Genomic DNA, 56,562 nt, shown 5'->3' with positions numbered 1-56,562 from the left:
CACACCGTCCAGGAGGGCCGGGCCGACATATGCATCGCGGGGGCCGCGGACTCGCCGATCTCCCCGATCACCATGGCCTGCTTCGACGCGATCAAGGCCACGTCCCCGAACAACGACGACCCCGCGCACGCCTCCCGGCCCTTCGACAACAACCGTGACGGCTTCGTCATGGGCGAGGGCGGCGCGGTGCTCGTCCTGGAGGAACTGGAGCACGCCCGGGCCCGCGGTGCCCGCGTCTACTGCGAGTTCGGCGGCTACGCCACCTTCGGCAACGCCTACCACATGACCGGACTGACCAAGGAGGGTCTGGAGATGGCGCGTGCCATCAAGACCGCCCTCGACCAGGCCCGGCTCGACCCGACGGCGATCGACTACGTCAACGCCCACGGCTCCGGCACCCGGCAGAACGACCGCCACGAGACGGCGGCCGTGAAGCGGGCGCTCGGCCACCACGCCTACGACACCCCGATGAGCTCCATCAAGTCCATGGTGGGGCACTCCCTCGGGGCGATCGGCGCCATAGAACTGGTCGCCTGCGTGCTGGCCCTCGCCAAGCAGGTCGTACCCCCGACCGCCAACTACGAGATCCCCGACCCCGAGTGCGACCTGGACTACGTCCCGCGTGTCGCCCGCGAACGCCAGCTGACCAGCGTGCTGTCCGTGGGCAGCGGGTTCGGTGGCTTCCAGTCCGCGGTGATCCTGACCCGGCCGAGGGAGTGAGGACACGATGAGCGAACCGCAGGATCGGCAGGCGGCCGTCACCGGTATCGGGGTGGTCGCGCCCAACGGCACCAGCACCGACACCTTCTGGAAGGCCACCCAGGAGGGCCTGTGCGTCCTCGACCGGGTCACCCGCGAGGGCTGCGAGCATCTTCCCCTCAAGGTGGCCGGTGAGGTCCGCGCCTTCGAGCCGGCGGCCACGATCGAGGAGCGCTTCCTCGTCCAGACCGACCGGTTCACGCACTACGCCATGGCCGCCGCCGACTTCGCGCTCGACGACGCCCGGCTCGGCCAGGCCGGCACCCCCGACGCCCCCTACTCCATCGGCGTGGTCACCGCCGCCGGGTCCGGCGGCGGTGAGTTCGGCCAGCGCGAACTCCAGCGACTGTGGGGCAAGGGCAGCCGGTTCGTCGGGCCGTACCAGTCCATCGCCTGGTTCTACGCCGCGAGCACCGGCCAGGTCTCCATCCGCCGCGGCTTCAAGGGGCCCTGCTCGGTCGTCGCCTCGGACGAGGCCGGCGGCCTCGACGCCCTCGCCCACGCGGCCCGGGCGGTGCGGCGCGGCACCGACGCGATCGTGGCCGGCTCCACCGAGGCGCCCCTCGCGCCGTACTCGATGGTCTGCCAGCTCGGCTACGAGGAGCTCAGCCGCGAGACCGACCCGGCCCGCGCCTACCGGCCGTTCACCGAGGGGGCGTGCGGGTTCGTGCCGGCCGAGGGCGGCGCCATGCTCGTGCTGGAGGCGGCGGGCACGGCGCGGGACCGCGGCGCCGACGTCCGGGCCGTCGTCGCCGGGCACGGGGCCACCTTCACCGGTGCCTCCCGCTGGGCGGAGTCCCGCGAGGGCCTCGCCCACGCGATCCGGCAGGCCCTGCGGGAGGCCGGCTGCGCCCCCGAGGAGGTCGACGTCGTCTTCGCCGACGCCCTCGGGGTGCCGGAGGCGGACCGCGCCGAGGCGCTCGCGATCGCCGACGTCCTCGGCCACCAGGGCGCCCGGGTGCCGGTCACCGCACCGAAGACCGGAATCGGCCGGGGGTACTGCGCGGCTCCCGTGCTGGACACCGCGGCGGCCGTGCTCGCCATGCAGCACGGCCTGATCCCGCCGACGCCGAACGTCTTCGACGTCTGCCACGACCTCGACCTCGTGACCGGCCGCGCCCGGCCCGCCGCACTGCGTACGGCGCTGGTGCTCAGCCGCGGACTCATGGGGTCGAACTCTGCGCTGGTGCTGCGGCACGGCGCCGCGCAGTGAGCACAGCAAAGGAGGAAGCACACATGTCCCAGATCACCGTGGAAGAACTCGCCGCGCTGATGAAGAAGGCCGCCGGGGTCACCGTCAGCCCCGAGCAGCTCCAGGAGAAGCCCGACACCGGCTTCGACGTCCTCGGCATCGACTCGCTGGGCCTGCTCGGCATCGTCGGCGAGCTGGAGAACTCACACGGCACCCCGATGCCGGTCGACGCGGAGCGCTGCAAGACGCCCCAGCAGTTCCTCAACCTCGTCAACAGCACCCTGATGGCAGGAGCCTGAGATGGCAGGACACACCCAGAACGAGATCACCATCGCCGCCCCGCTGGACCTGGTCTGGGACATGACCAACGACCTGGAGCGCTGGCCCCAGCTGTTCAGCGAGTACGCGTCGGTGGAGGTCCTCGAACGGGAGGGCGCCAGGACGACGTTCCGGCTCACCATGCACCCGGACGAGAACGGCACCGTCTGGAGCTGGGTCTCCCAGCGCGAGCCGGACCGCGACAACCTCACGGTCACGGCCCGCCGGGTGGAGACCGGGCCCTTCGACCACATGAACATCCACTGGCGGTACGAGGAGGTACCGGCCGGCACCCGGATGGTGTGGACCCAGGACTTCGCGATGAAGCCGGACGCCCCCGTCGACGACGCCTGGATGACCGACAACATCAACAAGAACTCCAAGGTCCAGATGGCCCTGATCCGCGACAAGATCGAGAAGGCGGCCGCCGGTCACCGGCCCGCCCCGGCCCTGGCCGACTAGCCGGACGGAGGACAAGACCGTGCACCAGGCCCTGATCGTCGCCCGCATGGCCCCGGGTTCCGCCCCCGGCATCGCCAAGGTGTTCGCGGAGTCCGACCGCGGAGAGCTGCCGCACCTCGTCGGAGTCGTCCGGCGCAGCCTCTTCCAGTTCGGCGATGTGTACATGCACCTCATCGAGTCAGAGCGCGACCCGGGACCGGCCATCGCCAAGGTCGCCTCGCACCCCGAGTTCAAGGAGGTCAGCGAGCGGCTTTCGGCCTACGTCAGCGCGTACGACCCGGAGACCTGGCGGTCCCCGAAGGACGCGATGGCACAGCGCTTCTACCTCTGGGAGCGCGACGCCGGCGCCTGACCTGCCCGTCCGGACACCGGTGCCGGGCCCGCGTCCGACGCGGGCCCGGCACCGGTGTTCTCCGGGAAGGCGCGGCTCACCCGGGGACCGTGCAGTCGAAGGCGTGCAGATAGGGGTTGACCGGCCGGATGTCGCCGACGGTCAGACCCGCCGCCTCCAGCCGCCCGACCATGCTCTTCGTGGTGTGCTTGGCCCCGCCGACGTTCAGGAGCAGCAGCAGGTCCATCGCGGTGCTGAAGCGCATCGACGGGGTGTCGTCGACGAGGTTCTCGATGACCACGACCCGCGCACCGGGGCCGCCCGCCTCGACGACGTTGCGCAGCAGCCTGGCCGTGGACTCGTCGTCCCACTCCAGGATGTTCTTGATGATGTAGGCGTCGGCCTCGACCGGGACCGACTCGCGGATGTCGCCCGGCACGATCCGCGCCCGCTCCGCGAGGTCGCCGCCCGCGCGCAGCCGGGGCAGGGCGTTCTCCACCACCCGGGGCAGGTCCAGCAGCCAGCCCCGCATCGCCGGGTACTTGTCCAGCAGGCTGGCCACCACGTGCCCCTGCCCGCCGCCGAGGTCCGCCACCGACCTGCTGGCGGACAGGTCCAGCAGCGCGGCGACATCGCGCGCCGACTGCTCGCTGGACGTGGTCATCGCACGGTTGAACACATCGGCCGACTCCGGGGCGTCCTCGTTCAGGTAGACGAAGAACTCCTTGCCGTAGAGGCCCTCGACGACGTTCCGGCCGGTGCGCACCGCCTCGTCCAGCTTGGGCCAGGCGTCCCACGTCCAGGGCTCGGTGCACCACAGGGAGATGTCGCGCAGGCTGTGCGGGTCGTCCTCGCGCAGCAGCCGGGACATCTCGGTGTGGCCGAACGTCCCGTCCGCGTGCTCGGTGAAGACGCCGTAGCAGGACAGGGCGCGCAGCAGCCGGCGCAGCGGCTTCGGCTCGCTCTTCACCGCGGCCGCGAGGTCCTCCACGGCCGTCGGAGCGTCCCCGAGCGCGTCGGCGACACCGAGCCGGGCCGCGGCGCGGACGGCGGCGGCACACGCCGCCCCGAACACGAGCTCTCTCAGCCGCATCGACGGCGGTGGGGACGGGGGTGCCCCCTGCGCGGGGGGAGCCGAGAGCTCGGGGGATGGTGCGGTCATGTGCCGCCTTCCTTCCTTGCCTGGGTGGGGTACGGCCGTCCGGTCAGCACAGACCAGCGGGCTTGGAGGCCCGGCAGAGGTTGCGCTGGAAGATGTTGCTGCTCTTGGCGGCTTCCTGGTTGACGAGGTCCGCCGGGCCGTTGCCGGCCAGCGAGTTGGCCGTGATCCGGTTCCGTTCGCTCGTGGCGCCCACGAAGCTCTTGAACAGGACGATCCCGCCCGACAGCGGGGACGCGCCGGAGTTGCCGCTGACCAGGTTGTGGGTCACCAGGGTGTCGTCGGCGCCGGTCAGGATGATGCCGGAGCCCTGCAGGAAGGGCAGCCGCGCGGTCGCCGCGCAGTACTTGTCGTTCTGCTCGATGAGGTTGTGGCTGACCGTCAGGGCGCCCGCCTTCGGCTTGTTCTCGTCGCCGACGACGAAGAGGCCCGCGCAGTTGCCGGTGAGGACGTTGTGCTTGACGGTGAGGTTGCGCAGCCGGCGGACGGTGATGCCGATCCGGTTGTCCGCCAGGCGGTTGTGGTCGAGGACGGTGCCCCCGGTGTCGGTGGCACCCTGCTCCGCCGAGATGGTGTTGGCGAGGAACAGGCCCGCGTCGCCGTTGGACCGGGCGGTGTCGTTCCGGTAGACGCTGCGGGTGGAGCGCTCCTCCGCGATGCCCCACTGGCCGTTCCGGTCGGCCGTCACTCCGCGCACGGTCAGGCCGTCCGCGCCCACGGCGACGACACCGATCCTGGAGAAACCGGTCACGGCCAGGTCGGCGACGGTGACGTTCCGGACGGGCTCGGTCTTGGTACCGACCACGCAGATGCCGTTGCCCTGCTCCGCGCAACTCTTCGGGGCCTGAGGGGTCTGCGTGGCCCGCGTGGCCTTCATGGTCTTCGTGGCCTGCGCCGTGCTCGCGGCCTTCGGGGCGGCCGGTTCGAGCACGGTGGCCGGGCCCACGCCGCGCAGCGTGATCCCGGAAGTGGTCACCTTGACACTCTCGTGGTAGGTGCCGGCCTGCACGAGCACCGTGTCGCCGGACCGCGCGGCGTCCACCGCCTGCTGGATCGACTCACCCGGATGCACGACGTGCACCGGGTGGGCGGCCGAGGCCGGGGTGGCGCCGAGGAACGCGCCGAGGACCACGGTGCTGCTGACAACGTACGGGATATGGCGTTTTGTCACATTCGGAAGGCTAGGAGCGCATGAGCCGATTACCGGCAGGATGCTCCGTTCGGCGGCGTGTCAGGGGCCGGTCCGCGCCACACCGGCGCCCGGGCGCCCCGGGAACGGCCGCACCGGCTGCTAGCTTCGCCAGCGGTCGAGAGGTCCCGGCAGCCTTGTGCGCGGCCGGGGGCAAGGCGGAGCGGAGGCAACGTGACGGGCACGAACGAGCATCCGGACGGTCCGGCGGTCACCCCGGTCGGGCGCAGGGGCTTCCTGGCCTCGGCTGCCCTCGCCGCCGCCCCGGCCCCCCTCGCCGCCGCCCCGGCCGCCGCGGAACCGGCCGAGGGGGCGACCGTCGCGGGGCCGGCCGACGAGGCGGCTGCCGCGGCCGGCCACCGCGCCGTGGCACGTCTGCTCGCCGTGGCCGAGGGCGACCGCGGGATCGGCTGGCTGCGGGCGGCCCTGCAGGTCGCCGTGCAACTCGAACTCACCACCATCCCGCCGTACCTGTGCGGATGGTGGTCGGTCCGGGACCGCCGCGGTGAGGCCGCGCGGCTGATCCGGCGCATCGTCGGCGACGAGATGTACCACCTGGGCGTCGTCTGCAACCTGCTCGTGGCCGTGGGCGGACGACCGAGGATCAGGGACGCGGCCCCCCGCTACCCCTGCCCGCTGCCCGGTGGGGTGCGCGCCGGAGTGCAGGTGTACCTCTCGGGCCTCACCAAGGCCTTCGTGCGCGACGTGATGATGGCGATCGAGGCCCCCGACACCCCGCTCGCCCGGACGGCGTCGAGCCCACCCACCATCGGCGACTTCTACGGCGAGCTGCAGAGGGCGTTCCGGCGCACGGAGCCGTATCTGTCGGCCGAGGGGCAGCTGTCGGACCGCATCGGCTCGGACGTGCTGGAGCCGGTCACCGGCCTCGACGACGTCGAGCGGGCCCTGGAGATCGTCAAGGAGCAGGGCGAGGGCACCGAGAGCTCACCGGCCGACGCCTTCCAGGACGACCACCCGGCGCACTACTACGCCTTCGCGGAGATCTACCACGGACGGCGGCTGCGCAGGACCGCCCGCGGCTGGCAGTTCACCGGCGCGCCCGTGCCCTTCCCCGACGCACGCCCCATGGCCTCGGTCCCACCCGGCGGCTGGCACCGGCCGCCGGTCCGGGTCGGCCGGCTGCTGGACCAGTTCGACACCACCTACGCGGCGGTGCTGGACAGGCTCGACGAGGCGTGGGGCGGCGGTGGCGGGCGCAGCCTGGGCGCGGCGGTACGCGCCATGCGCGGCATGGAGGAACCGGCGGTGGAGCTGATGGAGACGCCGATCCCCGGTGCCCCGGGGACCTACGGCCCTCAGTTCCGGCCCGTCTGACCAGCCGGGGCAGGGGGTGTCAGCGGCCCTTGGGCATCCGCATGCCCTTGGGCATGGGCCCCTTGGGCAGCGGCATGTTGCTCATCAGGTCGCCCATGGCCCGCAGCCGGTCGTTCGTGGCCGTCACCTGGGGTCCGGTCAGCACGCGCGGGAACTTCAGCATGGTCGTGCGCAGCTTCTTCAGCCCGACCTGGCCCTCGCCGTTGCCGACGATCACGTCGTGCACCGGTACGTCAGCGACGATGCGGTTCATCTTCTTCTTCTCGGCGGCCAGCAGGCTCTTCACCCGGTTCGGGTTGCCCTCGGCGACCAGCACGATGCCGGCCTTGCCGACGGCCCGGTGCACCACGTCCTGGCTGCGGTTCATCGCCACCGCCGGAGTGGTCGTCCAGCCCCGGCCGATGTTGTCCAGCACGGCGGCCGCGGCGCCCGGCTGGCCCTCCATCTGGCCGAACGCGGCCCGCTCGGCCCGGCGGCCGAACACGATCGCCGTCGCCAGCAGAGCGATCAGCAGGCCGAAGATGCCCAGGTAGATCGGGTGGCCCAGCAAGAAGCCGATCGCGAGGAAGACACCGAGGGTGCCGATGCCGACGGCCGCGAGTACAAGACCGATCTTCTTGTCGGCCTTGCGGGTCATCTTGTACGTGAGAGCGATCTGCTTCAGTCGCCCTGCGTTCGCGGCGTCCGCCGCGGTTTCCTTCCTCGCCATGCCACGAAGTCTACGTGGCCCCGGGAGTGCGGACGACGGCAGTGCCCGGGGGGAGGGGATCAGGAGCGGTCGGCGGCCTGCTCCAGGAAGCGCTGCGCCTCGACCCGGTCCTTGGCACGCCGTCGGTCCTCCAGCACGGAGGTCCACGCGTTACGCCGGGCGGTGCGCTGGCCGCCGCTCATGAGCAGGGACTCGACGGCGCGGAGGGCGTCGGTGAAGGACGGGATGGCGGTGGCGCGTACGGGCGCGGCCTGCATGATCGAGGTCCCCCCTCAAAGCGGGTGGTGTACGAGGCGTGATACCAGAGTCACTGATTGGTGTTACCAGGGCGTGTCCGACCGGTCAAACGCCAATGAAGCCTTGATACAGAGCACTGAAACGCTGACGCGGCCCTGACGCCGCCCTCATCAGCGAGGACGCGCAGGACCGCGTCGACTCGGCCATTACTGGCCGGTAAGTGCTTGTGCGTGAATTCACACGCCGTGCTCACACCGCCTGGGAAGCGATGTAGGAACCACGCTTCTCGACCGCCATCTGGTACAGCCGCCCGGCCCGGTACGACGAGCGCACCAGCGGACCCGACATGACGCCGGAGAAGCCGATCTGCTCGGCCTCCTCCTTCAGCTCCACGAACTCCTGCGGCTTCACCCAGCGCTCGACCGGGTGGTGCCGCACGGAGGGGCGCAGGTACTGGGTGATGGTGATCAGCTCGCAGCCCGCCTCGTGCAGCTGCCTGAGCGCCTCGCTGACCTCCTCGCGGGTCTCGCCCATGCCGAGGATCAGGTTGGACTTGGTGACCAGGCCGAAGTCGCGGGCCTCGGTGATGACCTTCAGGGAGCGCTCGTAGCGGAAGCCGGGACGGATGCGCTTGAAGATCCGCGGGACCGTCTCGACGTTGTGCGCGAAGACCTCGGGGCGGGCGGAGAAGACCTCGGCCAGCTGCTCGGGGACCGCGTTGAAGTCGGGGGCCAGCAGCTCGACCTTCGTACGGCCGCTCTCGCGCTGGGCCGTCTGCGCGTGGATCTGGCGCACGGTCTCGGCGTACAGCCAGGCGCCGCCGTCCTCCAGGTCGTCGCGGGCGACGCCGGTGATGGTGGCGTAGTTCAGGTCCATCGTGACCACGGACTCACCCACGCGGCGCGGCTCGTCGCGGTCCAGGGCCTCGGGCTTGCCGGTGTCGATCTGGCAGAAGTCGCAGCGCCGGGTGCACTGGTCGCCGCCGATGAGGAAGGTCGCCTCGCGGTCCTCCCAGCACTCGTAGATGTTCGGGCAGCCGGCTTCCTGGCAGACCGTGTGCAGGCCCTCGCTCTTCACGAGGTTCTGCATCTTCGTGTACTCGGGGCCCATTTTCGCCCGGGTCTTGATCCACTCGGGCTTGCGCTCGATGGGGGTCTGGCTGTTGCGGACCTCCAGGCGCAGCATCTTGCGTCCGTCGGGTGCGACTGCGGACACGACCGGCTCCCTAAGCTTTGATTCTTCGGCGTACACCAGGGTACGCCCGTGTTCATTGCGCCCTGCCGGTGAGATCAACCTCACGGTCGCAGGGCGCATTCCCCCGGACGGCCGAGCGGCTCAGGCGCCTGCCCTCTCGATCACCCGCGGCTTGAGGTCCGCGTTCCCGAGGATGTCCAGCAGGTGCTTCTCGGCCACCGGCAGGACCTCGTCGAGGGTGACCTCGCGGCCGAGTTCGTGCGAGAGCGAGGTGACGCCCGCGTCGCGGATCCCGCACGGGATGATCTTGTCGAAGTTCGAGGTGTCCGGATTCACGTTCAGGGCGAAGCCGTGCATCGTGATGCCCTTGGCGACGCGGATGCCCATGGCGCAGATCTTGCGGTCCTCGCGGCGCTGGCCGGCGTTGGAGGGGGCGTACTCGGGGCCGTTGAGCCGGGGGTCGAACTCGGGGTCGGTGGCGCGCGGGTCGAAGTCGAGGGTGAGTCCTCCGAGCGCGGGGCGCTGCTCGACCGGGTCGCCGAGGACCCAGACGCCGGCGCGGCCCTCGACCCGGGAGGTCTCGATGCCGAACTCGGCGCACACCCGGATCATGACCTCCTCCAGCCGGCGCAGGTGCGCGACCACGTCCACCGGGCGCGGGAGCTTCTGGATCGGGTAGCCCACCAGCTGGCCGGGGCCGTGCCAGGTGATCTTGCCGCCGCGGTCCACGTCGATGACCGGGGTGCCGTCCAGCGGACGCTCGCTGTCCTCGGTGCGACGGCCGGCGGTGTAGACCGGGGGGTGCTCCAGGAGGAGCACGGTGTCCGGGACCTCGTCGGCGAAGCGCGCCGCGTGCACCCGGCGCTGCTCGTCCCAGGCCTCCTGGTAGTCGACGGCGTCCGCGCCGAACCCCATGCGGACGAACCGCAGCTCACTCACGGCAAGCGCCTCCCTCAGCGACCGGTGTGTCAGGCGCGTGACGCGCCCACGCCACTGTACGACCGACCGGCGTACGTCAGCCCTGCGGGCTTTCCTCACACGATCGGATGAATGCGGTGGGAAGCGTGTGATCGGGCGCTCACTCTCCGCTACATTCACGCCGTTCGTGCGGCCATAAGGGCTGCTCAAAGGCAATCCGGCACTTCAGAGGCACGGAAGGCAGGAGACCGCACCGCAGATGACGGACCGACCCGCGCAGCGCACCCCCAACCGCCAGCTCGCCGCGCTCATCGCAGAGGCGGGGTTCTCCAACGCGGGTCTGGCTCGTCGCGTCGACCAGCTCGGGCTGGAGCACGGGCTGGACCTGAGATACGACAAGACCTCCGTCACCCGCTGGCTGCGCGGGCAGCAGCCGCGCGGTACGACCCCGGCCCTCATCGCCGAGGTCTTCACCCGCCGGCTCGGGCGCCGGCTCACCGCCCAGGATCTCGGCCTGGACGCGTGCGCGCCGGTGTACGCCGGGCTGGAGTTCGCCGCCACCCCCGAGGAGGCCGTCGACATCGTCAGCGGGCTGTGGCGCAAGGACTCCGGCAGCCACGCCGAGCTGCGCAAGATCGCCTTCACCCCGGCCGGGCTCGTGGTGCCCAGCCGGGACTGGCTGATCGGCAAGCCGGACGACAAGGTGGCCCGCGAGCAGACACCCCGGGTGCCCCCGCAGGGCCGTCCCGCCCCGGCCAGGCCGCAGGGCCGGCCGGTGCTCACGCTGCCGCCCCGCGCGCGCGGGCACGCCGAGCGCGGCCCCGGCCACAAGGTCACCAACGGGGACATCAACGCGCTGCGCTCGGTCGGCGAGCTGTTCCGCACCCTCGACGACCGCTACGGCGGCGGCCACGCCCGGCAGGCCCTCGTGCGCTACCTGGAGCACGAGTGCGAGCCGATGCTCCGCGGCGCCTACGACGAGCAGACCGGCCGCCGGCTGTTCGGCGCCGCCGCCGACCTGACCCGGCTCGCGGGCTGGACCTCGTACGACATCGCCGCGCACGGCCTCGCCCAGCGCTACTTCGTGCAGGCCCTGCGGCTCGCCCAGGCGGCCGGCGACCGCGCCTACGGCTCCTACGTCCTGGTCACCATGAGCCGCCAGGCCGTCTATCTCGGCCACGGCAGGGAGGCCGTCCAGCTGGCCCGGGTCGCCCAGCAGGGCGCCGGCACCGGTGGCCCGCCGGTCGTGCAGGCGCTGCTGCACGCCTCCGAAGCCAGGGCGCACGGCGTGCTCGGCGAGGTGCGGGCGTGCACGGCGGCGCTCGTGCGGTCCGAGCGCGCCCTGGAGGCGGCCCGGCCCGGGGACGACGTGCCGTACTGGGCCACGTTCTTCGACGAGGCACAGCTCGCCGACGAGTTCGGGCACTGTCACCGGGATCTGCAGCAGTTCCGGGCGGCCGCCCAGCACGCCGAACGCTCGCTCCAGCTCCGCGCGCCCTCCCACGCCCGCAGCCGGCTCTTCTGCCGGGTCGTCCTCGCCACGGCCCGGCTCGGCCTCGGCGAACTCGACCAGGCGTGCGCGCTGGCCGTCGAGGCGGCGGGCCAGGCCGCGGAGATGAGGTCGGCCCGGGCGATCGAGTACGTACGGGACTTCGAGCGCCGGCTGGAGCCGTACCGGGACGCGGCTCCGGTGAGGGGGTACCGGGAGAAGGTCGCCGCCCTGGGGTAGGCGCTTCCGCCCGCCGCGGTGGTGCCCGGCCACGACGGTGGTGACCCGCGGTGCCGAACCGGCCATGGCCCACTCGCCGTGCCGGTGCCGGTCGTCCGCTCGGTCACGCGCCGTCGTGGCCGGCCGCGCGGGTCCCCGCGCCCGTTCGGGCGCCTACGCCGCCCTCGGCAGCGTGGGTGCCGGATCCGCGCGATGCATCGACCCCGCGGCGCCCAGGTCCGCCAGGATCGCGGACGCGGCCCGGTGGGCCGAGTGCAGGGCGCCCTGGATGGTGCTGGTGTCGCGGTGGTCGCCGCAGACGTACAGGCCGGCCAGCAGGCGTACCGGGCGGCGCAGGTCGTGCGGGGGGCGCATGGCCGGGACGGCCTCCCGGGTGTGGTGCACGGCCAGCGTCTCCCAGCGGCGCGTCGAGGTGCCGTAGAGCCGGGCGAGGTGGATCCGGACCGCGGTGTCGACGCCCTCGGGCGGGGTGCCGAGCACCGTCGAGGAGATCAGCACCCGGCCGCCCGGCGCCCGGCTCGGGTCCACGTTGCTGAGCACCGCCGTGTGCGCCACCGGCCCGCCGCGGTCGGCGTCCAGCAGCAGCGAGGTGCCCGCCGCGAACGCCGGCGCCGGGTCGTCGGTGGTGTGGTGGACCACGGTCACCGGGTGGAAGTCCGGTACCCGCAGGCCCGGCAGCAGCTCCGCCGCGGCCCGCGCGTCGGTCGCCAGCAGCACCGCCCGGCAGCGGATCGGGCCGTGCTCGGCGGTGGTCACCGAGGTCGTGGCCACCGAGCTGACCCGCACCCCGGTGTGCACGGTGCCGGGCGGCAGTGCCCGCGCCAGCAGCTCCGGCAGCATCTCCGCGCCGCCCTCCGGCACACACAGCAGGCCGCTCGCGAAGGAGCGCAGCGCGAGGTCGGCACACCGGCTGGAGGTGGTCAGCTCCGGATCGCACAGCAGCGTGGCGAGCAGCGGGCGCAGAAAGCCGTCGATCGTGCGTCCCGGCACCCCGCGCTGGGCGAGGGCCTGGCCGGCGGGCATCTCGGGGCGGGCCAGGATGCGTTCGACCGGGGTGGCGGCGATCCGGCCCAGGGCGGCGCCGAGCCGGGCCTGGTCGACCGCGCCGCCCACCGGCGTGCCGACCCGGGCGGGAGTGGGCGCCGGCCCCCTGGGGGCGCTTGCAAGGGCGCGCACAGCATGGAGTGCGCCCCTTGCGCTCCCTCCGGCCGCCGGTGCGCCCGCGCGCTGTGCGCGTCCGTCGCGGTGCAGCAGGACGCCGGGTGCGAAGGCGCGCAGGACCAGGGAGTCCAGGCCGGGGGTCGTACGGAGTTCGGGGTAGGACGTGGACAGCAGCTGTCCGATGCGGTCGAGCCGGAAGCCGTCGACCTTCTCCGTGGACATGCGGCCGCCGGCGTACGGGGCGGCCTCCAGGACTGCGGTCGAGATTCCGGCACTGGTCAGCCGATGAGCCGCCGAGAGCCCGGCGATGCCGGCTCCCACGATGACGACGTCCACCTGGTACGCGGGCTCAAGCACGAGGCCCCTCCTGTGGTTGCGCGGCCGGTGGAGACGTCATGCCCCCAACTGGCTCCAGCGATACCCGAGTTCGGGTCGAGGTTAGGGCTGCGATCGGTCATAAACAGTCGCGCACCGACAGGGCACGGTCGCATGGAGGTCGCATACAGTCACAAGAAATCTCAGGAGGCTGCAGAAGCGCGCAGGAGGTCTCCCGTGCGCGTCACGCCGCCCGGATGGCGTCGTCGATCCCCGCGAACGCGAACCGGAACCCGGACGCCGACAGCCGCCTCGGCACCACCCGCTGACTGCCCAGCACATCCCCGGCCAGCTCGCCCAGTGCCGCCCGCAGCACCGGTGCGGGCACCGCGAACGGCGCCGGGCGGCGCAGCACACGCGCCATCGCCGCCGTGATCTCACGGTTCGTCAGCGGCTCGGGGGCCGTCAGGTTGAACGGGCCGGACAGCGTGTCGTGGTCGATGAGATACCGGATCGCGGCGACCTCGTCGTGCAGCGCGATGTACGACCAGTACTGCCGCCCGTCGCCCAGCCGGCCCCCGAGCCCGGCCCGGAACAGCGGGAACAGCCGCCCCCAGGCCCCACCGCCCCGCGCCACCACCAGCCCCGTCCGCGCGAACACCGTGCGCACGCCCGCCTCCTGCGCGGGCGCCGCCGCCTCCTCCCACTCCACGCACAACCAGGGCAGGAAACCGTCCCCCGGCGGCGCCTCCTCGTCCACCACCCGGTCGCCGGTGTCGCCGTAGATGCCGATCGCGCTGCCGTTGACGAACACCCGCGGCGGCTCGGGCAGCGCGGCCACCGCCTCCGCCAGAGCCGTCGTGCCCAGCACCCGGCTGTCCCGCAGCTGCCGCTTGTACGACGGCGTCCAGCGCCGGTCGCCGATCCCCGCCCCGGCCAGGTTGACCACCGCGGCACAACCGGTCAGCCCGGCCGCGGTCTTCGCGACGGCCCGCCCCTCCGGGTCCCAGCAGACCTCATGCGGCCCCGCGGCCGGTCGGCGCACCAGCCGTACCACCTCGTGCCCGTCCGCGGTCAGCGACCGCACCAGGGCGCTGCCGATGAGTCCGGACGCGCCGGCCACGGCGATTCGCATAGGCTCCATGGCCCCAGGATGCCCCGGCGAAAACCCCGTGAGGCGCTCCGCCACCCCCCGTAGGGTGCTCGTCATGCCGGAGCCGTACATACGCATCGCCATGGCCGACGACGAAGAGGCCCTGGCCGTCCTCGACCGGGCCACCTGGTCCACCCTGCACGCCGTGGCGCCGCGACCCGAGCCGCCCTACCGGCCCTTCTTCGACGAGCGCCACGTCCCGCGGGACTACCTGGTCGCCGAGACCGGCGGGCGGCTCGCCGGCTATGTCCGGATCGCCCGCCCCACCCCGCTCGCCTCCAACGCGCACGTCCTGCAGATCCAGGGCCTCGCCGTCGCCGAGGAGGCGCGTGGGCAGGGCCTCGGGCGCGCACTGATCCGGGCCGCGATCGAGGAGGCGCGCGGACGCGGCGCACGGCGGCTGAGCCTGCGCGTGCTCGGGCACAACGCCCCGGCCCGCGCGCTGTACGCGTCCGAGGGGTTCGCCGTCGAGGGAGTGCAGCCGCAGGAGTTCTTCCTCGACGGCGCCTATGTCGACGACGTGCTCATGGGCCGGCGCCTGTGACCGTCAGGAGCTGACCAGCTGCCCCGTGTCCACCCGCGCCGTCGACCTGGCCGCCTGCCGGGCGTCGACCGCCACCTCGTCCGCCGTCAGCGCATACCCCGTCTCGGCGTCCGAGGTGGAACGGGCGAAGACCACACCGAACACCCGGCCGTCCGTGGTCAGCAGCGGTCCGCCGGAGTTGCCCGGGCGGACCGTGGAGCGGACCGAGTAGATGTCCCGGGTGACCACGCCGTCGCTGTAGATGTTCTGCCCCGTCGCCCGCACCCGGCTCGCCACCGTCGCCGCCTGCAGGTTCAGGCTGCCGTCCTGCGGATAGCCCGCCACCACCGCCGAGTCGCCGCGCACCGCGCTCGTGTCGAAGTGCAGCACCGGGGCCCGCAGCTCCGGCACGTACAGCACCGCCACGTCCCGGTCGGGGTCGAAGAGCACCACCCGGGCCACGTACGACCGTCCGACGCCGCCCGCCCGCACGCTCGGGTGGTCGATGCCCGCCACCACGTGCGCGTTGGTCATCACGTGCCGCGCGGAGTAGACGAACCCGCTGCCCTCCCGGCCCTCGTTGCCCGACACACCCTCGATCTTCACCGTGCTCAGCTTCGCGGCGCGCGTCGCGGCCGGGGTGACGCTGTCACCCGAGGGCCGCGCCACCCGGGCCGTCGACTCGTTCTCGAACGGGTTGAAGACCTGCGGGAAACCGGCCTGAGTCAGAGCCGACGTGGCCCGCGAGAACCAGGCGGGCGTCGTGTCCGGCATCGCCTGCTGCACCGCGCCCAGCAGCGTCGAGTTCCGTATCGCCGTGGCGAGGGACTGCGAGGGGGCCGCGGCCAGCACGCTCGCCGCCACCCAGGCCACGATCAGCACCGCGACCGAGTTCGCCGCCGCGCCCCCTATCCCGTCCGCCACCCGCAGCGGCCCCCGGTCCAGCTCCCCGCGCAGCCTCAGCGCCAGCCGCCCCGCCAGCTCGTGGCCCACCACCGCCGGCACCAGCACCGTCACCACCGCGAGCGCGGTCGCCTGCGCCGTACCCCGCTCCGCCAGGCCGGTCACCCAGGGCAGCACCCAGACGCCGACGACGGCACCGCCGACGAACCCGGCCAGCGAGACACAGCCGGCCACCAGCCCGCGCCGGTAACCGGACACGGCGTAGACGAGGATGACCAGCACAAGCACCAGGTCGAGCAGGTCCACGGAGCCGCCTTTCTCTCGGACCCCTCAGTACGGACGGGACGGGCCCGGTGATCAGTCACCCACAGAGGGCACGGCCACCGGACGGCGAACCGGCCACGTATGTGTGTACCCCCAGAAACGTCCCGGACCGGGACGATGGTTCCTCCGGGTGGCACAGCGCACATCGCGGGCACGGCCCGGGGCCCCGAGAGTGGGACCATGCACGCCGTCCGAAGAACACTGCGCAGGCCCGGCACCCGGCGGACACCGGGCAAGCCGGGAAACCCGGAGAGGCCCGGGACACCGGAGAGATCTGGAATCCCGGAGAGATCCGGTGTCCCGGAGAGGCCCGGGGTACCGGAGAGGCCCGGAGCACCGGAGGGGCTCGGTGTGTCGGAGAGGTCCGGCACACCGGAGAGGCTCGGTGGGCCGGAGAGGCCCGGCACACCGGAGAGCGCGGAGACGGGGGAGATCTCCGAGCCGGAGCGGACGTCCGGCACCTCGGGAATGCGGGAAGCCTCCGGGCCGCAGCAGCTCTCCGGCACTTCGGGGACGTCCAAGACACCCGGGACGCGGGAACCGTCCGGAACATCGGAGCTGCCGGGCCTGCGGCCGGCCTCCGGGACTACCGGGACCGGGGAGAGGCCGCCCGGGACGGCCGGGACCGGGACGTACGGGAGCTCGGAGGCGTCGGGGCCCGGGTTGCTCCCTGCGGAGGAGTCCTCCGGGATTGCCGAGACCTCGGGGCCATCGGTAGCCGGGGAGGCGCTTTCCGGGGGTTCGGAGGGCTCGGAGGAGTCGGCAGGGGCCCGATCGCTCGGGACGGAGGAGTCCTCCGGGATTTCGGAGGGCCTGGGGTCGTCGGTGGTGTCCGGGGCGCTTGGGACGGGGGAGTCTTCCGGGGTTTCGGAGGGCCTGGGGTCGTCGGTGGTGTCCGGGGCGCTTGGGACGGGGGAGTCTTCCGGGGTTTCGGAGGGGTCGGGGTCGTCGGTGGTGGCTGGGGCGCTCGGGACCGGGGAGGCGCTTCCCGGGGATTCGGAGGGTTCGGAGGAGTCGGCAGGGGCCCGATCGCTCGGGACGGAGGGGTCCTCCGGGGTTTCGGAGGGCCTGGGGTCGTCGGTGGTGGCTGGGGCGCTCGGGACCAGGGAGACGGCGCCCGGGGTGTCGGAGGGCGCGGGGGTGGCCGGGGCAGCGATCGGCTCCGGGGGACCGGTGGCAGGGGTCTTCGAGGCGGCCGGGAGCCAGGGGCCCTCGGCAGCCGCCGACACCCCTGGGCCGCCGCAGCCGCCCGCGCCGCGCAAGGCGTCGCGGGCGCGGAACCGCATCCGGCGGCGGGGGCCCGGGGTGCTGCTGGTGCTGATCGGCTGTCTGCCCGCTCTGGTGGCCGTCCTCACGCTCGTGCTGTATGCCCGCGGTGCCGAGCGCCCCGAGGCGGTCCGTCTCGACCGGCCCGGGCCGGCCCGCGCCCCGGCCCACCGCGCCGCCCGCCCGCGCATCGTGCCCCGCTCGGTCTGGCTGGGCACCGCCCAGCGCACCCAGCCGCCCCCGCGCTACGACGACAAGGTGGTCGCCGTCTTCCTCCACCACACCGACTCGCCGAGCGCGTACGACTGCGCCGACGCGCCGCGCATCATCCAGCACCTGTACGCCGGCCAGACCGGCGACCGCCGCTGGGACGACATCGGCTACAACTTCCTCGTCGACCGCTGCGGCACCATCTACGAAGGCCGCGCCGGCGGCGTCGACCGGCCCGTCACCGGCGCCCACACCCTGGGCTTCAACCACCGCACGGCCGGCATCGCCGCCCTCGGCACCTTCACCGCCGGCGTCCCCGTGCCGCGGGCCATGACCGACGCGATCGCCGCCCTGACCGCCTGGAAACTCGGTCTCGCCGACGTCGACCCGCGCGCGAGCGTCCGCCTCGTGTCCAGCAGCAGCCACAGCCGCTACCGCACCGGCGCCACCGCCACCCTGCCCGCCGTCGCCGGCCACAACGCCGGGTTCATGACCAGCTGCCCCGGCGCCGCCCTCGCCGCCCGCCTCCCCGAGATCAGGGAACAGGCCGCCCGCCTCCAGGGCCGCACCGCACACCCCAGCGGCACCGCCCACCCCAGCCGCACCGCCGTCCCCGGACGCACCGCCGTCCCCGGACGCACCGCCGGCCCCGGCAGCGCCGCCGGCCACGGCCCGACCGCGCCGCCGCCCCGGCCCACAGGAACGCCATAGCCGCCACGCAGCCTCCTGAGAGCCCCGCGCCCGACCGGAGGTGGGGATCATGAAGAGCAGCCGTACCCGTACCGAAGCCGCGCAGCAGCCGTCCCGGCCGCGGACCGGGTGGCGTCCCTGGGCGGTGGTCTGCGTGGCCGCGACCGTCGTCCTCGGCCCCGCCGCGGTCACCGCGTCCGCCCTCGAACAGGCCGACGCCGCCCCGCTGCACCACGCCGTGAAAGCCGACCGGACCCCGGCCTGCCTGCCGGCCGACAGCACCCGCCGGCGCACGGCCGGCTGAGCCGGCGCCGCTCACTCCCGGAAGCGGTCCCACAGCCGGGGAAAGCGTTCGGCGAGCGCCCGCTCGTTCTCGAAGTCCAACGGCGTTCCCGCCGGCTCGGCGGGCGCCGGGGCGATCCCCAGATCGGGCGCGACCGTGCCGGTCAACTGCTCGTACGCCTCGTCCGCCGCATAGCCCAGCTCCTCGCCGTCGCCGTCGATCTCCTCGTCGAAATCGCCCAGCAGCTCGGCCAGTGCGTCCGGATCGTGCACGGCGCCCTCGTACACCTCCCGGCCCTGGCCGATCAGCCAGCAGCGGAAGAAGTCGAACGCGTCGTCGCTGGCCCCGTCCAGCAGCACCCAGGCGGCGCCCCACAGATCCCAGTGGTAGGCGCGGTTGTAGCGGGCCTCGAAGTGACGGGCGAAGTCCAGGACCAGGTCGGGGTCCAGCTGGAGCAGCCGGTCCACGAGCACGTCCGCCTGTTCCTCGGGATCGCCCTCGGCGGCCTCGCGGGTGGCGTCGATCAGCTCCCAGAACTCCGTCTCGTCCATCACGGCACCAGCATCGGGCCTTCACCGGACGGACGCACGCGGAGTGCGCCGTAGTGCGGCGGATCGTTATCCGGCGTCCGCCCCACCCTCCGCACCACCGACGGGGCCACCCTCCGTGCCGCCGTACAGCGCGGCCAGCCGGGCCGCGTTCCTCGCGAACCGCGCCCGCAGGCTCGCCGGGGCCAGCACCTCGACGTCCGCCCCGAGCGCCGTCAGCTGCGCCTGTGCGACCTCCTCGGACTCCACCGGCAGGGTCACCGTCACCCAGCCCGCCCCGTCCGGCTCGCCCACCTGGCCCAGCGCCTGACGCGCCGACACCGGGTCGACCGCGTACCGCAGCCCGCGCACGCCCTGCGGGGACAACCGTACGACCACCTCGGCACACAGCAGCGAACGCGCGAACCGCTCGGCCTGCTCGGCCCAGTGACCGGGCAGGTCGAAGTCCGGATCACGGGCGAAGCGTTCCTCCAGCGGGTCCACCGAAGTGAACCGGTCGATGCGGTACGTCCGGAACGAGCCACCGCCGGCCACCCGCGCGCACAGGTACCAGACACCCGCCTTCAGCACGAGCCCGTACGGCTCCAGCCGCCGCTCCACCTCCTCCTCGCCGCGCCGGTACCGGGCGGCGACCCGGCGGTCGTCCCACACCGCCTCCGCGACCACCGGCAGCAGCGCGGGCGGCTCCGGCTCCCGGAACCAGGCCGGCGCGTCCAGATGGAAGCGCTGCGCGGCGCTGTCCGGGGCGTCGCGCAGGGACGGCAACAGCGCGGCGGACACCTTCAACCGGGCGGCGGAGTGGGCGTCCTCCAGGCCCATCTCGCGCAGCGCCCCCGGCACCCCGCCGAGGAACAACGCCTCCGCCTCGCTCCTGGCCAGCCCCGTCAGCCGGGTCCGGTACCCGCCGACCAGCCGGTAGCCGCCGGCCCGCCCGCGGTCCGCGTACACCGGCACCCCCGCCTCCGACAGCGCCTGCGCGTCGCGCGTGACCGTCCGCTCCGACACCTCCAGCTCGCGGGCGAGCTCGGCGGCGGTCATGGACGGCCGGGACTGCAGAAGGAGGACCATTTTGATGAGCCGAGCGGCACGCATGCCCTTCATGATGCCGGGACCCCTGACATCGGCCGGGCGGGCAGCGAGAGAAAAAGAGAGAAGGGGTACGGCGGCCGCCGTACCCCTTCGTCGAACCCTGGGCCGATTACAGCCCGTACTTCTCGCGGGCCTCCTTGACCGCCGTGGCCTTCACCTCGCCGCGCCTGGCGAGCTGGGCCAGGGCCGCGACGACGATCGACGGCGCGTCGACGCCGAAGTGGCGGCGGGCGGCCTCACGGGTGTCCGACAGACCGAAGCCGTCGGCGCCCAGCGAGGACCAGTCCTGCTCGACCCACTGCGCGATCTGGTCCGGGACCTGGCGCATGTAGTCGGAGACCGCCAGCACCGGGCCCTCGGCGCCCTGCAGCGCCTGACGGACGTACGGCACCCGCTCCTCGCCGCGCAGGAGGGCGGCGTCCGCCTCCATCGCGTCCCGGCGCAGCTCGGACCAGGAGGTCGCGGACCACACGTCGGCCGCGACACCCCACTCGTCGGCGAGCATCTTCTGGGCTTCGAGGGCCCAGTGGATCGCCGTACCGGAGCTCAGCAGCTGGATGCGCGGGGCGTCGGCGGCCACGGTCACGCCCGCGGACTCCGCCGTGTTGAAGCGGTACAGGCCCTTGACGATGCCCTCGTCGATGCCGAGGCCCTGCGGCTTCGCCGGCTGCGGCAGCGGCTCGTTGTAGACCGTCAGGTAGTAGAAGACGTTCTGGTCCTCGCCCGGCTTGGCCTCGCCGTACATCCGGCGCAGACCCTCACGGACGATCACCGCGACCTCGTAGGCGAACGCGGGGTCGTAGGTGAGGGCGGCGGGGTTCGTCGCCGCGATCACCGGGGAGTGGCCGTCGGCGTGCTGGAGGCCCTCACCGGTGAGGGTCGTACGGCCCGCCGTCGCGCCGACGAGGAAGCCGCGGCCGAGCTGGTCGCCGAGCTGCCACATCTGGTCGGCGGTGCGCTGCCAGCCGAACATCGAGTAGAAGATGTAGAACGGGATCATCGCCTCGCCGTGCGTCGCGTACGCGCTGGACGCGGCGATGAAGTCGGCCATCGAACCGGCCTCGGTGATCCCCTCGTTGAGGATCTGGCCGTTCTTGGCCTCCTTGTAGTACATCAGCTGGTCGCGGTCGACCGGCTCGTACGTCTGGCCCTTGGGGGAGTAGATGCCCAGGGACGGGAAGAGGCTCTCCATGCCGAAGGTGCGCGCCTCGTCGGGGACGATCGGCACCCAGCGCTTGCCCGTCTCCTTGTCGCGGACCAGGTCCTTGACCAGGCGGACGAAGGCCATGGTGGTGGCCACGTTCTGCGAGCCGGAGCCCTTGTCGAAGGAGGTGAAGGCCTTCCCGGCGGGGGCGGGCAGCGGGGCCAGCGCGTGCGTACGGCGGGCCGGGGCCGGGCCGCCGAGGGCCGCGCGGCGCTCCTGCAGGTAGCGGACCTCGGGGGAGTCGGCGCCCGGGTGGCCGTAGGGGACCACGCCGTCGGTGAAGTCGCTGTCCTTGATCGGCAGGCCGAGCAGGTCGCGCATCGTCTTGAACTCGTCCACCGTCAGCTTCTTCATCTGGTGGTTGGCGTTCTTCGACGCGAAGCCCTCGCCGAGGGTGTGGCCCTTGACCGTCTGGGCCAGGATCACGGTCGGCGCGCCCTTGTGCTCGACGGCGGCCTTGTACGCGGCGTAGACCTTGCGGGCCTCGTGACCACCGCGCGAGAGGTGGAAGATCTCGAGGATCTTGTCGTCGCTCAGCAGCTTCGCCATCTCGGCGAGCGCCGGGTCCTTGCCGAAGAAGTCGGCGCGGATGTAGGCGGCGTCCCGGGTCTGGTACGTCTGGATCTGCGCGTCCGGTACCTCGCGCAGCCGGCGTACGAGCGCGCCGGTGGTGTCGAGCTGGAACAGCTCGTCCCAGGCCGAGCCCCACAGCGTCTTGATCACGTTCCAGCCGGCGCCGCGGAACTGGGCCTCCAGCTCCTGCACGATCTTGAAGTTGGCGCGCACCGGGCCGTCGAGGCGCTGCAGGTTGCAGTTGATGACGAAGGTGAGGTTGTCCAGCTCCTCACGGGCGGCGAGCGCGAGGGCCGCCGTCGACTCCGGCTCGTCCATCTCGCCGTCGCCCAGGAAGGCCCAGACGTGGGAGGCGGAGACGTCCTTGATGCCGCGGTTGGTGAGGTAGCGGTTGAAGCGCGCCTGGTAGATCGCGGAGAGCGGGCCGAGGCCCATCGACACCGTCGGGAACTCCCACAGCCAGGGCAGGCGCCGCGGGTGCGGGTACGACGGCAGGCCGTTGCCGCCGGACTCCTGGCGGAAGTTGTCCAGGTGGTGCTCGTTCAGCCGGCCGTCGAGGAAGGCGCGGGCGTAGATGCCGGGGGAGGCGTGGCCCTGGATGTACAACTGGTCGCCGGAGCCGTCGCCCTCCTTGCCCTTGAAGAAGTGGTTGAAGCCGGTCTCGTACAGCCAGGCGGCGGAGGCGAAGGTGGCGATGTGGCCGCCGACGCCGTACTTGCTGCCGCGGGTGACCATGGCGGCCGCGTTCCAGCGGTTCCAGGCGGTGATCCGGGTCTCCATCTCCGGGTCACCGGGCAGCGCCGGCTCCGCGGAGGTGGGGATGGTGTTGACGTAGTCCGTCTCGAGGAGCTTCGGCAGCGCGATGCCGCCCGCCTCGGCGCGCTCCAGCGTGCGCCGCATCAGGTACGCGGCGCGGTGCGGCCCGGCCTCCCTGGCGACGGCGTCGAGGGAGGCCTGCCATTCGGCGGTCTCCTCCGGGTCGCGGTCCGGGAGCTGGTCGAGCGCGCTCGGCTGGATGGCGTTGGGGTCGGTCATGTCGCCGCCTTCCTCAGTCGAAGGGGGTTCCCTCATCGGTAAGGGTTCGGGGGTGCCCTAGGTCTTTGGCAGGACAGGGCTGGACTTCGGTGGAAGTCCGTCGGCGACTGTAACTCCCTGATCGATGATCGATCAAAGGGTTGAGGGGGAAAACCTCTTGATTTGGAGAAAGTCGGCACGCGGTGCCTTCGAGGGTGGCACCGGGTGACGCCGAATGGCCTTGTTTTCGCAGGTGAGCGGGGGGATGCTCGGGTGCGATCAAGGCCGCGGGGCGCACCCCAGGACATGTGCCTTGACCAGCTCCGCGATCCGCGGATCCCGGCGCTTGAACGCCTGCACCAGCTCCTCGTGCTCCTCGGCGTACGACTGCTGCACCGTGCCCAGCCAGCGGATGGACAGGGCCGTGAACACCTCGATGCCCAGCCCCTCCCAGGTGTGCAGCAGCACCGAGTTGTCCGCGGCGCGGACCAGTTCCCGGTGGAAGCCGACCGTGTGGCGGACCTGGGCGGTGCCGTCGGCCTGGCGGTCGGCGTCGTAGAGCGCCGCCACATGCGGCTCCAGCGCCGAGCAGTCCACGGCGAGGCGCTCCGCCGCGAGTTCCGCCGCGATGGCCTCCAGCCCGGCCCGGACGGGGTAGCTCTCCTCCAGGTCCGCCGCGGTCAGATTGCGGACGCGGACGCCCTTGTTGGGGGCCGACTCGATCAGACGCAGCGACTCCAGCTCGCGCAGGGCCTCGCGCACGGGGGTCTGGCTGACCTCCAACTCGGTGGCGATCCGCCGCTCCACGATGCGCTCACCCGGCTGCCAGCGCCCGCTGACGATTCCTTCCACGATGTGCTCGCGGATCTGCTCGCGCAGCGAGTGGACGACGGGCGCGGTCATGAGGGCTCCTTAGGGAGGGCTGACGTTTAGACAATACGGCGGGTTCGCTCCGGGGGTGGAAAGTCTGGGGGCGCTTTCGCGCAGGTGAGACGAGCCTTACACGCACCGTGTGCCGACAAACACGAAACGCCCCGCCCGGAGAAGCTCCGGACGGGGCGCCGTACCACCCGACCAGGGGTGTCAGAGCCCCGGATCGACTTCGTTGAGATCCTCGGCCCGAAGGCCGCCAGGTCAGAGACCGAGCTCGACCTCGAACTCGCCCGCCTCCAGGATCGCCTTGACCGCCGTCAGGTAACGGGCCGCGTCGGCGCCGTCGACCAGACGGTGGTCGTAGGAGAGGGTCAGGTAGGTCATGTCGCGGACGCCGATGACCGTGCCCTCCGCGGTCTCGATGACGGCCGGACGCTTGACCGTGGCACCGATGCCGAGGATCGCGACCTGGCCCGGCGGCACGATGATCGTGTCGAACAGGGCACCGCGCGAACCGGTGTTGGAGATGGTGAAGGTGGCGCCGGACAGCTCGTCCGGGGTGATCTTGTTGGCGCGGACCTTGCCCGCCAGGTCGGCCGTGGCCTTGGCGATACCGGCGATGTTGAGGTCGCCGGCGCCCTTGATGACCGGGGTCATCAGGCCCTTCTCCGAGTCCACCGCGATACCGATGTTCTCGGAGTCGAAGTAGGTGATCGTGCCCTCGGCCTCGTTGATCTTGGCGTTGATGACCGGGTGGGCCTTCAGCGCCTGGGCCGCCGCCTTCACGAAGAACGGCATCGGGGAGAGCTTGACGCCCTCGCGCGCGGCGAAGGAGTCCTTGGCCTGGGCGCGCAGACGCATCAGGCGGGTGACGTCGACCTCGACGACCGACGACAGCTGGGCCTGCTCGTGCAGCGCCTTGACCATGTTGTCGCCGATGACCTTGCGGATGCGGGGCATCTTGACGGTCTGGCCGCGCAGCGGGGAGGCCTCCAGGGCGGGGGCCTTCTTCGCGGCGGGGGCGGCGGCAGCGGCCGGAGCCGGGGCGGCCGCGGCGGCCTTCGCGGCCTCGGCGGCGGCGATGACGTCCTGCTTGCGGATACGGCCGCCGACGCCGGTGCCCTGCCGGAGCCGGAGCCGGAGCGGCCGGGGCAGCGGCGGCGGGGGGCCGGGCGGCCGGAGCCGGGGCGGGGGCCGGGGCGGCCCCCGGGGCGCCGATGACGGCGAGCTTGGCGCCGACCTCGGCGGTCTCGTCCTCGTTCACCACGATCTCCAGCAGCACGCCGGAGGCGGGCGCCGGGATCTCGGTGTCGACCTTGTCCGTGGAGACCTCGAGCAGCGGCTCGTCGGCCTCGACGGAGTCACCGACCGACTTCAGCCAGCGGGTGACGGTGCCCTCGGTGACGGACTCACCGAGCGCGGGCAGGACCACGTCCGTGCCCTGGGCGCCACCGGCCGGGGCAGCCGGAGCGGCGGCGGGGGCCGGGGCGGGGGCGGCCGGGGCCTCAGCGACCGGGGCCGGGGCGGGCTCGGCGGCCGGAGCCGGAGCCTCGGCAGCGGCGGGGGCCGGGGCGGCCGCGGGGGCGCCGGTGCCGTCGTCGATGACGGCCAGCTCGGCGCCGACCTCGACCGTCTCGTCCTCGGCGACCTTGATGGAGGCCAGCACACCTGCGGCCGGCGAGGGGATCTCGGTGTCGACCTTGTCGGTCGACACCTCGAGCAGCGGCTCGTCGGCCTCGACGCGCTCGCCCTCGGCCTTCAGCCAGCGGGTGACAGTGCCCTCGGTGACGCTCTCACCGAGCGCCGGAAGGGTTACGGAAACCGCCATGGTTTCGGTTGCTCCTAACGAATTGCGGAAGTCTGTGTCGTCGCGCCCGTAGACCGAAGGCTCAGTCGTGGGAGTGCAGCGGCTTGCCGGCCAGCGCCAGGTGCGCCTCGCCGAGCGCCTCGTTCTGCGTCGGGTGGGCGTGGATGAGCTGGGCGACCTCGGCCGGCAGCGCTTCCCAGTTGTAGATCAGCTGGGCCTCGCCGACCTGCTCGCCCATGCGGTCGCCGACCATGTGGACGCCGACCACGGCACCGTCCTTGACCTGGACGAGCTTGATCTCGCCCGCGGTCTTCAGGATCTTGCTCTTGCCGTTGCCCGCCAGGTTGTACTTCAGAGCGACGACCTTGTCCGCGCCGTAGATCTCCTTGGCCTTGGCCTCGGTGATGCCGACGGAGGCGACCTCCGGGTGGCAGTACGTCACCCGCGGGACACCGTCGTAGTCGATCGGGACGGTCTTCAGACCGGCCAGACGCTCCGCCACCAGGATGCCCTCGGCGAAGCCGACGTGCGCGAGCTGGAGCGTCGGGACGAGGTCACCGACCGCGGAGATGGTCGGGACGTTGGTGCGCATGTACTCGTCGACGAGGACGTAACCGCGGTCCATGGCGACCCCGGCCTCCTCGTAGCCCAGGCCCTGCGAGACCGGGCCGCGGCCGACGGCGACGAGGAGGACCTCGGCCTCGAACTCCTTGCCGTCCGCCAGGGTGACCTTCACGCCGTCCTGGGTGTACTCGGCCTTCTGGAAGAAGGTGCCGAGGTTGAACTTGATGCCGCGCTTGCGGAACGCGCGCTCAAGAAGCTTCGAAGAGTTCTCGTCCTCGACCGGGACGAGGTGCTTCAGGCCCTCGATGACCGTGACGTCGGCCCCGAAGGACTTCCACGCCGAGGCGAACTCGACGCCGATGACACCGCCGCCCAGGATGATCGCGGACTTCGGCACGCGGTCCAGGACGAGGGCGTGGTCGGAGGAGATGATCCGGTTGCCGTCGATCTCCAGGCCCGGCAGCGACTTCGGCACGGAGCCGGTCGCCAGCAGGACGTGGCGGCCCTGGACGCGCCGGCCGTTGACGTCGACGGAGGTGGGGGAGGACAGGCGCCCCTCGCCCTCGATGTACGTCACCTTCCGGGAGGCGACGAGGCCCTGGAGACCCTTGTACAAGCCCGAGATCACGTCGTCCTTGTACTTGTGGACGGCCGGGACGTCGATGCCCTCGAAGGTCGCCTTCACGCCGAACTGCTCGCTCTCGCGAGCCTGGTCGGCGATCTCGCCCGCGTGCAGCAGGGCCTTGGTGGGGATGCAACCCCGGTGCAGGCAGGTGCCGCCGACCTTGTCCTTCTCGATCAGGGCGACGTCCAGGCCCAGCTGCGCCCCGCGCAGGGCCGCGGCGTAACCACCGCTACCACCGCCGAGGATCACTAGGTCGAAAACGGTGCTGGCGTCGTTCGCCACGTCACGTCCTCCATGCATGTGCGCCTTGCGCCGGTCTTCGATGACCGGCGGGCGGCTGGTGTCCGGCCGCTTGATGCTTCGGCCCTTCGGTGGGGCCCTGTCCTGCCGGGCTCCATCTTTGCACTTGTTCGAGGCGGACGAGACGCCGGGCTGGAGTGTGAGACACCCCACGCTCACGTGAAAAGGGGGCTCGGGGCAGCCGGTCCAGGGGCGTGGGGAACTGCGCGACCAGCCCCCACGCCCCCGCGGTCGCCGCACAAGCGAGGCGACCCGAGCCGGTAGGCGAACGTCAGCCCAGGTCACCCGCGGCCGTGAGCTCCGCCAGCCGGACCAGCGTCCGTACCGCAGAACCCGTGCCGCCCTTGGGCGTGTACCCGAACGGACCGCCCTCGTTGAACGCCGGGCCGGCGATGTCCAGGTGCGCCCACGTGATGTCCTCGCCCACGAACTCGCGCAGGAAGAGCCCGGCGACCAGGCCGCCGCCCATCCGCTCACCCATGTTCGCGATGTCGGCGACCTGGGACTCCATGCCCTTGCGCAGGTGCTCCGGCAGCGGCATCGGCCAGGCCGGCTCGCCGACCTCCTCCGCCGCCTCGTGCACCGCGGAGCGGAACGCGTCGTCGTTGGCCATGACGCCGAACGTCCGGCTGCCGAGCGCCAGCATCATCGCGCCGGTCAGCGTGGCGACGTCCACGATCGCGTCCGGGTTCTCCAGCGAGGCCGCCCACAGCGCGTCGGCGAGGACCAGCCGGCCCTCGGCGTCGGTGTTGAGGACCTCGACGGTCTTGCCGCTGTACATGCGCAGCACGTCACCCGGGCGCACCGCGGAGCCGGACGGCATGTTCTCGGCCAGCGCCAGCCAGCCGGTGACGTTGACCTCCAGGCCGAGCCGCGCGGCGGCGACGACGGCGGCGAACACGGCGGCGGCACCGCTCATGTCGCACTTCATCGTCTCGTTGTGCCCGGCCGGCTTCAGCGAGATGCCGCCCGAGTCGTAGGTGATGCCCTTGCCGACGTACGCGAGGTGCTTCTCCGCCTTCGGGTGGGTGTACGACAGCTTCACCAGGCGCGGGGTGGCCGCCGAGCCGCCGCCGACGCCGAGGATGCCGCCGTAGCCGCCCTTGACCAGGGCCTTGTCGTCGAGCACCTGCACCTTGATGCCGTGCTCCTTGGCCGCGGCCTGCGCGATGCCGGCGAAGATCGCGGGGGTGAGGTCGTTCGGCGGGGTGTTGATCAGGTCGCGGGCGCGGTTCAGCTCCTCGGTGACCGCGACGGCGCGGGCGACGGCCCCCTTGTGGGCGGCGTCGCGGGGCTTGCCGCCGAGCAGCGAGGCCTCGGCCAGCGGCGCCTTGCCGTTCTTGGCCCTGGCGCCGTTCTTCGCCTGGCCGTTCTCCTTGTAGACGTCGAAGGAGTACGCGCCGAGCAGCACGCCCTCGGCGATCGCGCCGAGGGCGCCCGCGCCGTCGACGGGCAGGGCGAACGCGGCCTTCTTCGAACCGGCCAGCGCCCGGGCCGCCACACCGGCGGCCTTGCGCAGCGCCTCGGTGTCGTAGCCGGCGTCGGCGTCCTTGGGGTCGGGCTCCGTGCCCAGGCCGACCGCCACCACGAGCGGTGCCTTGAAGCCGGCCGGAGCGGGCAGCTTCGTCAGCTCGCCCTCGGCACCCGAGGCGCCGAGGGTCTCCAGGACGCCGGCCAGCTTGCCGTCGTACGCCTTGTCCACGGCCTCGGCGCCCGGCGCTACGACGAGGTCCCCAGACCTGGGTCCAGCGCCCTTGGCGACACCGATCACGATCGCGTCGGCCCGCAGGCCTGGCGCCGCGGCGGTGCTGAGAGTCAGAGCAGTCACGGTGGTGAAATCTCGCTTCCGATGTGAAGTTGCTGTGGCCGAAGTGGGGTGGGTCGACCGGGCCCGAGAGCCGACCCTAGGTCCATGCCTGGGCGCAGGTGGCAACCGGGGCCTTCACCCTGTCGGCGAACACCCGGGACGAGACTACGCGCGTGAGCGCGTTCGCTCATTCCTTCGGGTGTTCACCCGCGTGTGGCGTCGTGGCCACTTCTGGCTCCTCCGGGCCGGGGAACGAGCCATAGTCCGGCGCGTGCCGGCGCTCAGCCCAGGGGCACGCGTTCCATCGGGACGGACCCCGCGCGCCGGAACGCGCCCTCCACCGAGGTGCCGGCCAGCCGGTCGGCGAGGGAGCGGCGGCCGGGGAAGAGCACGGTCAGCGCGTTGACCAGGAGCAGCACCACCGCGACCGCCCACACCAGCACCGAGAGCGCGAAGTGACCCTCGATCAGCAGCACACAGGCCAGCGCGTACACCGCGACGTCGGCGGCGGTGGTGACGGCGGCGCGGCGCAGGGCGTGCCGGGACAGCCGCGGGGTGACGCGCAGGCCGAGCAGGCCCTTGCCGAGGGTGCGGCCGAGCCAGGTGAGGCAGGCCCACTGGTAGAGGAAGGTGACGACGACGAGGGCGCCGAAGGCCTCCTCGACGTCCAGCACCACCTTGTCCCACAGGGACAGCCCGAGGTGTTCGGAGGCGCCGATGACGTCACCGCGCGAGGTGACGAGGTCGAGACCGCCCTTCGTGGCCAGTTCCGGTACGTCGGTCACCAGTGCGCTGACTCTGTGGAAGGTGAGGACGGCGAGCAGCGTGGCCGCCGCGACGATCAGTGCGAAGTCTATGGACCAGGCCAGGGTGCGGCGCAGCTTCAACACGGAGTTCCCCCGATCATGCTTTCTTGTCCGTGTACGGGCCAAGAGCTTAGCGCCGCCGGGGGAGGCGCTGGCGCGCTTTCAGCCGCCCAGCGCCAGGACCACGAGCGAGGCCGTCGCGGCCGTCTCCTCCAGCGCGCCGAAGACGTCCCCGGTGACTCCGCCGAAGCGGTTCACGCAGCGGCGCAGCAGGAGTTCGGCCGCCGCCAGGGCCAGCGGTACCGCGGCCGCCGCGCGCAGGGCGCCGTACGGGCCGAAAGTCCAGCCCCAGGCGGCCGAACCGAGCGTGACCGCCGCCGCCACGGCCCCCGCCCCCGCCACCGGTACGACCCCCGCCACCGCCGCCCCCAGCCCTTCCGGGCGGGCGGCCGGCACGCCGGTGCGGGCGGCCGAGGTGAGGGCGAGCCGGGCGGTGACCGCCGAGGTCACGGCCGCCGCGGCACCCCGGGCCCACGAGTCGCCGTACAGCTGTGCCAGTACGGCGACCTGGGCCAGCAGCGTCAGGACCAGGGTGATCACGCCGAACGGGCCGATGTCCGACTGCTTCATGATCCGCAGCGCGTCCTCCGCGGGTTTGCCGCTGCCCAGGCCGTCGGCGGTGTCGGCGAGACCGTCGAGGTGCAGACCGCGGGTCAGGGCGGCGGGTACGGCGACCGAGGCGACGGCGGCGGGCAGCGGGCCGGCGCCCAGGAGGAGGAGCAGCAGCCCGAGTCCGGCGGCGCAGGCGCCCACGGCCAGCCCGGCGACGGGCGCGCCCAGCATGCCGCCGCGTGCGGCCCCCCGGTCCCAGCGGCGCACCCGGACGGGCAGCACGGTGAGGGTGCCGAAGGCGAAGCGGAGGCCGTCGAGAGGGGAGGACTTGAGCACCGGCGAAGGTTACCCGGCGGTCCTGGAGCCGCCGTTCGTACCCAGGGATAAGGTGCGCATATGGGGCACTGGTGGGAACGGAACATCGTCGAACCGGGCAAACTCCCGCTGCTGCTCGCCCTCGCCGCCTTCCTGCTGACCTTCGTGATCACCCGGGTGATCACCCGGCTGATCCGGACCGGCAAGGGCCCCTTCGGCGACGTCAAGGCAGGCGGAGTGCACATCCACCACGTCGTCCCCGGCGTCGTCCTCACCTTGGTCGGCGGATTCGGCGCGGTGGCCAGCGACCGGCACGGGACGGGCGGGGTCGTCGCCGCCGTCCTGTTCGGGATGGGGGCCGGCCTGGTGCTGGACGAGTTCGCGCTGATCCTGCACCTGGACGACGTCTACTGGACCGAGGAGGGCCGCAAGAGCGTCGAGGCCGTCGTGCTCACCGCCGCGCTCGTCGGGCTGCTGCTCGCCGGGTTCGCCCCCTTCGGCGTCAACGACCTGACCCGGCAGGAGCTGCAGGACCGCGGCGGCGCCCTCAGCACCATCGCCATGAACTTCCTCTTCGCGCTCGTCGCCCTGAGCAAGGGCAAGGTGCGCGTCGCGGTCTTCGGGGCGATCGTGCCGCTGGTCGCGCTCGTCGGCGCGGTCCGGCTCGCCCGCCCCGGCTCCCCGTGGGCCCGCCGCTTCTACGGCAACCGGCCCCGCGCCCGCGCCAGGGCCGTCCTGCGCGCCTACCGCCACGACCGCCGCTGGGCCGCGCCGCGCCGCGTCGTTCAGGACTGGATCGGCGGCAAGCCCGACCCGCGCCCGGCCCGGCTGCCCGGCGGCCGCTGACCGCGCCGCAGCACGCGGTCGCCGGCGCGCCGCAGGCCGTGCCCGCGGCGGTGCCGCAGCGCCACCGCGAGGCACAGCAGCCCCACGGCCATCAGCGCGGCCAGATGCTCCTTGCCCGCCAGGTTCTCCTTGAGCAGCACCTCGACCACCATCGCCAGGGTCACCGCGCCCGCCGTGAGGTAGGCGCCGTACCGCCAGCTCACGAACACGGCGAGCCCCACCACGGCCGCCGACGGACCGGTGTCCACCACCTGCGCGTCCGTCCACGGCAGCCCGAACGGGGCGTGTGCGCCGAGCGTGATGCCGATACGCGCGTACAGCGTCCCGGCGACCGTGGCGACGTACGCGAGGACCAGCGTCCGCCACCAGCCGATGCACACCTCGGCGATCCCGAACACCAGCAGGATCTGCGCCAGCGCACCCCACACCGGCAGATCCAGCGCCGGCACGAACAGCGACAGGGGGGTGCGCAGCAGGGCCAGCCACAGCGGGTCCTCGGCCCGTACCGCGCCCGCGTTCTGCACGAACTGGTAGCCCCACGGCTGGTTCTGCACGTACTGGAGCAAGGCCGTCAGACACACCGCCCCGGCGGTCATCGGGATCGCCCGCAGCCGTCGCTTCAGCAGGGCCTCCCGCGCGGTGACGTACAGCAGGCCCCACTCCTCACGGGCCCAGCGGGCGAGCGTTCTCATCAACCGTTCCTCATCCCCCGTGTGGTCATCTGCGCGTGCCCAGGTGCCTGCGGTGCAGCCACTTGGGCAGCCCCGGCGCCTCCAGGAAGCCCTCCGCGCGGGCCGACGCGAGGCCGATGCGCAGCAGGTCCGCGCTCTTCTCGAAGAGCAGGAACCGCGGCTCCCAGATGGGCCGGTACTTTGCGTTGGCGCGGTACAGCGACTCGATCTGCCACCAGCGCGAGAAGAAGCTGAGCAGCGACCGCCACAGCCTCAGCACCGGTCCAGCACCGAGGCGCGCGCCACGTTCGAAGACCGAACGGAACATCGCGAAGTTGAGTGACACCTGCGTGATCTCGATCTCGCGGGCCCGCCGCAGCAGTTCGAGGACCATGAACTCCATCAGCCCGTTCTCGGCGTGCCGGTCGCGGCGCATCAGGTCCAGGGACAGCCCGTGCGGGCCCCACGGCACGAAGGACAGCAGCGCGCGCAGCCGGCCCCCGGCGTCGGTGCACTCCAGCAGCACGCACCGCCCGTCCGCGGGGTCCCCGAGCCGGCCCAGCGCCATGCTGAACCCGCGCTCGGTCGCCCCGTCCCGCCAGTCGTCCGCGCGCTCGACGAGATACGCCATCTCGTCCGCCGGGATGTCCTCGTGGCGCCGGATCCGCACCTCGTACCCGGCCCGCCCGACCCGGTTGTGCGCCTGCCGGACCGTCCGCATCGCCCGGCCCTCCAGCGTGAAGTCGGCGACCTCCACGATCGCCTCGTCACCGAGCTCCAGGGCGTCGAGCCCGTGCCGGGCGTAGACCGTGCCCGCCTCCTCGCCCGCCCCCATCACGGCCGGGATCCACCCGTGCGCCCGTGCCTCGGCCAGCCACGGCCCGATCGCGCCCGGCCACGCCTCGGGATCCCCGAGCGGATCACCGGAGGCCAGGCTCACCCCGCCGACCACCCGGTAGGCGACGGCCGCCTTCCCGGTCGGCGACCACACCACGCTCTTCTCCCGGCGCAGCGCGAAGTAGCCCAGCGAGTCCCGCTCGCCGTGCCGCTCCAGCAGCGCCCGCAGCCGCTTCTCGTCGTCCTCGGTCAGCGGGTCGACGGCGCGCCGGGAGCGGAAGGCGGCGTAGAGCACGGCGAGGACGAGGGCCGTGCTGAGCACGTTGACGGCGACGTTGGCCCAGTTCGGCGGGTCGATCCCCTGGAAGCGGGACTCCTCGGCGGCCACCGACACCAGGCGCAGGGTGCCGTAGTGCCAGCGCTCCGGAAAGGTCGAACGGGCCGCGTCCGGCGCCTGGTTGGTGACGGTCACCAGCACCCCGGCGAGCAGGCTGGCCGCGAGCCCGCCGCCGACGGCGACGGTCGCGGCCAGCCGCGGGTTGGACCGGTCGCCCCTGGCGTAGAACTCCCGGCGGCCCACGAGCAGCGCGGCGACGAACGCGGCCGTGAGGACCAGCGAGATCCAGTTCTGCGCGTACCGCCGGATGTCCGGGAACGCCATGGCGAGCGCGAACAGGGCCAGGAAGGAGCCGCTGAGCACGAGGTTGAGGATCCATGCGGCCCGCTTCCTGCGCCGCATGGTGATCGCCAGGAAGGCGGTGAACACGCCGGAGGCGAAGCCGGCCGTCAGCAGGTACGGCGTGAAGAAGTCGTCCTGGTTGTGGCGGCGTACGTCCTGGCCGAGCGAGACCCAGACCGCGCTGAGGAAGTTGATGAAGGCGACGGTCCGCAGATACCAGACGGCGAAGGCTGCGGCCCGCCGGGAGGCCCCGGTGGACCGCCGCCCCTCCTCGCCCGGGCGCCCCGGCTCGGCATGCTGCAGCACCGCAATTCGGGCATCTCCCATGGGGCAGGATGATATGGGTGCTGCCCGGGCCAACCGTACTTTTCCGGACTCTGTGGCGTGCGCGCTGTCGCGCGGCCGACCCGGCCGGCAACTCCGTTCCGCCGCACGGGTGCTCGGTCGCGGCGGTGGAGCCCGGCCGTCCGGACCGGCCGAAACCCGCCTACTCCTTGGTGTCTTCCGGCTCCTTCCCGGACGCGTCTCCCGGCTCCTCCTGGGAGGCCGCCCCCGGCTCCTCCTTCCCGGAAGCCTTCTCCGGCTCCTCCCCGGAAGCCTCCTCCGGGCCCTTCTCGGGAAGCTCCGCCGCCAGCGCCGCCGCGGCCCGGACCAACGGCAGTGCCAGCAGCGCCCCGACGCCCTCGCCGACCTTCACGCCCTGCGCCAGCAGCGGCTCCAGGGCCATCCGGTCCAGCGCCTTCGCCTGCCCCGGCTCCCCGCTGTCGTGCCCGGCCAGCCACCAGTCCGGCGCCCGGAAGGCGACCCGCTGCGCGACCAGCGCGCAGGCGGCGGCCACCACGCCGTCCAGGATCACCGGCAGCTTCCGCACCGCGCACTGCAGCAGGAAGCCGGTCATCGCCGCGAGGTCCGCGCCGCCCACGGTCGCCAGCAGCTGCAGCTGGTCGCCGAGCACCGGCCGTGCCCGCCGCAGCGCGTCCCGGATCGCCGCACACTTGCGCATCCACGCCAGGTCGTCGATCGCGAGCCCGCCCCGGCCGGTCACCACCGACGCGTCGGTCCCGCACAGCGCGGCGATCAGCACCGCCGCGGCCGTGGTCCCGCCCACGCTGATGTCGCCGAGCACCACCAGATCCGTACCCGAGTCGGCCTCCTCGTCGGCGACGGCCACGCCCGCGCGCAGCGCCGCCTCGGCCTCCTCCAGGGTGAGCGCGTCCTCGATGTCGATACGGCCGCTGCCGCGCCGCACCCGGTGCCGTACGACGTCCTGGGGGAAGGTGTCGGGCGCGCAGTCCAGGGCCATGTCCACGATCCGTACGGGCACCTCCTGCCGCCGCGCGAGCACGGACACCGGGCTGGCGCCCTCCAGCACCGCCCGCACCAGCCGCTCCGCACCGCCCGCGGGACGCGCCGAGACGCCCAGCTCGGCGACCCCGTGGTCACCGGCGAAGAGGATCACCCGCGGCCGCTCCACGGTCCGGACCGGTACCGCGCTCTGCGCGGCGGCCAGCCACTCGCCCAGCTCGTCGAGGCGTCCCAGCGCCCCGGGCGGCACGATCTGGCGCTCCCGCAGGGCCTCGGCGTCACGGCGCACGCCCCCGTCCGGGCGCTCGATCAGATCGGTGAAGTCGTCCAGATTAAGCCTGCTCATTCGCCGAACAGTACCGCCAGAGAACGAACGCTTCCGTGCCACATCGCCACCACACCCCGCCGACGTCATTGCACCCAAGATCAGGATCCCATACGTTCCGGTTTGCAGCGGAATGTCGCACAGGGAGCCGCCCATGCCGACCTCGCCTTCCACACCGACGCCCCTCCCTCGGCAGGGGCACCCCCAGCGGTCCTCCGACCCCTTCCTCGAACCGCGCCGCGAGAACTGCCCCTGGTGCGGCTCCGGACGGCTGCGCGCCCGGGTGCGGGCGCGCGATCCCCTGCGGCACCGGCCGGGCAGGTTCGTCGTCGACAAGTGCCGCGACTGCGCGCACGTCTTCCAGAATCCCCGGCTCACCGCGGAGGGGTTCGCCTTCTTCCACCGGGACGTCTACGAACGCCACCTGGAGGAGTTCACCGCCCGCGTGCTGTCCGCCCGCGCGGTCCAGCGCCGGCACCGCGACACCGCCCGCAAGCTGTCGGCGCTGGCCGAGGCGGAGAGCTGGCTGGACGTGGGCACGGGCCACGCCCGCTTCCCCGAGGCGGCGAAGGAGTTCTTCCCGTACACGAGCTTCGACGGCCTGGACCCGACGGCCCGGGTGCAGCAGGCCCAGCTGGAGGAGCGGGTCGAGGAGGCCCACCGCGGCTACCTCTCCACCCCTCAGATGGCGGCCCGGCTGCGCGCCCGCTACGACGTGGTCAGCATGTTCCGCCATGTCGAGCACGCGCCCGACCCGCGCGCCGAAATCCGCGCGGCCCTGACGGTCCTGCGCCCCGGCGGCCACCTCGTCGTGGAAGTCGCCGACCCGCGCAGCGCGTTCGCCGCCCTGCTCGGCAGATGGTGGCTGCCCTTCGGCCAGCCCCGCCACCTGCACCTGATGCCGCTGGCGAACCTGCGCGCGGAGCTGGAGTCCCTGGGCTGCACGATCCTCGTCACGGACCGCAGCGCGCCGCACATCCCCTACGACCTCGCCGGCGCCGTCGCCCTGGCCTCGGCGCGCCATTGCCTGCTGAGGACGGCGGCGGCGCCGTTGCTGGACGTGGCGGCGGCCGCGGACCACGTCCTGGCGCCGTTGCTCCGCCACACAAGGTTCTCGAACGCGTACCGGATCGTGGCCCGCAAGGATCGTGCCTGACCGCGGGTGTGCGTCGCGCCCGGCCGCCCGGTTCCCCGCGCCCCTTCGGCGGCGCCCTGCGGGCGCGGGCAGGCGCACCCGCTCAGCCCCGGAGCACGACGGCCTGCCCCGCCACCACCAGCAGCACCTGCTCGCACTCCGCCCCGAACGCCGCGTTCAGCCGCCCGAGTTCGTCCCGGTACCGCCGTCCCGACGCGGTCGCCGGGACGATCCCGGACCCCACCTCGTTGGAGACCGCGACCACGGTCCGCCGGGTACGGCGCACGGCGTCCGCCAGCTCCCGTACCCGCTCCCGCAGGGACCTCTCGCCCCCGCCCGCCCACTCCGCGTCGTCCCACGCGCCCACGGAGTCCATGACGTCCGTCAGCCACAGCGACAGACAGTCGATCAGCAGCGGCGGCCCGTCCTCGGCGAGCAGCGGCACCAGATCCGTCGTCTCCGCCGTACGCCACGACCCCGGTCGCCGCTCCCGGTGCACGGCCACCCGCTGCGCCCACTCGCCGTCCCCGCCGCGGGCCCCGCCGGTGGCCACGTACAGCACGTCCGGGAAGCTCTCCAGACGCCGCTCGGCCTCCACCGACTTGCCCGAACGCGCCCCGCCCAGCACCAGCGTCCGGCGCGGCACGTCGGGCACGTCCTCGTACGCCCCGACCGCCAGCGTCGTACCGTCGGCGACCGCCCGCGCCCCGGCCGCCGCCAGCCGGCGCCGCAGCTCCGGGCCGGGCGGCACGTCATGGTCGAGATGGACGGCGATCACATCGGTGGCCGGCCCCACGGAGCCGACCGCCCGCAGCCGGGCCAGCGCGTCCGGGCGGCCCACGACGTCCGCGAGGACCATGTCGTACGACTCCGCCGTCGCCTCCGTCAGACCGGCCGGCGCCCCGCCCGGCGGCAGATACAGCATCCGCTGCCCGTCCCGCCCGGTCACCGCGTACCCGGTGCCGCCCGCGTCCATCGCCACGGCCCGCACCCGATGTCCCGTCAGCAGCGCCAACTCCCGCCCGTCCGGCACCCGCCCGGGCTGCGGCAGCCCGGCCGGCACCTCCACCGCCGGCCCGTCGTGCGGATGGGACAGCAGCACCTGCCGCACCCCGCCCAGCGAATGCCCGGCCCGCGCCGCCGCGAACGCCGCGCCGGGCGTCAGGTCCAGCAGCAGCTCCCCGTCCACCAACACGGCGGTGGCGGCCCGCGTGTCGGGGCCGAGCGCGGTCGCGCAGGCGGCGCAGGGGCAGTCGGGCCGGGGCAGTCCGGCCGGGGCGCCGGTACCGAGCAGAGTCACTTCCACGGATCGATTTTCGCCTGTCTGATCAGGTCTTGCGCTTCCGGCTAGTCTTCCAGCAGGCGTCGGATCACAAGGAGGCCCACATGACGGCATGGACGTGGCGGTTCGAGAAGGCCGACGGGACGGAGGTCCAGCCCGCGGTGCAGCCCGAGGAGTTCACCACGCAGGGGGATGCCGAGTCCTGGATCGGGGAGCACTGGAAGGCGCTGCTGGACGGCGGGGCCGACCAGGTACGGCTGTTCGAGGAGAACACCGAGATCTACGGCCCGATGAGCCTGCACGCCGACGCGGCGTAACCCGGTACGGCGGTGGGGAGGGCCAGGGCCCGGGGAACCGCCCGGGCCGTGGCCCCGTCACTGCTCGCCCAGCGTCACCTTCGCCGTTCGCTCGGCGCCGTCCCGCTGGAACGTCACCGTCGTCCGCTGCCCCGGCCTGTCCGCCGCCAGCGCCTCCGAGAGGGAGGTGATGGTGGTGATGGGCGCCTTGCCCAGTGCGGTGATGATGTCGCCCGGGCGCAGGCCCGCCCGGTCGGCCGCGCCGCCGCTCGCGACGGTGACCACCGCCACCCCGGCGGGCTGGTAGCGGTCGTCGACGACCGTCCGCGCGCTGATGCCGAGCGCGGCCCGCCCCGAGTCCACGACCTTGCCCTTCTCGACGATCTGGCCGGCGACCGTCCCCACCATGGACGCGGGGATGGCGAACCCGATGCCCGGCGCCGCACTGCCCCCGAGGTCGGGGTCGGCGGCGGCGAGCGTCGGGATGCCGATGACCTGCCCGGCCAGGTTCACCAGCGCACCGCCGCTGTTGCCGGGGTTGATGGCGGCCGAGGTCTGCACCATGTTCGCGATCGTCGCGCCCGTACCCCCGTCCGCGCTGCCCTCGCTGACGGTCCGCCCGGTCGCCGAGACGATGCCCTCGGTCACGCTGGAGGACAGCCCGAGCGGCGAGCCCATGGCCAGCACGATCTGGCCGACCTCCACCGTCTCGGAGTCCCCGAACACCGCCGCCTTCAGCCCGGCCGGCACCTTGTCCAGCTTGATCACGGCCAGGTCCTGCTCGGGGTAGGAGTACACCAGGCGCGCGGTGAGCGGCTCCTCGCTGTTGGCCGCCGTCACCTTGAAGGTCTTCTCCGACTGGACCACGTGCGCGTTGGTGACGATGTGCCCCTTGTCGTCGTACACCACACCCGAGCCCAGGCCGTGACTCGCCTGGATCTGCACGACCGACGGCAGGACCTCCCTGATGACCTTCTGGTACTGGGCCTGCAGGTCGCTCACGGCCATCGGCACCGCCGCACGCGTCGGCGCGGCGGTGTCCTGGCCGGCCGGGGCGGCGGAGCCGGTGCAGCCGGCGGCGAGGGCCGCGCAGCACGCGAGCGCGACGGCGGACACGGCCTTCCGGAGGGCACGGGCGAGGGAAGCGTCCATGCCCCGAGTCTCACCGGGCGATGATCACCCGGCCCGCGCTGTTCCCCCGAACGGCGTCAGCCGCGTACACCGCACAGGTGCAGCAGCGCGGCCATCCCGCGGTAGGGGTCCGTGCGCCCCGCCCGCTCCTCCGCCGCCAGCAGTGTCTCCAGGTCGTCCGGTATCCGCGCGTCGTCGGCCGCGGTGTCCGTGAAGACCCGGACGCCGTACCACGCGTGCAGCGGGGCCGCGATCCCGGCGAGGGTGGCGGTGAGCGCCGACAGCCGGTCGGCCCGTACGTCCAGGCCCAGACGGTTGCGGTAGGCGGTGGTGTCGAAGGCGGCCAGCGCGCCCGCCCAGTCACCGGCGAGACCCGGCCGCATGGCGAGCGCGTCGCCGTTGCGGACCAGCAGGGAGAGGAGTCCGCCGGGCGCCAGCACCCGGGCCAGCCCCGCCACCAGCGGGTCGGGCTCCTCCACGTACATCAGCACCCCGTGGCACAGCACCACGTCGAAGCTGCCCGGCAGGAAGTGCACACCGGTGTCCCGCCCGTCGCCCTGCACCAGCCGGACCCGCTCGCGGATGCCCTCCGGCTGCCCGGCCAGCGCCTCACGCGCGGCGGCGATCATCGTCGCGTCCTGCTCGACCCCGGTCACCTGATGACCGAGCCGGGCCAGCCGCAGCGCCTGCGTGCCCTGGCCCATGCCGACGTCGAGCACCCGCAGCCGCTGCCCGACGGGGAACCGCCCGGCTATCTGCTCGTCGAGCTGCCGGGCCACCAGCTCCTGCCGTACGACATCGCGCAGGTGGCCCAGCTTGTCCAGCCACGCGTGTGCCGCACCCCCGGTGAAGGCGTCAGCGCTCAGGGCCGCTCTCCGCGCTTGACCTGCGGCTTGGGCAGCCGGAGCCGGCGCATCTGGAGAGAGCGCATCAGGGCGTAGGCGACGGCGCCGCGCGTGTTCTCGTCCGGGAAGCGCTCCTTGAGCCGCTTCTTCAGCCGGAACCCGCTGATCGCCGCGTCCACCACGATCAGCACGATCACCACCAGCCACAGCAGCAGCGCGATCGACTGGATCGCCGGCACCCGCACCACGCTGAGCACGAGGATCACCACGGCGAGCGGCAGGAAGAACTCCGCCACGTTGAACCGCGAGTCCACCCAGTTGCGGGCGAACTTGCGGACCGGGCCCTTGTCCCGGGCGGGCAGATAGCGCTCGTCACCGCTGGCCAGCGCCTGGCGCTGCCGCTCCAGGGCCTGGCGCCGGTCCTCGCGCTGGCGCTTCGCGGCCTCCTTGCGGTTGGTGGGCGTCTTGGCCACGCTGCGCCGCTGGGACTGGGCCTCACTGCGCTTGGGCGTGGGCCTGCCCTTCGGGGCCTGCGGGTCACGGGGCTGCTTGGAGAGGACCACCGGCGTCTTGTCGGTGGAGGCCTTCTCGTCCTTGGCACGGCTACGGAACACAAAACCCAAGGGTAAGGGCTGCACCGGCATGGACCCCAGTCCGGCGGGGAACGATCCGGCAACACCGGACGTCTGTAGGGGGACAGAGGGGGTGTTCCGCCAGGGGGTCACCTACTCCTCACGCCGGAGCGGTACCGTCCGCAGTCGTCCTTGGGGATGAGCGCATCACCCCCCGGACAGTGCGGTAATGGAGTCAGGGCCCGTACTGTGGGTCCTGTCGCAGGATCTGTGAGCTGGAGTCCGTCAGAAGGGGGCGCGCGAAGCCCATGAGCGGTGTCATGAAGCGTATGGGGATGATCTTCCGCGCGAAGGCGAACAAGGCCCTTGACCGGGCCGAGGACCCGCGCGAGACCCTCGATTACTCGTACCAGAAGCAACTGGAGCTGCTGCAGAAGGTGCGCCGCGGCGTCGCCGACGTGGCCACCAGCCGCAAGCGGCTGGAACTCCAGCTCAACCAGCTGCAGCAGCAGTCCGCCAAGCTGGAGGACCAGGGCCGCAAGGCGCTCGCCCTCGGCCGCGAGGACCTGGCCCGCGAGGCGCTGTCCCGGCGCGCCGCCCTCCAGCAGCAGGTCACCGACCTCGAAACGCAGCACGCGACCCTTCAGGGCGAGGAGGAGAAGCTCACTCTCGCGGCCCAGCGACTGCAGGCCAAGGTCGACGCCTTCCGTACGAAGAAGGAGACCATCAAGGCCACCTACACCGCCGCCCAGGCCCAGACCCGCATCGGCGAGGCCTTCTCCGGCATCTCCGAGGAGATGGGCGACGTCGGCCTCGCCATCCAGCGCGCCGAGGACAAGACGCAGCAGCTGCAGGCCCGCGCCGGCGCCATCGACGAGCTGCTCGCCTCCGGTGCCCTGGACGACCCGAGCGGCATGGCCAAGGACGACATCGCGGCCGAGCTGGACCGGCTCTCCGGTGGTAGTGATGTAGAGCTGGAACTGCAGCGCATGAAGGCCGAGCTGGCCGGAGGCTCCCCGCAGCAGGCGATCGAGGGCGGCACCGGCCAGGGGCAGACCCAGCAGCAGCCGCAGGACACCCCGCGCTTCGACAAGCAGTAGCCCCGCGCCGGGACGCGAGCCGAGGAGGCCGACGTGATCGTACGGATCATGGGGGAGGGCCAGGTGCAGCTGGACGACTCCCACTTCGTCGAGCTGAACAAGCTGGACGACGAGCTGCTGGAGGAGATGGAGAGCGGCGACAGCGCCGGCTTCCGCAGCACCCTCCACGCCCTCCTGGCCAAGGTCCGTGAGCTGGGCCGGCCGCTGCCCGACGACGCGCTGGAACCCTCCGAGCTGATCCTTCCGGCGCCCGACGCGTCGCTGGAGGAGGTCCGGCAGATGCTCAGCGACGACGGGCTGATCCCGGGCTGACCCCGCTGGGCCGGCCCGGGGTGCACGCCCGGGGCCGGATCGGGGTCAGTTCAGGGTGAACCAGGTGGTGCGGGACTTCTGCCACTCCGGGTGGGTGAGGTCCTTCGCCTCGGTGCCGTCGCCGTAGAGGTCCGCGGCGCCGTCGTCGGTGATCAGCTGTACCCGGGCGCCGGGGGCGCTCAGGTCGGGCACGGAGACGACGGACTCCCAGCCGCCCGCGTCCGCCGTCGGCAGGTCCAGCACCTTCACCGGCCGGTGCCCGGCGACGCCGTCCCAGGAGTACAGGGCGTACGGGTCGCTGTTGTCGTCGGCGGCCCAGGACCCGGCGAGTATCAGGTACTGGCCGGCGTCGTTCCGGCGCAGATCCCGGATGGACAGCCCGCCCAGATCCAGCTCGATCGGTGTCCCGAAGCTCGCCGCGGCCCCGCGCGCCACCTGGTCCATGTTCGTCACCGGCACGACCAGTGCCTTCCCGCCGTTCTGCGGCGGCACCAGCGGGGCCCGGAAGCCGACGTAGGCCGTGGTGCCGGAGCCGGGGGCGAACTCCAGACCCTCGACGTTGAAGCCGTCGATCTGCTTCGGGGTCTGCCCGTCGGCCGTGCCGGCCGCGAAGCCGTACCGGTCGCCGTTCGCCTCGTCCCAGGCGACCAGGTCGTCCCGCAGCCGGTGCCCCGCCGTGCCGAAGGTGAGCCGGGTGGCGGCGCCCGAGCCGGAGACGGTCGTGGTGAACACGGTGTTCCGGTCCGGCTTGTACACGCCGTCCTTGTTGTTGCCGAGCGACCCCGTCCAGTAGACGGTGTTCCCGACCCGCGCGGCGCCCTCGATGTCGACCTCCTTGTCGGCGCCCAGCGCGCTGTCCAGGTCCCAGGTCCGCACCGGCGCGCCCGAGGCCGTCCCGTCGTACAGACGCAGGGTGTTGTCCTCGTCGTTGCCGACGACGACGTACCCGCCGCCGACGTCCACCGCGGCGGAGGCGTCCGAGGCGCCGGTCAGATAGCGGGCGTCGGCGGAGTGCCGGACGGCCGGGGAGGCCGCGTAGTGCAGGGTGGTCGTGGCCGTCTTGCCGCCGAGGCCGGTCACCTTCAGCGTGAGGTCGGTGTAGCCCTGGGCGCGCGCGGCCACGGCGACGGTACGGGTGCCCGCGGTGCCGGTGACCTGGACGTCGCCGGTGCCGGCCACGCTGCTTGTGCTGGTCCTGGTGGCGGTCACGGTGAGCGCGGAGGCGTCGGCGCCGCTCTGCGCGACGGTGACGGTGGCGACGGGGTCGGCCGTGCTGCCGACGGCGCCCGAGAGGTAGGACGCCGACAGTCTGATCGTCGGGGTGCCGTACGTCACCGCGTGGGCGGAGGTGGTGAGGCCGGTGGCCGCGACCAGAGACAGGGCTGCGGCGGACCAGACCACACGGAGCTGAGGACGCACGGGGTGCCTTTCGTCGGCGGGATGCTGGCGAGAAGGGTGCGGACGTCCGGCCAACGCGGCTTGACAGTTGACGGTCCGTCGGGCGACCGGGCGCCCAACACCTCGGGGCGATGTGCGCCCCGGCGTCCACGGGTCCGCCGTGGCCGGTCGCGCAGGCCCCTTCGGGACGTCCGGCCGCGCACCCGTACGGGGCACCGCACGGCACCCGTACTGTTCACCCCGTGAGTACCGTCCGCCCTCTCGACCGGGCCCGCTGCAGCCTCAAGGCCCACCCCTGGGCCCTGGACGCGGCCATCGCCGCCGGGGTCCTGGCCTGCATGGTCGCCGGGTCGTTCGTCGTACCGCGCGGCGCGCACGGCGTCACCTGGGGTGTTCGCACGCCCGACCCGCTGAGCCTTCTCCTCATGCTCCTCGCCGCGGCCGCGCTCGTCTTCCGCCGCCGCGCCCCCATGACGGTCCTCGCCGTCACCGGCGCCCTCTCCGTGATCGAGTCCGTCACCGGCGACCCCCGCGCCCCGGTCGCGATGTCCGCGGTCGTCGCCCTGTACACCGTCGCCGCTGCCACCGACCGCACCACCACCTGGCGCGTCGGTCTGCTCACCATGACCGTGCTGACGGCCGCCGCCATGCTCGGCGGCCCCCTGCCCTGGTACGCGCAGGAGAACCTCGGTGTCCTCGCCTGGACCGGCATCGGCGCCACCGCCGGGGACGCCGTACGCAGCCGGCGCGCGGTCGTGCAGGCCATCCGGGAGCGCGCCGAACGCGCCGAACGCACCCGCGAGGAGGAGGCGCGTCGCCGCGTCGCCGAGGAGCGGCTGCGCATCGCCCGCGACCTGCACGACGTCGTCGCCCACCACATCGCCCTCGTGAACGTGCAGGCCGGGGTGGCCGCGCATGTCATGGACAAGCGGCCCGACCAGGCCAAGGAGGCGCTGGCCCACGTCCGCGAGGCCAGCCGTTCCGCCCTCGACGAGCTGCGTGCCACCGTCGGGCTGCTGCGGCAGTCCGGTGATCCGGAGGCACCGACCGAGCCCGCGCCCGGTCTCAGCCGCCTGGAGGAGCTGGCCGACACCTTCCGCAACGCGGGCCTGCCGGTGCGGGTGGTCCGCGCCGACCAGGGCACCGACCTGCCCGCCGCGGTCGACCTGGCCGCCTACCGGATCGTCCAGGAAGCCCTGACCAACGTGCAGAAACACGCCGGACCCGAGGCCGAGGCCGAGGTCAGCGTCGTACGGGTGGGGACGGACGTCGAGGTGACGGTCCTGGACGACGGTGCCGGCGCGGCCGGTGTGCCCGGGGCCGGCGGCGGCCACGGACTGCTCGGCATGCGCGAGCGGGTCGCCGCCGTCGGCGGCACCCTCTCCACCGGGCCCCGCCACGGCCGCGGCTTCCGCGTCCATGCGATCCTGCCCCTGAAGACCCGTACCGCGGCCCCGGGGGAGTCCGTATGACGATCCGTGTCCTGCTCGCCGACGACCAGGCGCTGCTGCGCAGCGCGTTCCGGGTGCTGGTCGACTCCGAGCCCGACATGGAGGTCGTGGGGGAGGCCTCCGACGGGTCCGAAGCCGTCCGGCTGGCGAAGGAGCGGGCCGCCGACGTCGTCCTCATGGACATCCGGATGCCCGGCACGGACGGGCTGGCCGCGACCCGGATGATCAGCGCCGATCCCTCCCTGGCACAGGTGCGCGTGGTCATCCTGACCACCTTCGAGGTGGACGACTACGTCGTTCAGGCCCTGCGCGCGGGCGCCTCCGGCTTCCTGGGCAAGGGCAGCGAGCCGGAGGAGCTGCTGAACGCCATCCGGCTCGCGGCGGGCGGCGACGCCCTGCTGTCCCCGGCCGCCACCAAGGGGCTGATCGCCCGCTTCCTCGCCCAGGGAGACGACGACGACCGTGACCCCGCCCGCGCCGAGCGGCTCGGGGCGCTCACCGGCCGGGAGCGGCAGGTGCTCGTCCAGGTGGCCGGCGGCCACTCCAACGACGAGATCGCCGAGCGTCTGGAGGTCAGCCCGCTGACGGTGAAGACGCACGTCAACCGGGCCATGGCCAAACTGGGCGCGCGCGACCGGGCCCAGCTCGTGGTGATCGCGTACGAGTCGGGGCTGGTACGTCCGAGGATGGAGTGATCTCCACCCGGGCGTACTGCGGGCGGAGTAGGGCCTGGATAAGGAAATGGACCCTGGGCCTACGAATCGGCCCCCTGCGATGGCTCAGGGTGTTGGGGTGGGCGCTCACCTGCGTCCTTCGCCGCTTCTGCCGCTCACAGAAGAGAGACCCTGATCCATGTCCTGGCTGTCGAGATTCAGCCTCCGGCAACGGGCCCTGATCGGCCTGATGTCGCTTGTCGCGCTCGTCTTCGGGCTGATCGCGATACCCCAGATCAAGCAGCAGCTGCTGCCCACCATCAACCTGCCCATGGTGTCGGTGATCGCGCCGTACCAGGGCGCCTCGCCCGACGTGGTCGAGAAGCAGATCGTCGAGCCGATCGAGAACAACCTCCAGGGCGTCGACGGCGTCAGCACCGTCACCTCCACCGCCAGCGAGGGCAACGCCGTGATCATGGCGTCCTTCGACTACGACAACGACACCAAGCGGATCGTCTCCGACGTCCAGCAGGCCGTGAACCGGGCCCGCAACCAGCTTCCGGACGACGTCGACCCGCAGGTCATATCCGGTTCCACCGACGACATGCCGACCGTGGTCCTCGCCGCCACCTCCGACGAGGACCAGCAGGCCCTCGCGGACCGGCTCGACACGAGCGTCGTACCCACCCTGAAGGACATCGACGGCGTCGGCCGCGTCCAGGTCATGGGCGTCCGTGACCTCCAGGTCACGGTCAGCCCCGACGACGCGAAGCTCGCACGGGCCGGCCTCACCCCCGCCGCGCTCGGCCAGGCCCTCCAGGCGGGCGGCGCGACCGTCCCGGCCGGCTCCTTCGACGAGAACGGCGCCAACCGCACCGTCCAGGTCGGCGGCGGCTTCACCTCGCTGAAGCAGATCCAGGACCTGAGGGTCTTCGGCGAGGGCGGCGGCAAGCCGGTTCGCCTCGGTGACGTGGCCACCGTCAAGGAGCAGCCGGCCCCGGCCGACTCGATCACCCGCACCGACGGCAGGCCCAGCCTCGCCGTCAACGTGACCATGGACCACGACGGCAGCGCGGTCAGCATCTCCGACGCGGTCAAGGACAAGCTGCCCGGCCTGCGCGAGCAGCTCGGCTCCGGCGCGAAGCTCACGGTCGTCAGCGACCAGGGCCCGGCCGTCTCCAAGTCCATCAAGGGCCTGACCACGGAGGGCGCGCTCGGCCTGCTCTTCGCGGTCCTCATCATCCTGGTCTTCCTGGCGTCGATCCGCTCGACGCTGGTCACGGCCGTGTCCATCCCGCTGTCGGTCGTGCTGGCCCTGATCGTGCTGTGGACGCGCGACCTGTCCCTGAACATGCTCACGCTGGGCGCGCTGACCATCGCCATCGGCCGGGTCGTGGACGACTCGATCGTGGTCCTGGAGAACATCAAGCGCCACCTCGGCTACGGCGAGGAGCGCAACGACGCGATCCTGAACGCCGTGCGCGAGGTGGCCGGCGCGGTCACCTCCTCCACCCTCACCACGGTCGCCGTGTTCCTGCCGATCGGCCTGGTCGGCGGCATGGTCGGCGCCCTGTTCGGCTCGTTCAGCATCACGGTGACGGCGGCCCTGCTGGCCTCCCTGCTGGTGTCGCTGACGGTGGTGCCGGTCCTGTCGTACTGGTTCCTGCGCGCCCCGAAGGGCACTCCCGAGGACGCCGCGGAGGCCCGCCGCCGGGCCGAGGAGAAGGAGGCGAACAGCCGCCTCCAGCGCGCCTACGTCCCGGTCCTGCGCTTCGCCACGCGCCGCCGCCTCACCAGCGTGCTGATCGCGATCGTCGTCCTCGTCGTCACGTTCGGCATGGGCGGCCTGCTCAAGACCAACTTCTTCGACCAGGGCGAGCAGGAGGTCCTCACGGTCAAGCAGGAGCTGAAGCCGGGCACGAGCCTGGCCGCCACGGACGCGCAGGCCAAGCGGGTGGAGAAGCTGCTCGCCTCCACCGACGGCGTCAAGGACTACCAGGTCACCGTCGGCTCCTCCGGCTTCATGGCGGCCTTCGGCGGCGGCACGGACACCAACCAGGCGTCGTACCAGGTGATGCTGAAGGACGCGAAGGCGTACGACAAGGTGCAGAAGCACCTGGAGGACGGCCTGAAGAAGCTCAAGGGCATCGGTACGACCACGGTGTCGGCCGGTGACGGCTTCGGCAACCAGAACCTGAGCGTGGTGGTCAAGGCGTCCGACCCGAAGGCGCTGAGCACGGCCGCGGAGCAGGTCCGCTCCACGGTCGCCGGTCTCGACGACGTCACGGACGTCACCAGCGACCTCGCCACGAGCGTGCCGCGGATCTCGGTGAAGGCCAACGCGAAGGCGGCGGCGGCCGGGTTCGACGACCAGAAGCTCGGTGCGGCGGTCGCGCAGGCGGTGCGCGGTACGACGGCGGCGAAGGCGATCCTCGACGACACCGAGCGGGACGTCGTCGTGCGGTCGGCGAAGCCCGCGACGACGCTGGCCCAGCTGAAGGCGCTGCGCCTCGGCCCGGTGAAGCTGGGCGACATCGCCACGGTGAAGCTCGTGGACGGCCCCGTGTCGCTGACCCGGATCGACGGCCGGCGCGCCGCGACCATCACCGCCAAGCCGGACGGTGACAACACCGGCGCGATCAGCACCAAGCTGCAGGCCAAGATCAAGGACCTGAAGCTGCCGGCGGGCGCGAAGGCCGAGATCGGCGGCGTGACGTCGGACCAGAACGACGCGTTCAAGAACCTGGGCCTGGCCATGCTGGCGGCGATCGCGATCGTCTTCATGCTGCTGGTGGCCACGTTCCGGTCCCTCGCCCAGCCGCTGATCCTGCTGGTGTCCATCCCCTTCGCGGCGACGGGCGCGATCGGCCTGCTGGTCGCCACCGGCACCCCGATGGGCGTCCCGGCGATGATCGGCATGCTGATGCTGATCGGCATCGTGGTGACCAACGCGATCGTGCTGATCGACCTGATCAACCAGTACCGCAGGCAGGGGTACGGCGTGGTGGAGGCGGTGATCGAGGGTGGCCGGCACCGGCTGCGCCCGATCCTGATGACGGCCCTGGCGACGATCTTCGCCCTCCTCCCGATGGCCCTGGGTGTCACCGGCGAGGGCGGCTTCATCGCCCAGCCGCTCGCGGTGGTCGTCATCGGCGGCCTGATCACGTCGACGCTGCTCACGCTGCTGCTGGTGCCGACGCTCTACGCGATGCTGGAGCTGCGCAAGGAGCGCCGCGCGAAGAAGCGGGCGGCCAAGCGGGAGGCGAAGGCGACCGCGCCGGTACGGGAGCCGGCCGGAGTCTGACGGCATGCGAAAGGGCCGGGTCTCGTGTGAGACCCGGCCCTTTCGTGCGTGCCGGGGAAGCCCGTGCAGGGGAAGCCCGTGCCGGGGAAGCCCGTGTTAGGGAAGCGCCAGCATCCGCTCTAGCGCCAGCTTCGCGAACGCCTCGGTCTCCTGGTCGACCTCGATCCGGTTGACCAGGTTGCCCTCGGCCAGCGACTCCAGGGCCCAGACCAGGTGGGGGAGGTCGATGCGGTTCATGGTCGAGCAGAAGCAGACCGTCTTGTCGAGGAAGACGATCTCCTTGCCCTCGGGAGCGAAACGGTTCGCCAGGCGGCGGACCAGGTTCAGCTCGGTGCCGATGGCCCACTTGGAGCCGGCGGGAGCGGCCTCCAGGGCCTTGATGATGTACTCGGTCGAGCCGACGTAGTCCGCCGCGGCGACCACCTCGTGCTTGCACTCGGGGTGGACCAGGACGTTCACCCCGGGGATACGGGCGCGCACGTCGTTCACCGAGTCGAGGCTGAAGCGGCCGTGGACCGAGCAGTGGCCGCGCCACAGGATCATCCTGGCCGCCCGCAGCTGCTCCGCCGTGAGGCCGCCGTTCGGCTTGTGCGGGTTGTAGACCACGCAGTCGTCCAGGGACATCCCCATGTCCCGGACGGCGGTGTTGCGGCCGAGGTGCTGGTCGGGCAGGAACAGCACCTTCTCGCCCTGCTCGAAGGCCCAGTCCAGGGCCCGCTTGGCGTTCGACGAGGTGCAGATCGTGCCGCCGTGCTTGCCGGTGAACGCCTTGATGTCCGCGGAGGAGTTCATGTACGAGACCGGCACGACCTGCTCGGCGACGCCCGCCTCGGTCAGGACGTCCCAGCACTCCGCGACCTGCTCGGCCGTCGCCATGTCGGCCATCGAGCAGCCGGCGGCGAGGTCGGGCAGAACGACCTTCTGGTCGGCGGAGGTGAGGATGTCCGCGGACTCGGCCATGAAGTGCACACCGCAGAAGACGATGTACTCGGCCTCCGGGCGCGCGGCCGCGTCCCGGGCCAGCTTGAAGGAGTCACCCGTGACGTCGGCGAACTGGATGACCTCGTCGCGCTGGTAGTGGTGGCCGAGCACGAAGACCTTGTCGCCGAGCTTCTCCTTGGCCGCGCGGGCGCGCTCGACCAGGTCGGGGTCGGACGGTGACGGCAGGTCTCCGGGGCACTCGACGCCCCGCTCGCTCTTCGGGTCGGCCTCACGGCCGAGCAGCAGCAGGGCGAGCGGAGTCGGCTGCACGTCGAGTTCCGGGGTCTGGGCGGTGGTCACGACACGCACCCTTTCTACTTTTCGTCTAACTGACGCTATCTATCATAACCGGTTCACGTCACTTTGACGATGCTCATAGCGTCCATGTGACGTGAATCCCGCTCCCGGCCCGGTGCCCTCCGGTTCGGGTCGCGCCGGGTCCCTCCACAGGCCGCTGCCGCAGCCGACGGCCATGTGCGAGCATGAAGACGGAAGCAAAAACGCGACAACGTGACTGCCCGGCCCGGAATGAATCCGCGGAAGCGCCGGTTGCACTCGTCGGCAAGCAGTCTCCGTACAACCCGGGAGAGATGTAGATGTCCGTATCGGACGAGACCACCACCGTCACCGACGGCATCATCCTGACCGACGCCGCCGCGGCCAAGGTCAAGGCCCTGCTCGACCAGGAAGGCCGCGACGACCTCGCGCTGCGTGTCGCCGTCCAGCCCGGCGGCTGCTCCGGCCTGCGCTACCAGCTCTTCTTCGACGAGCGCTCGCTCGACGGCGACGTGGAGAAGGACTTCGGCGGGGTCAAGGTCGTCACGGACCGCATGAGCGCTCCGTACCTGGGCGGCGCCACCGTCGACTTCGTGGACACGATCGAGAAGCAGGGCTTCACGATCGACAACCCGAACGCGACCGGCTCCTGCGCCTGCGGCGACTCCTTCAGCTGAGCCGACGGACCGTCACGGCCTGACGGTCCGGAAAAAGGCGGCGGCCCCCTGCACGGGGGGCCGCCGCCTTCGTCGTACAGCGGGTCACCGGCGAGGCTGTGCGGACGCGTCCGGGCGCAGCGCGCCGGGCTTGACCTGCGGGACGGGCCGGCCGTCGTCGCCGACCACCGTCCGCCCGTCCAGCGGCGCGGCCAGCCGTACGGTCTTCACATACTCCTTGGCGATCAGCACGCAGACCTTGCCCGGCCAGGGCCGCTCGGTGACGGTCACGGTCACCCGCTCGGCGCTCTCCCGCGCCGACACCTTGTAGTCGGCGCACACCCCGCCGGCGAAGCTCACGGTCAGCTCCCGGCCTGCGGCCGTGTAACCGGTCACCTGCACGGTCCGGGTCGGCGCCGCGGACGCCGTCGGCGCGGAGGGCGTGGCCGACGACGCCAGAGAGCGGGGATCGACCGCCGGATACGCCACCGTGGAGGCGCCCTGACCGGCCGGCTCCCGCACCCCGAACAGCCAGGACGGCACCAGCGTCCGCCGCCCGGCGACGGAGTGCGAGGCCAGCCCGAAGACCGCCTTGTCCACGGTCACCGTCTCGGTGCCCGGATCCGCCCCCTGCTGCGCCACCCCCGTGGACGACCCGCAGGGCTGTTCCAGCCGGTCCTTCAGCGGCATCGGACTGGCACAGCCGCCGATCCCCATCCGGTGGTCTCCCTTCGGGGCCGCGTTCATCAGCTTCAGCGTCTTCGCGGCGCTCAGCACGGGGTACGTGTCGCCCTTGACGGCGGTCCCCAGCAGGCCGTACCCGCCGACCAGCTCGCCCCGCCGGTCCACGGTCAGGCCGGTCGTCCAGCCGTACGTCGGCAGCCCGCCCACCACCGGGTCGGCGTTGACCACCCGCTGGGAGCCCATGACCTGGCTCGCGTCGATCTTCGCGCCGTCCAGTCCGGCCGCCTTCAGCACCGGCGCCGCCGCCTTCTCGGCCGCCGCCACGCTCACCGGAGTGCCGAGGGGAGCCATCGGGTCGTGCGCGCACAGGACCCCCTTCTTGCAGTCGTCGGTGCCCGGCGCGGACCGGCTGTAGCTCCAGCTGCCCGACGCGTCCCGGTTCACCTGGAGGCTCGGCCCAAAGCCGTCCCCGCCGCCGACCCGCCAGATCCGCCCCTGGGCCACCGGAGTGCCCTCGACGCCCAGCGCCCGGGCCAGCCGGGCCACCGCGTCCTTGCCGACCTCGCCCTTCGGCCCGTACACCGGCGCGGAGCCGGGACCGGCCGGCAGCTCGCCCCGGGCCACGTACCTCGCCCCGTACGGGTCGGGCTCGCCCGGGGCGATACCGCCCGTGCCCCTGAAGCCGTCCAGGGCGAGGGGCGGGGGAGGGGCACCGTCACCGGCCGTACGGCCCCCGGAGTCACCGCTCGCCGCGAGATAGGCGCCACCGCCGCCCACCAGCAGCACGGCGGCGGCGACGGAGACGACGGCGAGCCGGGACCGGTGCGGCGCGGCACGCCCGCCGTCCGTGCCGTCGGCCTCGGGAGCGCCGGCTTCAAGGGAACCGCCGGCACCGTCGCCGGTGTGCGCGTCCCGCGTCGTCGCGGGCTTCGGCTCCGGCTTCCCGGAGTCCTCGACGCCCTCGTGGCTCCCGGCGCTCCCGGCCTGCTCGGAGCCCTCAGGGTGCTCGCGGTTCTCGGGTCGCTCGGTGTTCACCGCATCGCTCCTCGCTGGTCGTATCCCGCATCCCCCACCCGGGGGACGGCGATGGGACGCGCGAGGGGAGCGTGCGGTTCCCTGCCGAATGCGCCCGGCGCGTCAGTCGCCGTAGTCCGACATCGCGTCCAGCAGACGTGCGGACCGGGCCGGCACGGTCACCCCGTGGATCAGGGACGGCGGCACCGGCCGGGACTCGGCGTGCTCGGGAACCGTCCAGTGCCGGGCCATCCGGGCGCAGTCACCCCGCAGCGCGGCGAGGTCGCCCTCGAGGTCGGCCGGGGCGGCGGAGCGGAACTTGAGGTTCGTCATGACCGCACGGTAGGCCCGTTCCGGCCCGCGAAGAAACATCTACTATCGGGTAGTTTCGCCAACTACAGCCCCGGCGGTGGAACGGGTAGCGTGAACTGTCAGCCCAGCCTCCCGCAGGAGAATGCCCGTCGTGCGCATCGCAGTCACCGGCTCCATCGCCACCGACCACCTCATGACCTTCCCCGGCCGGTTCGCCGACCAGTTCGTCGCGGACCAGCTGCACACGGTCTCGCTCTCCTTCCTGGTCGACAACCTGGAGGTGCGTCGCGGCGGCGTCGGCGCGAACATCGCCTTCGGTATGGGCCAGCTCGGCACCGCACCGGTCCTGGTCGGTGCCGCCGGCTTCGACTTCGACGAGTACCGGGCCTGGCTCGGCCGGCACGGTGTGGACACCGACTCGGTCCGCATCTCCGAGACCCTGCACACCGCCCGCTTCGTGTGCACCACCGACGCCGACCACAACCAGATCGGCTCCTTCTACACCGGCGCGATGAGCGAGGCCCGCCTCATCGAGCTCAAGACCGTCGCCGACCGCGTGGGCGGCCTCGACCTGGTCCTCATCGGCGCCGACGACCCCGAGGCGATGCTCCGGCACACCGAGGAGTGCCGCTCGCGCGGGATCCCGTTCGCCGCCGACTTCTCCCAGCAGATCGCCCGGATGGAGGGCGAGGAGATCCGGATACTGCTGGACGGTGCGACGTACCTGTTCTCCAACGAGTACGAGAAGGGCCTCATCGAGTCCAAGACCGGCTGGAGCGAGGACGAGATCCTGGCCAAGGTCGGTCACCGCATCACCACGCTCGGTTCGCGGGGCGTGCGGATCGAGCGGGTCGGCGAGGACCCGATCGAGGTCGGCTGCGCCGAGGAGGAGCGCAAGGCGGACCCCACGGGTGTCGGCGACGCCTTCCGCGCCGGGTTCCTGTCGGGACTGGCCTGGGGCGTCTCGCTGGAGCGCGCCGCCCAGGTCGGCTGCATGCTCGCCACGCTGGTCATCGAGACCGTGGGGACGCAGGAGTACCAGCTGCGCCGGGGTCACTTCATGGAGCGGTTCGTGAAGGCGTACGGGGACGACGCGGCGCAGGAGGTGCGGGCTCACCTGCGCTGAGGCGTCGGCCGCCGCTCCTCGCGCCCGCGGGGCCGGTCACCTCGTCCGGCGGACGACGTATGCCGTTCCGTTGTCCGCCGGCTCCTCTCCCACGTACTCCTGCCCCCGCATCTCGCACCAGGCCGGAATGTCCAGGCGGGCCGCCTCGTCGTCGGACAGGACCCGTACGGTCCCTCCGACCGGCACCCCGCCGAACGCCTTGGCCAGTTCGATGACCGGGATCGGGCAGCGCTTGCCGAGGGAGTCGACGACCAGTTCCCGCGGGCCCGCCTGCACGGCGGGCGCCGTCGGCGCGCCCAGCTTCTCCCGGACCCCCGACACCGCGCCCGGCAGCACCGCCAGGAACCGCTCCACGTCCTCCTCGGCCACCCCCGCCGGCAAAGACACCCGCACGTTCCCCTCGCTCAGCACCCCCATCGCCTTCAGCACATGGCTGGGCGTCAGCGTGCTGCTGGTGCAGGACGAGCCGGAGGACACCGAGAAGCCCTCCCGGTCCAGTTCGTGCAGCAACGCCTCGCCGTCGACGTAGAGACAGGAGAAGGTGACGATCCCGGGCAGCCGCCGCTCGGGGTCGCCGACCACCTCCACGTCCGCCACGGTCTGCGGCACCCGGGCCCGGATCCGCTCCGTCAGCTCCCGCAGCCGTACCGCCTCCTGGGCCGCCTGCGCCCGCACCGCGCGCAGGGACGCCGCGGCCGCCACGATCGCCGGGATGTTCTCGAACCCGGGTGCCCGCCCCGACTCCCGCTCGTCCACCGGCCCTTGGGCGGCGAACCGCACCCCCTTGCGGACGACGAGCAGCCCCACCCCGGACGGCCCGCCCCACTTGTGCGCACTGGCCGCCAGCAGCGACCAGTCGCCCTCGACGGGCCCCCACGCCAGCGACTGCGCCGCGTCCACCAGCAGCGGCACCCCCGCGGCCCGGCACACCTCGGCCACCTCGCCCACCGGCTGCACGGTCCCCACCTCGTGGTTGGCCGACTGCAGACAGGCGAGTGCGGTGTCCGGGCGAAGAGCGGCCGCGTAGCCCGCCGGGTCCACCAGGCCGGCCCGGTTCACCGGCACCTGGGTCACCGTTCCACCGTCCGCCTCGAGCACCTCCGCCGAATGGAGCACGGAGGAGTGTTCGACGGCTGACACGATCAGGTGGCGTCCGGCCCGGCGCCGGCCGGCCAACGCTCCCGCGACACCCGCATGGACGGCCCGCGTCCCCGAAGAGGTGAAGGCCAGCTCATCGGCCCGGCACCCCACCGCTTCGGCGGCGGCCTCCCGAGCCGCGTCAAGCAGCATCCGCGCCTTCCGCCCCTCCCGGTAGAGCCGAGCGGGATCGGCCCACCCTTCATCCAAAGAGGCCAACAACGCCTGACGAGCGACGGGATGGAGGGGAACGGCGGAAGCAGCGTCAAAGTAGCCCATACGGCAACGCTAAACCGCCGGTCAGGGCAGCGTCTCCAAGGGGCTCGAGGAACGGCGCGACCAGCCACAACAGGCCCGCAGCCGCCAATCCAGCGAACCACCCGGGTTAGTAGGCCCCCCTCCCCGCGAACCCCCGGAGGGCGTCGGCTAGGGTTTGGTCCGCATAAACATCCAAACCCCTGCCCGACGCAGGGCGGCGACCGACCAGCGAGAAGGCCGCAGCCGACCGCGCGGGCGAGACTCTCGGGAAGGCGCTACGTGAGTCCCAACGGCTCCGACCGCTCGCCGCGGCGCCCGATGCGGCGGAAGCTGCTGCAGGCATTGACCGCGGGCCTGGTCCTGGCGACCGCAACCGGTTGCACATACAAGGACTTCCCCCGCCTTGGTATGCCCACCCCGACCACGGATGAGGCTCCGCGGATCCTCACGCTGTGGCAGGGCTCCTGGGCTGCCGCGCTCGCCGTCGGCGTGCTGGTGTGGGGCCTGATCCTGTGGAGCGCCATGTTCCACCGGCGCAGCCGCACCAAGGTCGAGGTACCTCCGCAGACCCGGTACAACATGCCGATCGAGGCCTTGTACACGGTGGTCCCGATCATCATCATCTCGGTGCTCTTCTACTTCACGGCCCGGGACGAGTCGAAGCTCCTCGATCTCTCCAAGAAGCCCGACGTCACGGTCAACGTGGTCGGCTTCCAGTGGAGCTGGGGCTTCAACTACGTCGAGAACGTCCCCGGTGTGCCCGGCGACGCCAAGACCGACAAGAACCTGGACGCCATCCCGGACCGGTTCAAGAAGGACTTCCCGGCGAACGCCGGCGGTGTCTACGACGTCGGTACCCCCGGCACGCGGAACCCGCAGACGGGCAACCCCGGTCCGACGCTCTGGCTCCCCAAGGGCAAGACGGTCCGCTTCGTCCTGACCTCTCGTGACGTCATCCACTCCTTCTGGGTGGTGCCGTTCCTGATGAAGCAGGACGTCATCCCGGGCCACACCAACGCCTTCCAGGTGACTCCGAACCACGAAGGCACCTTCCTCGGCAAGTGCGCCGAGCTCTGCGGCGTCGACCACTCGCGCATGCTGTTCAACGTGAAGGTCGTCTCCCCGGCGGCGTACCAGAAGCACCTCCAGGACCTCGCCAAGAAGGGGCAGACCGGTTACGTTCCCGCCGGCATCGCGCAGACGAGCCACGAGAAGAACCGGGAGACGAACAACCTGTGAGCATCCTCAACGAACCCCAGGGTGCCGCGGCAGCTGAAGGCTCGTACTCAGACGAGCTGCCGGTCAGGCGCAAGCAGCCGGGCAATGTCGTGGTGAAGTGGCTGACGACCACCGACCACAAGACGATCGGCACGCTGTATCTGGTCACGTCGTTCGCGTTCTTCCTGATCGGTGGCGTCATGGCGCTGCTGATGCGTGCGGAGCTGGCCCGGCCGGGTCTGCAGATCATGTCGAACGAGC

50 protein-coding genes and 2 pseudogenes (1 of these 52 only partly in view) are annotated in these 56,562 nt (G+C 72.5%); 22 read left to right on the top strand and 30 right to left on the bottom strand.

Annotated elements, in window-relative coordinates:
• The 5 genes in view from IO33_RS0136410 to IO33_RS0136390 are tightly spaced (at most 23 nt apart) and all read left to right on the top strand, a layout consistent with a single transcriptional unit that may run on beyond the window.
• A protein-coding gene (locus IO33_RS0136410; RefSeq protein ID WP_031173143.1) for a beta-ketoacyl-[acyl-carrier-protein] synthase family protein crosses the window boundary here: on the top strand, positions 1–720 show its 3' portion. It extends 540 nt beyond the left edge of the window; the window shows 720 of its 1,260 coding nt (coding positions 541–1,260); the start codon falls outside the window, past its left edge; the stop codon is at positions 718–720.
• Positions 721–727: 7 nt separating this feature from the next.
• The gene (locus tag IO33_RS0136405) at positions 728–1,972 is read left to right on the top strand and encodes a ketosynthase chain-length factor (protein ID WP_031173141.1); all 1,245 of its coding nucleotides are present in this window, start codon (positions 728–730) and stop codon (positions 1,970–1,972) included.
• Between the two features lie 23 nt (positions 1,973–1,995).
• Positions 1,996–2,250, top strand: coding sequence for an acyl carrier protein (locus IO33_RS0136400; protein WP_031173139.1), 255 nt, complete (start codon positions 1,996–1,998; stop codon positions 2,248–2,250).
• Between the two features lies 1 nt (position 2,251).
• Positions 2,252–2,731, top strand: coding sequence for an SRPBCC family protein (locus tag IO33_RS0136395; protein WP_031173138.1), 480 nt, complete (start codon positions 2,252–2,254; stop codon positions 2,729–2,731).
• A gap of 19 nt (positions 2,732–2,750) precedes the next feature.
• On the top strand, positions 2,751–3,083 hold the full coding sequence (locus tag IO33_RS0136390; RefSeq protein WP_031173137.1) for a TcmI family type II polyketide cyclase: 333 nt from the start codon (positions 2,751–2,753) through the stop codon (positions 3,081–3,083).
• A gap of 76 nt (positions 3,084–3,159) precedes the next feature.
• Here the strand turns inward: IO33_RS0136390 and IO33_RS0136385 are convergent, their stop codons facing one another.
• Both IO33_RS0136385 and IO33_RS0136380 read right to left on the bottom strand, forming a co-directional pair.
• Complete coding sequence (locus tag IO33_RS0136385; RefSeq protein WP_245235965.1) at positions 3,160–4,224, bottom strand: methyltransferase; 1,065 nt, start codon at positions 4,222–4,224, stop codon at positions 3,160–3,162.
• 43 nt (positions 4,225–4,267) lie between these two features.
• Positions 4,268–5,392 (bottom strand): right-handed parallel beta-helix repeat-containing protein, encoded by a 1,125-nt coding sequence (locus tag IO33_RS0136380; protein WP_031173133.1) that lies wholly within the window; start codon positions 5,390–5,392, stop codon positions 4,268–4,270.
• Between the two features lie 192 nt (positions 5,393–5,584).
• On the opposite strand from IO33_RS0136380, the gene IO33_RS0136375 reads away from it, so the two are divergent.
• Positions 5,585–6,745, top strand: a complete 1,161-nt coding sequence (locus IO33_RS0136375; protein ID WP_245235964.1) for a ferritin-like domain-containing protein — start codon at positions 5,585–5,587, stop codon at positions 6,743–6,745.
• Positions 6,746–6,764: 19 nt separating this feature from the next.
• Here the strand turns inward: IO33_RS0136375 and IO33_RS0136370 are convergent, their stop codons facing one another.
• The 4 genes from IO33_RS0136370 to lipB form a co-directional block, all read right to left on the bottom strand.
• On the bottom strand, positions 6,765–7,454 hold the full coding sequence (locus tag IO33_RS0136370) for a DUF4191 domain-containing protein (protein WP_031173130.1): 690 nt from the start codon (positions 7,452–7,454) through the stop codon (positions 6,765–6,767).
• Positions 7,455–7,513: 59 nt separating this feature from the next.
• On the bottom strand, positions 7,514–7,711 hold the full coding sequence (locus tag IO33_RS0136365) for an SCO2195 family GlnR-regulated protein (RefSeq protein ID WP_031173128.1): 198 nt from the start codon (positions 7,709–7,711) through the stop codon (positions 7,514–7,516).
• Between the two features lie 229 nt (positions 7,712–7,940).
• On the bottom strand, positions 7,941–8,906 hold the full coding sequence (gene lipA / locus IO33_RS0136360) for a lipoyl synthase (protein ID WP_031173126.1): 966 nt from the start codon (positions 8,904–8,906) through the stop codon (positions 7,941–7,943).
• Positions 8,907–9,026: 120 nt separating this feature from the next.
• Positions 9,027–9,824 (bottom strand): lipoyl(octanoyl) transferase LipB, encoded by a 798-nt coding sequence (lipB, locus tag IO33_RS0136355; RefSeq protein ID WP_031173124.1) that lies wholly within the window; start codon positions 9,822–9,824, stop codon positions 9,027–9,029.
• Positions 9,825–10,062: 238 nt separating this feature from the next.
• On the opposite strand from lipB, the gene IO33_RS0136350 reads away from it, so the two are divergent.
• Positions 10,063–11,532 carry an NsdA family TPR-like regulatory protein gene (locus IO33_RS0136350; protein ID WP_031173122.1) on the top strand — a complete coding sequence of 490 codons (1,470 nt, stop codon included), beginning with the start codon at positions 10,063–10,065 and terminating at the stop codon, positions 11,530–11,532.
• A 153-nt stretch (positions 11,533–11,685) separates the two neighbouring features.
• Here IO33_RS0136350 and IO33_RS0136345 read toward each other — a convergent pair whose 3' ends face one another.
• Positions 11,686–13,050: an NAD(P)/FAD-dependent oxidoreductase gene (locus tag IO33_RS0136345; protein ID WP_031173119.1), complete on the bottom strand. Its 1,365-nt coding sequence runs from the start codon at positions 13,048–13,050 to the stop codon at positions 11,686–11,688.
• Positions 13,051–13,252: 202 nt separating this feature from the next.
• The gene (locus IO33_RS0136340) at positions 13,253–14,152 is read right to left on the bottom strand and encodes a TIGR01777 family oxidoreductase (RefSeq protein WP_031173116.1); all 900 of its coding nucleotides are present in this window, start codon (positions 14,150–14,152) and stop codon (positions 13,253–13,255) included.
• Between the two features lie 64 nt (positions 14,153–14,216).
• Between IO33_RS0136340 and IO33_RS0136335 the strand changes: the two genes are divergently transcribed.
• Complete coding sequence (locus tag IO33_RS0136335; protein ID WP_031173115.1) at positions 14,217–14,705, top strand: GNAT family N-acetyltransferase; 489 nt, start codon at positions 14,217–14,219, stop codon at positions 14,703–14,705.
• Between the two features lie 3 nt (positions 14,706–14,708).
• Here IO33_RS0136335 and IO33_RS0136330 read toward each other — a convergent pair whose 3' ends face one another.
• Positions 14,709–15,893: a MarP family serine protease gene (locus IO33_RS0136330; protein WP_031173112.1), complete on the bottom strand. Its 1,185-nt coding sequence runs from the start codon at positions 15,891–15,893 to the stop codon at positions 14,709–14,711.
• Between the two features lie 1,332 nt (positions 15,894–17,225).
• Here IO33_RS0136330 and IO33_RS0136325 point away from each other — a divergent pair.
• A complete protein-coding gene (locus tag IO33_RS0136325; RefSeq protein ID WP_078964036.1) occupies positions 17,226–18,098 on the top strand; it encodes a peptidoglycan recognition protein family protein in 873 nt (290 codons plus the stop codon).
• Positions 18,099–18,147: 49 nt separating this feature from the next.
• Positions 18,148–18,381 carry a hypothetical protein gene (locus tag IO33_RS0136320; RefSeq protein WP_031173106.1) on the top strand — a complete coding sequence of 78 codons (234 nt, stop codon included), beginning with the start codon at positions 18,148–18,150 and terminating at the stop codon, positions 18,379–18,381.
• 11 nt (positions 18,382–18,392) lie between these two features.
• Here the strand turns inward: IO33_RS0136320 and IO33_RS0136315 are convergent, their stop codons facing one another.
• The 9 genes and pseudogenes from IO33_RS0136315 to IO33_RS0136275 all read right to left on the bottom strand — a co-directional run bounded on the left by IO33_RS0136315 (position 18,393) and on the right by IO33_RS0136275 (position 30,518).
• Positions 18,393–18,911 (bottom strand): DUF4240 domain-containing protein, encoded by a 519-nt coding sequence (locus tag IO33_RS0136315; RefSeq protein ID WP_031173104.1) that lies wholly within the window; start codon positions 18,909–18,911, stop codon positions 18,393–18,395.
• A 66-nt stretch (positions 18,912–18,977) separates the two neighbouring features.
• Positions 18,978–20,000 carry a helix-turn-helix transcriptional regulator gene (locus IO33_RS0136310; RefSeq protein ID WP_051927163.1) on the bottom strand — a complete coding sequence of 341 codons (1,023 nt, stop codon included), beginning with the start codon at positions 19,998–20,000 and terminating at the stop codon, positions 18,978–18,980.
• A gap of 106 nt (positions 20,001–20,106) precedes the next feature.
• Positions 20,107–22,809: a pyruvate dehydrogenase (acetyl-transferring), homodimeric type gene (gene aceE / locus IO33_RS0136305; RefSeq protein ID WP_031173100.1), complete on the bottom strand. Its 2,703-nt coding sequence runs from the start codon at positions 22,807–22,809 to the stop codon at positions 20,107–20,109.
• Positions 22,810–23,067: 258 nt separating this feature from the next.
• Complete coding sequence (locus IO33_RS0136300; protein ID WP_031173098.1) at positions 23,068–23,691, bottom strand: GntR family transcriptional regulator; 624 nt, start codon at positions 23,689–23,691, stop codon at positions 23,068–23,070.
• Positions 23,692–23,922: 231 nt separating this feature from the next.
• Positions 23,923–25,489 (bottom strand): annotated as a pseudogene (locus IO33_RS44775) (2-oxo acid dehydrogenase subunit E2).
• Positions 25,490–25,550: 61 nt separating this feature from the next.
• Entirely contained in the window at positions 25,551–26,939 is a 1,389-nt protein-coding gene (gene lpdA / locus IO33_RS0136290; RefSeq protein WP_031173096.1) for a dihydrolipoyl dehydrogenase, read from the bottom strand.
• A 289-nt stretch (positions 26,940–27,228) separates the two neighbouring features.
• Entirely contained in the window at positions 27,229–28,785 is a 1,557-nt protein-coding gene (locus tag IO33_RS0136285) for a leucyl aminopeptidase (protein WP_031173094.1), read from the bottom strand.
• 260 nt (positions 28,786–29,045) lie between these two features.
• Positions 29,046–29,654 (bottom strand): RDD family protein, encoded by a 609-nt coding sequence (locus IO33_RS0136280; protein ID WP_245235963.1) that lies wholly within the window; start codon positions 29,652–29,654, stop codon positions 29,046–29,048.
• A 78-nt stretch (positions 29,655–29,732) separates the two neighbouring features.
• Positions 29,733–30,518 carry an adenosylcobinamide-GDP ribazoletransferase gene (locus IO33_RS0136275; protein ID WP_031173089.1) on the bottom strand — a complete coding sequence of 262 codons (786 nt, stop codon included), beginning with the start codon at positions 30,516–30,518 and terminating at the stop codon, positions 29,733–29,735.
• Between the two features lie 60 nt (positions 30,519–30,578).
• On the opposite strand from IO33_RS0136275, the gene IO33_RS0136270 reads away from it, so the two are divergent.
• The gene (locus tag IO33_RS0136270) at positions 30,579–31,343 is read left to right on the top strand and encodes a hypothetical protein (RefSeq protein ID WP_031173087.1); all 765 of its coding nucleotides are present in this window, start codon (positions 30,579–30,581) and stop codon (positions 31,341–31,343) included.
• Here the strand turns inward: IO33_RS0136270 and IO33_RS51855 are convergent.
• From IO33_RS51855 to cobT, 3 genes are all read right to left on the bottom strand, one after another.
• Positions 31,283–32,035, bottom strand: coding sequence for a hypothetical protein (locus IO33_RS51855; protein ID WP_031173086.1), 753 nt, complete (start codon positions 32,033–32,035; stop codon positions 31,283–31,285). The genes IO33_RS0136270 and IO33_RS51855 overlap by 61 nt on opposite strands.
• Before the next feature lie 25 nt (positions 32,036–32,060).
• On the bottom strand, positions 32,061–33,857 hold the full coding sequence (locus IO33_RS0136260) for a phosphatidylglycerol lysyltransferase domain-containing protein (RefSeq protein WP_031173084.1): 1,797 nt from the start codon (positions 33,855–33,857) through the stop codon (positions 32,061–32,063).
• Positions 33,858–34,017: 160 nt separating this feature from the next.
• Complete coding sequence (cobT, locus tag IO33_RS0136255; protein WP_037686871.1) at positions 34,018–35,181, bottom strand: nicotinate-nucleotide--dimethylbenzimidazole phosphoribosyltransferase; 1,164 nt, start codon at positions 35,179–35,181, stop codon at positions 34,018–34,020.
• 133 nt (positions 35,182–35,314) lie between these two features.
• On the opposite strand from cobT, the gene IO33_RS0136250 reads away from it, so the two are divergent.
• Positions 35,315–36,316 (top strand): methyltransferase domain-containing protein, encoded by a 1,002-nt coding sequence (locus tag IO33_RS0136250; protein WP_031173081.1) that lies wholly within the window; start codon positions 35,315–35,317, stop codon positions 36,314–36,316.
• 82 nt (positions 36,317–36,398) lie between these two features.
• On the opposite strand, the gene IO33_RS0136245 is transcribed toward IO33_RS0136250, so the two are convergent.
• Entirely contained in the window at positions 36,399–37,601 is a 1,203-nt protein-coding gene (locus tag IO33_RS0136245; protein WP_031173079.1) for a bifunctional adenosylcobinamide kinase/adenosylcobinamide-phosphate guanylyltransferase, read from the bottom strand.
• Between the two features lie 80 nt (positions 37,602–37,681).
• On the opposite strand from IO33_RS0136245, the gene IO33_RS0136240 reads away from it, so the two are divergent.
• Positions 37,682–37,894, top strand: a complete 213-nt coding sequence (locus IO33_RS0136240) for a hypothetical protein (RefSeq protein ID WP_031173077.1) — start codon at positions 37,682–37,684, stop codon at positions 37,892–37,894.
• A gap of 57 nt (positions 37,895–37,951) precedes the next feature.
• On the opposite strand, the gene IO33_RS0136235 is transcribed toward IO33_RS0136240, so the two are convergent.
• The 3 genes from IO33_RS0136235 to IO33_RS0136225 form a co-directional block, all read right to left on the bottom strand.
• Positions 37,952–39,025: a S1C family serine protease gene (locus tag IO33_RS0136235; RefSeq protein WP_031173075.1), complete on the bottom strand. Its 1,074-nt coding sequence runs from the start codon at positions 39,023–39,025 to the stop codon at positions 37,952–37,954.
• Positions 39,026–39,081: 56 nt separating this feature from the next.
• Positions 39,082–39,783, bottom strand: coding sequence for a class I SAM-dependent methyltransferase (locus IO33_RS0136230; protein WP_031173073.1), 702 nt, complete (start codon positions 39,781–39,783; stop codon positions 39,082–39,084).
• An 83-nt stretch (positions 39,784–39,866) separates the two neighbouring features.
• Positions 39,867–40,493: a DUF3043 domain-containing protein gene (locus tag IO33_RS0136225; RefSeq protein ID WP_191871266.1), complete on the bottom strand. Its 627-nt coding sequence runs from the start codon at positions 40,491–40,493 to the stop codon at positions 39,867–39,869.
• Positions 40,494–40,729: 236 nt separating this feature from the next.
• On the opposite strand from IO33_RS0136225, the gene IO33_RS0136220 reads away from it, so the two are divergent.
• The gene (locus IO33_RS0136220) at positions 40,730–41,521 is read left to right on the top strand and encodes a PspA/IM30 family protein (RefSeq protein ID WP_078964031.1); all 792 of its coding nucleotides are present in this window, start codon (positions 40,730–40,732) and stop codon (positions 41,519–41,521) included.
• Positions 41,522–41,554: 33 nt separating this feature from the next.
• Complete coding sequence (gene pspAA / locus IO33_RS0136215) at positions 41,555–41,833, top strand: PspA-associated protein PspAA (RefSeq protein ID WP_031173067.1); 279 nt, start codon at positions 41,555–41,557, stop codon at positions 41,831–41,833.
• Between the two features lie 45 nt (positions 41,834–41,878).
• Here the strand turns inward: pspAA and IO33_RS0136210 are convergent, their stop codons facing one another.
• Positions 41,879–43,213 carry a hypothetical protein gene (locus IO33_RS0136210; protein ID WP_425347993.1) on the bottom strand — a complete coding sequence of 445 codons (1,335 nt, stop codon included), beginning with the start codon at positions 43,211–43,213 and terminating at the stop codon, positions 41,879–41,881.
• A gap of 260 nt (positions 43,214–43,473) precedes the next feature.
• Here IO33_RS0136210 and IO33_RS0136205 point away from each other — a divergent pair, with 260 nt between their 5' ends.
• From IO33_RS0136205 to IO33_RS0136195, 3 genes are all read left to right on the top strand, one after another.
• Positions 43,474–44,703 (top strand): sensor histidine kinase, encoded by a 1,230-nt coding sequence (locus IO33_RS0136205; RefSeq protein ID WP_031173062.1) that lies wholly within the window; start codon positions 43,474–43,476, stop codon positions 44,701–44,703.
• Positions 44,700–45,377 (top strand): response regulator, encoded by a 678-nt coding sequence (locus IO33_RS0136200; RefSeq protein ID WP_031173060.1) that lies wholly within the window; start codon positions 44,700–44,702, stop codon positions 45,375–45,377. Before IO33_RS0136205 ends, IO33_RS0136200 begins: the two co-directional genes overlap by 4 nt.
• Before the next feature lie 157 nt (positions 45,378–45,534).
• Positions 45,535–48,639 (top strand): efflux RND transporter permease subunit, encoded by a 3,105-nt coding sequence (locus tag IO33_RS0136195; RefSeq protein ID WP_031173058.1) that lies wholly within the window; start codon positions 45,535–45,537, stop codon positions 48,637–48,639.
• Positions 48,640–48,735: 96 nt separating this feature from the next.
• Here IO33_RS0136195 and nadA read toward each other — a convergent pair whose 3' ends face one another.
• Positions 48,736–49,920 carry a quinolinate synthase NadA gene (gene nadA / locus IO33_RS0136190; RefSeq protein WP_031173057.1) on the bottom strand — a complete coding sequence of 395 codons (1,185 nt, stop codon included), beginning with the start codon at positions 49,918–49,920 and terminating at the stop codon, positions 48,736–48,738.
• 296 nt (positions 49,921–50,216) lie between these two features.
• Between nadA and IO33_RS0136185 the strand changes: the two genes are divergently transcribed.
• The gene (locus IO33_RS0136185; protein WP_023551351.1) at positions 50,217–50,573 is read left to right on the top strand and encodes an iron-sulfur cluster assembly accessory protein; all 357 of its coding nucleotides are present in this window, start codon (positions 50,217–50,219) and stop codon (positions 50,571–50,573) included.
• An 84-nt stretch (positions 50,574–50,657) separates the two neighbouring features.
• On the opposite strand, the gene IO33_RS0136180 is transcribed toward IO33_RS0136185, so the two are convergent.
• Both IO33_RS0136180 and IO33_RS0136175 read right to left on the bottom strand, forming a co-directional pair.
• Positions 50,658–52,271, bottom strand: coding sequence for a hypothetical protein (locus tag IO33_RS0136180; RefSeq protein WP_037686868.1), 1,614 nt, complete (start codon positions 52,269–52,271; stop codon positions 50,658–50,660).
• 102 nt (positions 52,272–52,373) lie between these two features.
• Entirely contained in the window at positions 52,374–52,583 is a 210-nt protein-coding gene (locus tag IO33_RS0136175; protein WP_031173054.1) for a hypothetical protein, read from the bottom strand.
• 130 nt (positions 52,584–52,713) lie between these two features.
• On the opposite strand from IO33_RS0136175, the gene IO33_RS0136170 reads away from it, so the two are divergent.
• On the top strand, positions 52,714–53,688 hold the full coding sequence (locus tag IO33_RS0136170) for a carbohydrate kinase family protein (protein ID WP_031173051.1): 975 nt from the start codon (positions 52,714–52,716) through the stop codon (positions 53,686–53,688).
• Between the two features lie 36 nt (positions 53,689–53,724).
• Here the strand turns inward: IO33_RS0136170 and IO33_RS0136165 are convergent, their stop codons facing one another.
• A complete protein-coding gene (locus IO33_RS0136165) occupies positions 53,725–55,104 on the bottom strand; it encodes a cysteine desulfurase/sulfurtransferase TusA family protein (protein WP_031173050.1) in 1,380 nt (459 codons plus the stop codon).
• Positions 55,105–55,362: 258 nt separating this feature from the next.
• On the opposite strand from IO33_RS0136165, the gene ctaC reads away from it, so the two are divergent.
• Positions 55,363–56,322, top strand: a complete 960-nt coding sequence (ctaC, locus tag IO33_RS0136160) for an aa3-type cytochrome oxidase subunit II (RefSeq protein ID WP_031173048.1) — start codon at positions 55,363–55,365, stop codon at positions 56,320–56,322.
• Positions 56,319–56,562, top strand: a pseudogene (locus tag IO33_RS44770) (aa3-type cytochrome oxidase subunit I); the annotation flags it as partial. The gene ctaC and the pseudogene IO33_RS44770, both read left to right, overlap by 4 nt.

It is taken from the genome of Streptomyces durhamensis (assembly GCF_000725475.1).
Taxonomy (GTDB): Bacteria; Actinomycetota; Actinomycetes; order Streptomycetales; family Streptomycetaceae; genus Streptomyces; species Streptomyces filipinensis.
The sequence above is the reverse complement of the archived record's forward strand: the minus strand, read 5'-3'. Positions and strand labels throughout refer to the sequence as shown.

Excerpts from the sequence above, each read along its gene's own strand:
- IO33_RS0136200 (WP_031173060.1), top strand. The coding sequence starts at position 44,700 with ATGACGATCCGTGTCCTGCTCGCCGACGACCAGGCGCTGCTGCGCAGC.
- IO33_RS0136270 (WP_031173087.1), top strand. The coding sequence starts at position 30,579 with ATGGGGCACTGGTGGGAACGGAACATCGTCGAACCGGGCAAACTCCCG.
- IO33_RS0136185 (WP_023551351.1), top strand. The coding sequence starts at position 50,217 with ATGTCCGTATCGGACGAGACCACCACCGTCACCGACGGCATCATCCTG.
- IO33_RS0136260 (WP_031173084.1), bottom strand. The coding sequence starts at position 33,857 with ATGGGAGATGCCCGAATTGCGGTGCTGCAGCATGCCGAGCCGGGGCGC.
- IO33_RS0136365 (WP_031173128.1), bottom strand. The coding sequence starts at position 7,711 with ATGCAGGCCGCGCCCGTACGCGCCACCGCCATCCCGTCCTTCACCGAC.
- IO33_RS0136310 (WP_051927163.1), bottom strand. The coding sequence starts at position 20,000 with ATGCGTGCCGCTCGGCTCATCAAAATGGTCCTCCTTCTGCAGTCCCGG.
- IO33_RS0136315 (WP_031173104.1), bottom strand. The coding sequence starts at position 18,911 with ATGGACGAGACGGAGTTCTGGGAGCTGATCGACGCCACCCGCGAGGCC.
- IO33_RS0136335 (WP_031173115.1), top strand. The coding sequence starts at position 14,217 with ATGCCGGAGCCGTACATACGCATCGCCATGGCCGACGACGAAGAGGCC.
- IO33_RS0136235 (WP_031173075.1), bottom strand. The coding sequence starts at position 39,025 with ATGGACGCTTCCCTCGCCCGTGCCCTCCGGAAGGCCGTGTCCGCCGTC.
- IO33_RS0136350 (WP_031173122.1), top strand. The coding sequence starts at position 10,063 with ATGACGGACCGACCCGCGCAGCGCACCCCCAACCGCCAGCTCGCCGCG.
- aceE (WP_031173100.1), bottom strand. The coding sequence starts at position 22,809 with ATGACCGACCCCAACGCCATCCAGCCGAGCGCGCTCGACCAGCTCCCG.
- IO33_RS0136175 (WP_031173054.1), bottom strand. The coding sequence starts at position 52,583 with ATGACGAACCTCAAGTTCCGCTCCGCCGCCCCGGCCGACCTCGAGGGC.
- IO33_RS0136385 (WP_245235965.1), bottom strand. The coding sequence starts at position 4,224 with ATGACCGCACCATCCCCCGAGCTCTCGGCTCCCCCCGCGCAGGGGGCA.
- IO33_RS0136250 (WP_031173081.1), top strand. The coding sequence starts at position 35,315 with ATGCCGACCTCGCCTTCCACACCGACGCCCCTCCCTCGGCAGGGGCAC.
- IO33_RS51855 (WP_031173086.1), bottom strand. The coding sequence starts at position 32,035 with ATGAGAACGCTCGCCCGCTGGGCCCGTGAGGAGTGGGGCCTGCTGTAC.
- IO33_RS0136225 (WP_191871266.1), bottom strand. The coding sequence starts at position 40,493 with ATGCCGGTGCAGCCCTTACCCTTGGGTTTTGTGTTCCGTAGCCGTGCC.
- IO33_RS0136395 (WP_031173138.1), top strand. The coding sequence starts at position 2,252 with ATGGCAGGACACACCCAGAACGAGATCACCATCGCCGCCCCGCTGGAC.
- IO33_RS0136400 (WP_031173139.1), top strand. The coding sequence starts at position 1,996 with ATGTCCCAGATCACCGTGGAAGAACTCGCCGCGCTGATGAAGAAGGCC.
- IO33_RS0136300 (WP_031173098.1), bottom strand. The coding sequence starts at position 23,691 with ATGACCGCGCCCGTCGTCCACTCGCTGCGCGAGCAGATCCGCGAGCAC.
- IO33_RS0136320 (WP_031173106.1), top strand. The coding sequence starts at position 18,148 with ATGAAGAGCAGCCGTACCCGTACCGAAGCCGCGCAGCAGCCGTCCCGG.
- IO33_RS0136240 (WP_031173077.1), top strand. The coding sequence starts at position 37,682 with ATGACGGCATGGACGTGGCGGTTCGAGAAGGCCGACGGGACGGAGGTC.
- IO33_RS0136220 (WP_078964031.1), top strand. The coding sequence starts at position 40,730 with ATGAGCGGTGTCATGAAGCGTATGGGGATGATCTTCCGCGCGAAGGCG.
- IO33_RS0136165 (WP_031173050.1), bottom strand. The coding sequence starts at position 55,104 with ATGGGCTACTTTGACGCTGCTTCCGCCGTTCCCCTCCATCCCGTCGCT.
- IO33_RS0136195 (WP_031173058.1), top strand. The coding sequence starts at position 45,535 with ATGTCCTGGCTGTCGAGATTCAGCCTCCGGCAACGGGCCCTGATCGGC.
- IO33_RS0136370 (WP_031173130.1), bottom strand. The coding sequence starts at position 7,454 with ATGGCGAGGAAGGAAACCGCGGCGGACGCCGCGAACGCAGGGCGACTG.
- cobT (WP_037686871.1), bottom strand. The coding sequence starts at position 35,181 with ATGAGCAGGCTTAATCTGGACGACTTCACCGATCTGATCGAGCGCCCG.
- IO33_RS0136340 (WP_031173116.1), bottom strand. The coding sequence starts at position 14,152 with ATGGAGCCTATGCGAATCGCCGTGGCCGGCGCGTCCGGACTCATCGGC.
- IO33_RS0136405 (WP_031173141.1), top strand. The coding sequence starts at position 728 with ATGAGCGAACCGCAGGATCGGCAGGCGGCCGTCACCGGTATCGGGGTG.